Here is a 50,766-nt window from a genome sequence, read left to right as displayed (position 1 = left end):
CTTTCTCCTCCCTTTCCGCTACGCTCCAAGGACGGAGGAAGAGGGGGATGGTGTTGCACTTCTATCTTGACGGTAGCTTGAAACAGGCTATGAATATGGTCAGGTGGGAGTCTTTGCCCGTCAGCAAGATAACATAATATGCGTTGGCTGCCGTATAACCGATGGCCGTAGCCCATGCCGCACCGGCAATCCTGTAGCCGAGCCATAGGATAAACAAGCGATTGAGTACGATATTCTGTATGGTACCTATCAGTATTCCGTTCAGTGCCTCTGTCGATTTCCCTTTGGCACGGACAAGGTTGCTGAAAGCTGTGGAGACGATGACGAAAGGAGTACTCCACGCTACATACCCGTATTTCAAGAAACACCCTACAGCCGTCTCTATGATTTTTTTTAACAGATTACGGTTTATAATCCTTTTTCATTTTTTACAAAGGTCGTCTTTGGATATTCGGAACATTAATGGGTATTCTCCGTTTGAAAGTGTTTTTGATTTGTAACAAACCACTGAAATAGAGGCGTTCATGGCTAAAGTTGGTTTAAACCTCGGTTTAAACAGATGCCCCCAAACCACGAAAAACCACAAAATAAAAAAGGTAGCTACTTTCGTAACTACCTCATTCAGAGAGCGGAAAACGGGACTCAAACCCGCGACCCCCAGCTTGGAAGGCTAGTGCTCTATCGACTGAGCTATTTCCGCAAAATGTATTGTTCCTCACACACTAGCCGGACTCACTATGCTTTTTCGATCCGTAATGGGGAGGCATAAACAAATTTTAAACTAATAACTATCTCTAATAGCTGTAATTTAAAATTTGTGGGCAGTGATGGATTCGAACCACCGAAGGCTACGCCAGCTGAGTTACAGTCAGCCCCATTTGGCCACTCTGGTAACTGCCCTTAATTGTAAAAGAACTCTCTCTTTTTGCGGGTACAAATGTATGCTTTTTTCTGTTAACTGCAAAATTTTTGACTCTAAAAATGCGAATAATAAATGAGATTTTTTTTTGAAAGATACTATAATTCTGTGTGTCAGGTTACAAATCGTCTTATTTTTATTTTGTGGTAGGATCGTTTGATTCTTTGCCTGCTTTTATCGTAGGGTAAACCTCCTGGCTTTTTCTCGACAAGCAGTATTTCTACTCAGATGAATTTTTAGAAGAGGCTAATATTGTCAATCTGATTTTCAGACTTTGATAGATAAAAGAAAATCCCCAAAGTTCAATGACCGATCTTTGGAGATTTTCCGATTACTTGTAAGTCAGTTCGATGCTGCGCGTTGTATTGGCCGAATCGTTATATTTGACGATCATTTTTATCGGTTTTTCATAGCCTTCGGTGAGCTTCTGTATGGGGAAAGAAACTGTACCGAAATAGAGTTTATCCCGGGAATCTCCGAAATCATTGTGCCGGAATTCGAAGATGAGGCGGTCGTCTTCGGTGGGGCATTGTAATAAATTTACCATATGTGTTTTGCCTGTACTGGGATTCAGATGGGCAGCAAACATAAACTCAAAGTTCAGGAATCCATGAGCGAACCAGGAATTGACGATCTTTACCGGAGCGTTTCCGACACTGTCCAAAATCGTTTCGTCGTACGGAAGAATGGATTTGGTCAGAATTGTGTCGGCATAGACAATCCGGGCATATAAATTCGTATCCTGTTCTTCCAGAATGTTGAATCGTACCCGTAGACGGGTACTGTCGTTCAGTTTTTCAGGATTGAAGTAATATTCCCGGGGATAGAGCAGATAACCATCGTCTAGCTTGACGGTAAACTTTTCGTCGCCTGATTTACTGACCAGGCCATAACCTTCATAATAGGTTTCATAATCATCCTTGCAACCGGTGAAGGAAAAAACAAGGGGGATCAGGATAAGAACGATCCCCGAAGTTAGATTGAAATGTTTATTTTTCATGTTTTTATTTTTAGTTGTTTTCTGTTATAAAGATGAAAACTAACTAAAAAGGTTGCGTGGCCTGAAAGTTAAAATAATTTTTTTCTCAAAGAAAAAATGAACTCTAATCCACCGTCTTTCCGGTTCTTAGCCGTGATTTGGCCTTTGTGAAACAATACGGCATTTTTTACGATGGAGAGGCCCAGACCCGATCCGCCCGTTTTCCGGCTTCTGCCTTGATTCACCCGGTAGAAACGGTCGAAAATACGTTCCAGGTGTTCTTCTTCGATTCCCCGGCCGGTATCGTAGAATGAAAAATAGTAAAATTCGCTGTCTTCCATATAATTGTCGATACCGATCGTGATATTTTCTCCGGCATAGTTGATCGCATTGTCGATCAGGTTCCTGAAAATGGAATAAAGTAGGGTATGGTTACCTTCGATTTCAACTTTCGGGCCGATATGATTGTGAACGACGATGTGATTGTGTTGTAAGGATACTTCCAGGTCGGTGGTCACTTCGTCGATGGTCGTTCGGATATTGATCGTTTCTTTCTCGAATAGGTCGGAGGCTTCTTCGGTTTTGGTGATCAAAGCCACGTCGCGAATTAATTCGGATAAGCGAAGAATTTGAATATAAGCCCTCTCCAGGAAAAATTTCTGCTTGACAGGTTCCAGGTGTTCCTGTTCGAGAATAGTTTCGATGTAACCGCGGATACTGCTGACCGGAGTTTTTAATTCGTGTGCGATATTATTGGTCATCTCTTGTTTCAGCAGCCTGTTTTTTTCTGCCGAGGTGACGTTGTTCAACGTGATTTCGTAACTGTTGTCGTAGAAAATAAGTAATCTCACAGCGAAATGTTTCCCGTTTTTGGCAATTTTTCCTTGCCAGATCGGAATCGATTTGGCCTGAGGATTGACCGGTGTGTTCTTTTGCAGGAAAAATTCGGCTTCTTTGAATTCAGGTGCCTGGAAAATATGATCTACATCAAAGGTAGGTTCGTCTAAAATAGTGTTTACATATTGGATGAAATGGGTGTTGGCATATATCTTTTTGTGATCTGCCGAGAAAATACAAATACCTTCATCGGAATGGTGAAAGTGGCGTAACAGTTTTTCCCTTTCCTGATTGAGCTGATCTTTGCTCTTTTTCAGCATCTTGTAGTTGTCGACGATCTTATGACCGATTTCTCCCAGTTCGGTATCGGGGAAATCGATTTTGTCGTAATCCGGTTGGCTGTGTTCGGCCGTGATGATAAATTCGTTCAGGCCGGATACGGCTTTCCCGAAACGATCTGCCAGATATAACAAAGAAATCAGGGTAGTAAAAAATAAGAGCAGAATGAAATAAGTGAAGATTTCGTCAGCTTTCAGGATATTCTGTACCTGATCGGTATAAGGTAGAGCTACCCGTACGAAATAGTTGTTGAAAAGGCGGGCATCGTAATAATAATCGATACCGGTAGTCTCCGATTTACGAATATTCGTACCGTTGCTTTGGGTTAATGCTTGTGCTATTTCCGGTCGGGACAAGTGATTTTCTACCGTTTCTTCCTCGTCGATATCGTTGTCGTAAAGCACTTTCCCCTGGCGGTCGATAATGCTTACCCGTAATCCTCGGGGGAGTAAGGGAAGCAAATTATTTAACGAATCCAGCCGTTTATCTGCGATCAGACGGTGACTATCGACATAGTTGGCGATGATTTCTGCATAAGCATTGAGACTGGCTTTGAAATTCTCTGACTTATACATTTTCTCCCTGTTCTGTTGAACTGCAACGATGATGATTGTAAATATGGTAAATACAATCAGAAAATACAGGAAAATCTTCTTTTTATAAGTAAAGTGCATAAAAAAGTAAAAAGTAAAAGGTTAAAAGTAAAAAGCTAAAAAAAAAGCTATAAGCTAAAGGCTGAAAGCTGAAAATTGTGGACCAGGAGTTGAAGGCTTTTAGCTTAAAGCCTTTAGCCTTTTCAGCATTCCAGGCAGTAACCGTACCCCGAACGGTTGGCGATATGTTTACCGAAAGCTCCGAGTTTTTTTCTGAGCCGGGTGATGTGGACGTCTACCGTTCTCTCCAATACATAGCCGTCTTCTTGCCAGGCTTTGCCCAGAATATCTTCCCGTGAAAAGACCCGGTTGGGAGCTTTGGCCATCATACTGAGTATTTCGAATTCTTTTTTGGTTAGAAGGATCTGCTGCTCATTGAGGTATACGGTCTTGCTGTTGAGGTCCAGAGTGAGTTCTCCGATTTCGATCGTTTTCTTTTTTTCCGGTAGTGCGATATTACCGGCCCTTTTCAATACTGCTTTTACCCGGGCGGCAACTTCTTTGATCGAGAAGGGTTTGGCAATATAATCGTCTCCGCCGATACTGAATCCGGTCAACATATCGTTTTCGGTATCCTTAGCGGTCAGGAAGATGATCGGGGTATTCATATGCATTTCTTTGCGGACTTTTTCGGCCATTTTGAATCCGGACATACCTTCCATCATGACATCCAGTAGAATTAGTTCATGTTCATCGGTCAGCAGTTTTAAGGCTTCTTCGGCTGAATTTGCGATGTCTACTGCAAAACCTTCACTTTCCAGATTGAATTGAAGGATTTCACATAAATCTTCTTCATCGTCGACTACTAATATTTTATTCCGTTCCATATATTTTGTCATTCAAAATCGTTTATTATTCTTTTCTCATTTTTTAACCTTCACTTCCTGCCAGTAGCAGGTCTTCGTCCGGTTTCGGCCAATGTTTGATATTCTTTCCTTCGATCAGGTAAATAGCGGCTTCTGCAATATTGGTCGCATTATCTCCGATCCGCTCGATGTTATAGGCCATGCTGTTGATGCATAGGGCATCCGTTACTTCTTGTTGCGATAATATCTTATCGAAACATTGTGTCGGGAGATGCTGGCCGATAAAATGATGCAGTTCGTCGACCTGGTCATCCGTCTCGATCGTTTCTTTCGCTAACTGGATATCCTCACATGTAAAAGCAAATATAGCATTTTGTGTCATACTTTCAGTGAGTGAGAGCATCTTTAGTAAATCCTTTTTATAGGTTGTGAACAGACAGTCGTCGACTGCTATTTTTTTCATGAAATGGGAAACATTCAGAATCAGATCTCCGATCCGTTCGAGATAAGCGGTCATATCGTAGTAAGAGATGATCATCCTCAGATTCGTGGCCCGCGGACTGTAAAGCACGATCATATTGATCACTTCGTTGCGGATTTTGACCTCTATACTGTCGATGATCCGTTCGTTATTGTTGATCTCTGTATATATCTCCTCTTTGTGGTTGTCGTCCATTAATTGCTTGGTCAGATTCAGCTGGCGGATGACAATCTTTGCTAATACCTGAAAATCTTCGGTTATCCGGCTGAATACTTTTTCTTTTAAAGTTGGCATAATAGGAATTATTTTTTTTGTTTTTTACATCGGTTTATCCGAATTGTCCGGTCAGATATTCTTCGGTCCGTTTATCCCGGGGATTGGTAAACATAATCCGGGTTTTGTCGTATTCGATCAGTTCGCCGAGATACATAAACATCGAATAGTCTGAAATACGGGCAGCTTGCGACATGTTGTGGGTGACGATGATAATGGTAAATTCTTTTTTCAGCTCGAGTAACAATTCTTCGATCCGGTTGGTGGCGATAGGATCGAGGGCGGAGGTCGGCTCGTCCATCAGTAATACTTCCGGTTTTAAGGCCAGGGCCCGTGCAATGCATAGCCGCTGTTGCTGACCTCCTGATAAGAAAGTGCCTTTCTTGAACAGAGCGTCTTTCACTTCATTCCACAGCCCGACGTTGGTCAGACAAGTCTCTACAATTTCTTCTTTTTCTTTTTTTTTCAGGCGGATGCCATTGAGTTTGTAACCGGCGATCACATTATCGAAAATACTCATAGTGGGAAAAGGATTAGGGCGCTGAAATACCATGCCCGCCATACGCCTGACCTCCATGGGGTTCATCTTTAAAATGTTGCGGTTGTCCATCAGAATTTCTCCGCTGATCCTGATGTCCGGATATAATTCGTGCATGCGGTTGATGGCACGCAATAAGGTACTTTTGCCACATCCTGAGGGCCCCATAATGGCTGTGATCCGATTCTTTTTAATATCGGCATTGACATGATTGACGGCATTTTTCCCGGGAGTATAGGAAATACTGACATTTTTAAATTGTAATATCGGATGATCTATTTGCATGATGTAGTAGGACTGTTATAAATTAAATTTTCCATTTCCGGGCGACATTTTTAGCGATGATGTTCATCACCAGAATCAATAGTAATAGAAATAAAGAACAACTCCAGATCATATCGGCCAGGTTCGGGTCGTTATAAAATTCCCAGATGAGCAAGGGGACTGCACTGGTCGGATCCAGAATATCCCAGTTGATCGCTGTACTACCGAGGGCGGTTAGCATCAGGGGGGCTGTTTCGCCCATCACTCTCGACACGGCTAGTAAAGTACCGGTGAACAGTCCGCCGAAAGCTGAGGGAACCAAGACTTTCAGGATAACACTCGTATAGGAGGCTCCTAGCGCAAGACCGGCTTCTTTGAGGCTTGTCGGGAGAAGTTTCAGGGTCTCTTCTGTCGAGCGTATGATTAAGGGTAACATCATAATAGCCAGAGCGACACTACCTGCCAAAGCGGAATAACTACTCAAAGGAACGACAACCCAGGCATAAGCGATGATACCGATGACGATCGACGGCGTGCCTTGCAGGAGGTCGGTCAGAAAACGGATCACATGAGAAAATAAGGTTTTGGGTTTTTCCGATAAGTAAATTCCACCCATAATACCGGTCGGGATAGCGATAACGGAGGCCAGTACCACCATAAGTAATGTGCCTGTGATTCCATTGGCGATTCCTCCGGGAATGATTTCTCCGTTGATTTTCGCTAACATGGCATCCAGGGTACTGGGGGCTGTCTCGGTGAAGAAATTCAGGTTGATCTGTTTGTATCCTTTCCGGACCACTTCCCAGATGATGACTACTAATGGGACGGCCGTTAAAGCAGAGAACAGGCAAACCAGCCAGAAAAATATCCTGTCCTTGGCTTTGCGCCAGCCTGAATGATAAGATGTAATAGGGCGTTGTATCATGTCAGCTTAATTTTTTCATGATCATCTTACCGATGAAATTGATGATAGCGGTGATGAGGAATAGCAATAGACCGATAGCGATCAGGGAACTGAGTTTCAGGCCGTCGGCTTCTCCGAACTGGTTGGCGATGACACTGGCCATCGTGTTGCCGGTAGAAGTGAAAGACGTAGGCAGGATATTGGTATTGCCGATCAGCATCGTGACTGCCATCGTCTCTCCCAATGCTCTTCCTAAGGCCAGGATATAACTGGCGAATATTCCGGAACCTGCGACCGGGAAAATCACCCGCCGGATCACATCCAGACGTGTACCTCCCAGGCTGTAGGCCCCTTCTTTCAATTCTTTGGGAACCATAGAGATAAACTCGGCACTCAGTGAAGAGGCATAAGGGATGATCATGACGGCTAATACGGCCGCTGCGGTGAATATGCCGAACCCCTGTTCCGACAGCTGTAAATCGACCATGAAGGGTCGGAGGGTATAAAATCCCCACAAACCGTATACAATCGAAGGGATACCGGCCAGCAGGTCGATGACCGAACCGATGATCGTGGCTGCCCGGGTACCCCGGAAATATTCGCCGGTGAATAAAGCCACAGGTAAAGAAAACGGAATACAAAATACCAGGGCTAAAAATGAGGTCATAATGGTTCCCGTGATGAATGCCAAGGCGCCATATTGCTCATTACCGGGCCGAGGATCCCATTCTACGGAAGAAATGAAATGAAAGAATCCGAATTTTTCAAAGGCCGGTACTGCCCCGCTTACGAGGGAATAGACCATTCCCCCACAAATCAGCAGAACCAATAAAGAGCAGAGAAATAACAGCCGTTTGAAAATATAATCACGCATATTATTTTAGGATTGGTTGACCGTTATAAGTGATGGTTTTCAGGATTTGTTTGGCATTTTTCACTGTCGAAGCCGGCAGGGGTGAATAATGTACTTTTGTCGTTATATCCTGGGCTTCCGGATTCGTTAACCAATTCAGCAGCTCCACCGTAGCTTGGGCCAGGGGTTCAGGCCGGTTTTTATAAGCTTGTTCCTGATAAAGGAGAATCCAGGTAAAGCAGCTGATCGGATAGGCATCGGCTACCGGCGAGTCGGTGATCATGGTGCGGGTATCGGCCGGCATTTCGATATCTGCGGCAGCAGAGATGCTTTCGGTTGTGGGGGCTACAAAATTTCCGGCCTTGTTTTGCAGTTTGGCTACCGGTATTTTCAAGGCAAAAGCGTATTCCGAACCGATATAACCGATCGCCCCCGGAGTTTGACTGATTGTCCCGGCTACGCCTGGATTTCCCTTGGCGGCAATACCTACCGGCCATTTCAATGCTTTTCCGGTTCCGATATTTTCTGCCCACGGAGCACTGATCTTTGTCAGGTAATCACTGAAGACATAGGTGGTACCACTACCGTCGGAGCGATATACCGGGCTGACCGCTTTGTCGGGAAGGGTAACTCCCGGATTTACTTGTTGAATACGGGGATCGTTCCAACGGGTGATTTTGCCTAGGAAGATGTCGGCGATCATGTCACCTGTCAATTGCAGCTCTTTTACTTCGGGTAGGTTGTAAGCCATGACGACAGCACCCATACAAGTCGGGATATGTACAACCGGGGCCGGCATTTCCGCCATTTCTGCTTCAGAAAGATAAGCATCGCTGCCTGCAAAATCTACGATCCGGTCTTTCAGGCTGCGTATACCTCCACCGCTGCCGATTCCGCCGTAGGTCACCGATACCCCGGTAGAATCTTTATAGGTTTTAAAAGCCAGATTGTAATAGGGGAGCGGGAAAGTGGCTCCTGCTGCTGTCAGATCTATATTACTTTTGTGGTCCGAGGTCTTCTTCTTTGAATGGCCACAAGCTGCCAGGCTGAGTGCTAATGCGATAATGATTAACTTGTTCATGTCTTTGACGATTAGTTTTTTACAATGCAATATTAATAAGTGGTTGCTACACCAGTGTTACAATATTATTACGATTTTGTTACAGTATTTCGGATAAAATTCCACTTAACCGGATTGTAATCTGGGACGATGGAAGAGCTTGCTGTAAATGTACGGATGACTATTGCCGGGGAGCGAAATTTCTTTTTACTTTGTGGCGATATGTTTTTATTGGTAAGTGAACGAAATGGAAGACAAGAAGAAAGAAAAATTGTTTATGCGGGATTTTTTCCGGAAGGCGGGAAAAGCCATTTATGATTATGAGCTGATCGAACCGGGTGATAGAATATTGGTCGGAGTCTCCGGAGGAAAGGATTCTTTGGCTTTATTGGAAGTATTGGCATTGCGGGCCCGTGATCCGAAACAAAATTATACGGTTGTGGCTGCTCATATTGCTGTGGAAAATGTCGCTTACGAAGTCGACGGTGAGTATGTAAGGCAATTTTGTGAACAGCTGGGAGTAGAGTTTATACATCGTACGATTGCTATTGCCGTAAAAGAAGATTCCGGTAAACCGGTCTGTTTTGTGTGTTCGTGGAATCGCCGGAAGACCTTGTTCGGGATTGCGAAAGAATACGGATGTAATAAATTGGCCTTGGGACACCACCGGGACGATGCCATCGAGAGTCTGCTGATGAGTATGATGTTTAACGGTACGATTGCCAGTATGCCACCGAAGTTGGCTATGTTCGATCGTACGTTTACCCTGATCCGTCCTTTTATCTATCTTACCGATGAAGAAACTACCCGGTATGCTGCCTACCGGAATTTTAAAAAGCAGAAAAAGAATTGTCCTCATGAACGAGCGACGAACCGTCATGCCGTAGCTGAAATTATCCGACAGATGGAAGCTTTATCTCCCCACGTAAAAGGCAACCTCTTTGCGGCGATGAAAAATATCCAATCCGAATACTTACCCTAAGAAAGAGAAAAAGTATAAGATAAAAAAGAGAAAAATCCACCTTTTACCTTATACTTTATACCTTTTATCTTTCCTCCTTTTATTCGATGACCTGTAGTTTGTCTCCGGCCTTTTCGATGATGGTGCGGAGGTACCATTCGGGTAGTTGCGGTTGTTCTACTTTAGGATTTTTTTCGCCCGGGACCGCAGTTTTGATATTACCATCCATATAGCGGCAGAAAAGATAACCGTAGAAATCTCTCCAGGTGTCTACCAGGTGGTTACCGGTATTGCAGGAGAAATCGGTCAGGAATTCTATTGCTGCTGCACGATCTTTGTCGAATAGTGCTTTAGCTCCGGAGTCTATTCCTTCGACAAACGTTTTGTATTGGGATTCCAAAGCCTTTTGTTTTTCCCGGATTTCCGGATGAATAGCATTATAACGGGTATAAGCGAAATTAGTCACCTGATTGAAAACCCAGAAAGCTGCCTGATCGGTGAATTCCATCATGCTGCCGTTGCCGACTGCATAAGCGTGAGGAACACGGGTGGAGCAGGAATACATGGGGAAATACACGGTACTGGCAGCGTCGTCAACACCGAACCAAAGGATACCGCCTACTGCATCCGGCAACCAACTGCGGCTTTGTGATACAAAGGTAAAACCGGTTTGCTGGGTGGCTGTGGCCCGTTCGTGAACATATTCTTTACCATCGACTTCGAAACTCATCGGCCGCCATCTGTAAGGGCATTCGTAGGGACCGGCTCCCGGATCTTTACTCATATCCAATTCGGTGCCTTCGAGGTGATCACGCATAAAATCCATGACTTCCAGTACATCCACTTTCCGGTTCGGTTTAACCCACAGGGGCATCCGGTTTGTCGCATAGCCTTTACCGTCACGTTCGATTTTCCCTTTGGCATAGTTCCAGTACTGAGCCATATCGGGATTTACAGCATTGAAGAACGCCCATACCCGGATTTCACAGGCACGGGCACCACTGAAATCTACCGGAGCATAAGTATCGGAAAAACTGAAATCGGCATTTTTCCCGTCCTGGGGATAAAGGCCTTTTTGTTTGGCAAAAGAAATCACATCTTTTGCATATACCGTTGTAATTTCTTTATCATAGATTTTTTTCATCTGGTCGGATGAAATGGAAGTTTTTCCTTCCAGGGGGAAGGTGGTGATCCGTGCCTGGTTGGCATGTGCACAAACATAACCGTCGGGGACCATCCGGGCCACCCATACCGCTCCTTTTTCGCCTTCGCCTTTACCGATCATTTCGAGAATCCATACTTCATCAGGATCACTGATGGAGAAAGATTCGCCTGAACTGGCATAACCGTATCGCTCTACCAGATCGGTCATCACGACAATGGCTTCCCGGGCATTTTTAGCGCGTTGCAGGGTGATATAGATCAGACTTCCGTAGTCGATAATAGCTCCCGGCTGACTTTCCAGTTCTTTACGTCCGCCGTATGTCGTTTCACCGATAGCCAATTGATATTCGTTCATATTACCGATTACGTTGTAAGTCTGGGCAGCCTGCGGGATTTTACCCATATATTTACCGGTATCCCATTCATAGATATCCATCATCGTTCCGGCAGGCCAGGTACCGGCAGGCCAATGATAAAGTTCCCCATACAATACGTGAGAGTCGGCCGAATAGGTGATCATCGTCGATCCGTCCTGAGTGGCTCCCCGGGTGAGTAAGAAATTAGTACAAGCAGAAACTTTGATAAAAGTTATCGCTATAAGAAATAAACTAGCACAACAAATTTTGAACATACGATTTAGATTAAGGAAATGTTATAGTTTACGATTTAGATTTTCCGTTTTCCAATGGCCACTACAGCTGTTATGGGCTGTAGCGGTATCGTTTACCGAATCCGGTCGAACGATTTCAGTAAGGTGATATCTTTCACAATTCCCCGGATAGCCAGCCACGTGAAGATCACACCGATCAGTGGAAAGATAAAACTGATATCGGCAAACCATTCGGCATTGAGTTCGTTGCTACGTTGACGCACTTGTAGCCACATCAGGACGATTAACCCCAATTGAAGCACGATATTGACAATACAAAGACGCAATTGCAGAAATAGAGTCGGTTTCACCGTCTTGGATTTTTTGTGATGAATGAAAATAGTGACTACTGCCAATGTGGTAATAAGGGCATTCAGGATCAATGACATCCAGTTCCAGGTGATGAATACACACGGACTTCCGGCCTGTACCACTTTTGTCGTATAAAACGCATAGGTAAAATTATTCGGAACTACAATGGAAGCAACCGGCATAAAAAATAACAGTCCGGTCACAATTGCTGTACAAAGCAAAAAAAGAGATTGAATACGTTGAATCATAATATAAAGTAAAAAATAAAATGCTAAATACTAAAAGCAAAAGGCTTATAGCCTATAGCTTTTAGCTTAATTTTTCCAGGGTATAGCGGATCAGTTTATTCATATAGCTGTGGTAATCGGCGGAGGCATCTCCGTTTATCCGGTTGGCGATGATCAGGCAGATGGTGGCGGCCCGATGCCCCAAAAGGTTACAAAGGCCTGTGATAGCTGCACTTTCCATTTCATAGTTGGTCACTTTGTAGCCTTCGTAGCGGAAAGCGGTGATCCGGTCGTTGATTCCCGGCATGGCTAGCGGCAGACGCAGGACACGTCCTTGCGGGCCGTAAAATCCGACTGCTGTCAGGGTAACTCCTTTGATGGTGTGTTCTTCGTCATACAGGCGGTCTACTAATCCGGGATCGGCATTGACTACATAAGGGCGGGCTGCAGAGGGGGTCCATCGGCAATGCCGGATAAAAGCTTCTTCGAACGGATGGTCGCAAACCGATTCGTTGTTTGCATAAAACCTCAATACCCCGTCGCAGCCGATGCTTTTTTCCGAGATGACAAAAGAATCTACCGGAATGTCGGCTTGTACCGAACCGGAAGTACCGATACGGACGATATTCAGGGTACGGCCGATCGCTTTTATTTCTTTGGTTTTCAAATCGATATGGGCCAGAGCATCCAATTCGTTGATAACGATATCGATATTATCCGGACCGATACCGGTGGAAATCACGGAAAGCCGGTGACCCCGGTAACTGCCGGTGATGGTGTAAAATTCGCGGTTACTTTTTTTCAACTCGATTTGTTGAAAATGGGAGGCGATGGTTTCCACCCGTCCCGGGTCACCGACCAGAATGATATCGTCGGCAAGGTCCTCCGGAAGTAAATGCAGATGGAAAATACTGCCGTCCTCATTGGTAATCAGTTCTGAAGATTTTATAGAGGCCATATTGTTTTTCTTTATGCTTTAAACGCAGTCAAATTTAACGATGTTTGGTTTATTAACCAAATAATCCGGTTCTTTATTCTCCTTGCAGCTTATAGTACCCCCCGTGTTTGTTCTCGATGCTTAGCGCGGGATCTTCACTCAGTTCCTGGCGGAGATGGCCGATGTATCTTTTCAGTTCCCCGATATTTTTTTCCATTCCCCACAAACCGAAACTTAATTCCTTGGGCGATACCCATTCATTGAAGTGCAGGCACAGCAATTGCAGCAATCGCATATCTTTCCCTTTCAGTTTATGACTTTTGTTTCCTATGGTCAATACTCCGTTTCTCTGGTTGTAAGTGGTGATGGCCGATAGTTTATATCGCGGGTTTTCACCTGTCTGGGAGTAATTGCGTTTGGCTATGTTTCTGAGTTTGGCCAGGAAGACTTCGCGGTCGGTATCTTTACCGATATGGTCCATGACTCCCAGTTCAATGGTGGTGATCACGGTTGCCGGATCGGTATGCGAACTATAGACGATAACCGGATACTGTTTTACTTCGGTGATAATCTGCCGGATGAGGTCGATTCCGTTCTTGCTGCCTTCAAGGTCCAGGTCGACCAATAACAGATCCGGCCTTCGGGTATGGAATAACTTCCAGGCCTCTTCAACATTTGTCGTCAATTCGACCAGAAAGCCGGCCTGATCCAGGAAAACCTTGGTCATACGCCCGAAATTGAGGTCGTCTTCTACATATAAAATCCGTATCACACTCATATTCTTTCATTATTATATCGTTAGCCCCTCTTCTCCAACTTATTAAATCTAACCTCCCTTTTCTCTGTTTATCACCCTTTTTAGCCTTTAGCTTCTAGTCTTTCGCTTTTCTCTGTGGTATTTCGATGATAAATTCTGTTCCCTGCTTTCCGTCACTGTTCACCTGAATATGTCCGTGGTGGGCTTTTACGACTGCTGCCACATAACAGAGTCCCAGTCCGAATCCTTTCCGTTGTTTATCTCCTTTATAACGTTGTCCCCGTTTGTATTCCTGAAAAATGAATTTTTGTTCTTCGGGTGGTATGCCGTAACCATCGTCTTGTACTGTCAATATCCATTTTTTTGCCTCCCGGCGGCAACCTATCCGAATACGGACTTTTGTTCCTGAATATTTAATCGCATTTCCTAATAAGTTTCCCAAGGCACTATATAAAAGTAAAGGATCGACCTGTGCAAGGGGGACGGTAGGAGAAATTTCTGTTTGTATATCGATTTGTTTGCCGATGCTATTGTTTTGCCTGTATTCCGTTGTGATTTGTGTTAATAATTCCCGGATATCGGTCGGTTGTATACAGGCTTTCAGACCGTAGGCATCGACAGAAAAGGTCAGTAGATTTTCGATATCTTCCAAAGTTTTATCGGTCCATTGTTTACATCGTTTATAGGTTTCGTTCAGGGAGATGGCGGTTTTGTCCTGCTGGTCGGACAAAAGATTTTCCAACTGGCATTTTATATTCAGTATCGGCCGGCGTAGGTTATGGACTAGGGTATGCGTAAATGCTTTTTGATTATCCCGTAGTTTTTTTTCATTTTTCAATAGCCGATAAAGAAGATAAGTCAGACAAATAATCAGGATAAAGAGCAGGATAGAAGTAAGAATACGTTCCAGGGCTAGTTTGAAAAATAAAATCAGGGGGAAATTGAATTCTGCTTTTAGAAGATGTTTTTCGAGGTATCCAAGAGGAAAGACAAGGGATATCTCCGGAGAGGTGATCTGTTGCTTCGTGTTAGAATACTGTGATAGTAATGTCCCCAGAGAATCCGTTAACGTCAATCGGTAAGGTAATGCATGCAAATTTTCACTGGCAAGGTGTGTATCGAGTAGCCGGGCTAAAGTATCCGGTTGCCATTTTCGGGGATTACGGATATCATAGCCGATGATCCGGTTAAGGGAATCCAAATTAACATGGGCATTGACCGGAATAACCGTATCTGTATTACGGATGTTATAATGAATTTTGTTTTGGGAAAGAGCATAACTGGCACTCCACCCTTTCTTTATACATAGTACATTCAAATGACTGATATCTGCCTTTAAAACGTCTTCAATGGTATGGCTGAGAAGAGATTTTTCATGTTCGTATACCTCTTTCAGTGTGAACAACTGAAAAATAAACAATATAATAATTGTAGAAATGATAATGAACCAACCTATTTTTATGTGTCCTTTCATAAGATAAAATTATTAAAAATTGCTACTGTTTTTGCTACTGTTTCAATTAGGTTGTTTGAGAAAATATGCTGAAATTTGTTTTGGAAAGTTAAGTAAAATATGTGATATGTGCAAAATGTTTTTTACCGGTTTATTTTTTATCCTTTGGGGTGTGGATCAGAATTCTGATCCGGTAATGGTATTAAATCGCTTCGGGATGATGGATATTGGGGTTGCCGATGAGTGTGGCTCCACCCTGTATTTTGGCCGATCGGATGAAGTACCGGGAAATGTTTTTCAGTATTGCAGTAATTTGATTGTATTCGACCGGCAAGGAGGAATCCTTGAATCCTATAGACTGGACACCGATTTAATAGCCCTTTGTTATGCTCCGGACGAACAAAGGTGGTATGGCAAACGGTTATCGGCCGGAGATCACCCCGATGTTTCTGTGTTTATCCCAATCGATAAATAAAGACTGACATGAGAGGTGGTGCTATGCGATCGATTTTAATAATCGGAACACTTACTTTGGTTGGTATTGCAGGACTTTGGTTCTTGTTCGGAGACTCTACGGAAGTGTTTGAATTATTATATTCATCACCGACTACTATTCGAATAGAACGGGATACTATCGACCTGGATATTGTGAGGTATGGCGAAAAGAAACAGATTTCTTTCCGGATCTGTAATACGGGCGAGGTTCCCTTATTGATCCGTGATGTGCGGCCTTCTTGCGGCTGTACTGAAGTTCGATGGGAAAAGCGTCCGGTACAACCCGGAGAAGAAACGTTGATTTTCGTCACTTTTGAACCGAATTCTTTGGGCCGGTTTATGAAATCGATTGAGGTATTGTGTAATACATCCTCACAATTATTGAGACTGAATTTAAAGGGGATTGTTCTTAATGATAGATGAAGAAAGTCTTGATATTAGAGAGTGTATTATTGTGTTGTCTTTATTTTTGTAAAGATGATTTTGTGTTATATTAAAAATGATGGTTATGTTTAGAAAAATTATTTATGTCTTTTTGGGATTTTTTGCAACAGTGTTTGCTTTGAATGTTGAGACTGGCTTTAATGATGGTATCATGAATGTGACTCTTTATGAAGTAGAGGGATTGGCTCAAGGTGAATGCGGGGATAATGGGTTTACAGAATGTCCAGATCGTGGAAGTACGCTTATATCATGTGTAATAAAAGATCCTGTAACACATGAAACGGCCCCTGGTGAGATGGATTTTTGTATGTCTGAGGGAAGAGGTTGTGCTATTACTCCTTGTTATAATAAATTGTAGTAATTATAAAAAGAATGTGCCAAAAATATTTTATTTATTGAAATGTTTTGGGTGCTTCTTTTTTCATTTAGTGAGACATGTTAAAAATAATTTTACAATTATTGTTGATAATTTTAATTTTTTCTTGTCAAAAACAACAGGTTCCTTCTGTCGTAACAATTAAAGTTCCTGAAATAGCTAATGATGTATGGATGACGATGAGCGAAATCGTGGACACTGCGATTTATATCCCTTTGGAAACGACGGACGAATGTTTGATTGACGCTTCGATGTTCCGACGCATGGAGTATTATAAAGGAAAATTTTATTGTTTTGTATTTACAGGAGGGTTGTATATTTTTGACCGGAATGGTAGATTCCAAAAATTGATTCCGATAGGCCGTGCACCTGGAGAATTAAATGTTTGTAATTCTCATAAAGCGTTTTTGATTGATAAGAAAAATGATCGGTTGGTATTTCCGGGTTGGTATAAATTTTATTATTACGATTTGGAAGGGAATTACATCGAAAGCCGGAATCTGAAATCGAAGTTGGTTCCTGCTCAGGCTGCCTTGGAGAACGGTGAGTGGTGGTTTTATTTTTTCGGAAGTGCTTCTTTTAATAAAGGCGATGCCAGTCATTACTACCGGTATGATTTTGATGAGGGAATAAAGGAAGGATTTATGCCTGCAAGTCCATTAAACCGCTACGCAGAAGGAGGATTTGGATATGGAGTGGATAGTTTAGTATTGGCTTATTCTCCTTTAGTGAGTGATACCATTTATCAGATTAACAAGGGACATTTCTGTCCTGCTTTTTATGTCGATTTTGGGAAAGATAAATATGTTTTGGGGAATGATTACATACAGCATAATATAAAAAATCTGAGATCGAAGACCGGTATTATTACAGAGGTCGTTGCTGGGGATGATGTTATTTATTTCGTTTTTGTACGTAAAGGTTATAGTCAGGAGGCTTACTTCTATAGAAGAACAGGAGAAGTAATTACGGGAGCGAAGCATAAAGAAGAGGATATATTTGTACCCTTCGGTTCAACATTAACTTATACGGACGGTTACTTCGTTGCTTGGGAAAATGCTTATATTTTTACCCAATGGGCTCCAGATATAGCTGCAAGATTGAATGTGAAAGAATCGGATAATCCGGTCATTGTTCTTTATCGTTTGAAAAAATAAAAATCACATAGTATATGGGTGCAAAATGGAAAAATGCAGGATTATTTATTTTGAATATTTGTTGTATCGTATTTATTTTATATAGATTAGTTTTGAAAGAAAATGAGATAAAGACTTTAAAAAGAGAAATATATAAAATTACCCTTGAAAAGGACGGGTATATAACGAAATTAGAGAATACATTGCTTCGGTTCAAAATGTACTTTGTCAGCGAGGGGTGCCGGTTATCCCCTGAAATAGTGATAAAAGCTGAAAATGAGAAAACACTTTTATTGAAGGAGTTGGTAAAGAATGGTAAAAAATTAGTGCTGAGAATTTCTAATACTCATTGTCCTGCTTGTTTGTATGACCTGTGTCCCAGTGTTGCCCGATTTTTAAAATCTGTTGGGAAAGAAAATGTGATCTATTTGTCAGATTACGATAATGCGAGAACATTGGCGTTGTTGAAATCGAATTATAAAATCGATCATGAAGTATATTCAGTAAAAAAGATCGATTTATCTTTAGAGGAATCAAATGTTCCCTACTTATTTCTCTTGGATGAAAATTTGAAGATAGAATTGATTTTTGCTCCGATCAAAGAATTACCCGAATTAACAGATAGTTATTTTCAAATAATAAAAAGTCGTATTTGAAATGTATGTAAGTCAAATTGTTAAACTAATTTATTGATGATGAGAAAGTATTTATAATTGAAAAATGGAACGGATGGTAGGTGTTATCATACCGAAATTTGACAGAACAAGGTTCTAGTTGGATTAAAAATCACTTATGTCTAATATCAAATGTTTTGTATATGAAGAAAAAATATTTCAAATATGTAATAATTATGATTTTTGTGAATATTGTAACTTTGAGTAGTTTCCGAGTTTACAATAGTTCGAATAATTCCATTTTAGGGACTCTTTTGTATGAAAATATTGAAGCACTTGCTCAAACGGAACAACCTGATATTAATGACTGTATTCCATCTGATGATTGGAATTGTATAGCATTACATCCTACTGATCCTTCTAAGGATAAAGAACGGGTAAATGCTATGTGGCCCTCCTGATATATCGATTAATTGTATATAGGACTTATCACTTAAATGATAAGTCCTAAGTTATAATAATTTAATTTCAATTATATAAATGAAGTATATTTTGAAAATCCTGCTATTTCTTATCATTTGTGATGCATGCAAGCGTTCAGATATCGATGTTTTCGATATTGTCGAGGAAATCACTGACTACGACAGTGTTTATTCTGATAAGAATGACGTTTTTAATAGAATAACTGATATGGCGATTTTGGACAGTGTCTTGATAACTAAGCATATGAATGACACATATCATTTTTCATTTATTGATGTCAATGGGAAGAAGATCATAAAAAGATTAGGAAAAAGAGGACGAGGTCCTGGTGAATATCTTCAAATAGGAACTGGATTTACGGTTTGTGGGTCAAAATTGGTTTTTTTGGATGCTATGCAGAAAGAAATAAATTATGTTTCGATTTCTGATGTGATTGAGAATAAAATTCCTTACCATATAGAGAAAGAAGCTTATCCATATACGGTGGATTTTAGGCCCAGGCATATGGAGGTAATCAATCACGTAAAAGTTGCAGTTGGATCGTTTAAAGAAGGGTACTTTGGTTTGCTTGATTCAAGTAATAATATACTCGGTTGTTTTTTCGATTATCCTTTTGCTTATGAAGGAGTGGAAGGAATATATAGAGGGAGTGTATACCAAACAAAAATTAGTTCAAATGATATTCAGAATAAATTTGTTATTTTAACCTTAGCATCCGATGTTTTTGAGATTTATCAAATTGAAGGAAAAGATATCCATCGTATATTTCTTAATCCATATAATCACATCCCTCTTATTCGTGAAAGAGCAGGACGCTATGGAATCAGAATAAATGAAAGTATAGCCGGCCTGATGAAGATGGCTGTTTCTGATGAAATGATTTGTTTTACTTATTCTGCAGAAAGTTATGCGAAAGCTAATAAAGCCGGATTTATTTCAAATGAAATTCTTTGTTTTAATTGGAAAGGTGAGAAAATAAAAAAATATTTATTACCTTTTCCAATAAGCACTTTTTGTGTCGATAAACACTTCATTTATGGAGTCAGGTATATCGACGATGAATCGATAATCTATCGCTTTAAACTGTAATTTATTCTCTCCTGCCGGTGTGCCGGATTAAATGTTTGTATGAAAGACGATGGCTCCTTTCATACAAACATTTAATCCTACATTCATTTTACCATCCGGGATTCTGATCGTGCTGAAGATTAGGATTCCGTTCCAGTTCTACCTGCGGGATAGGCCATAACTCATGCCGTGGCTGGTACTCACGTGTAAACATCAAATCGCCGTAGATATCGGTTGCATTTTTGACTGTCGGGCCATAGATACCCCAACGCCTCAGGTCCCAATAACGGTGGCCCTCAGCCGGCAATTCATATGCCCGCTCGTTACGAATACGTTGCCGCATTTCTTCCTGGCTGTTGACAGCCAGCCAGGGGCTGCCATTGTTCAACGACGGCATCCCCACCCGGTCGCGTACTTTGTTGAGTTCTGTAACGGCTTTGTCTAAACTGTTATCTTCGTTATATGCCTCTGCCAGCATCAACAGTACATCCCCCAGGCGGATCAACGGAAATTCATAAGGTACCCGCGTATATTCTCCCCAATAACCGTCAAGATTACCGGTGGGAATAAATTTACGCCAGAAATAAGAATTCCAGCCTTCGGAATTCCGGATAAAGGCCTGTGCTTCCATCGGTGAACCGCCTTTTTGGGGATTGTGAAGCACAAACTGCTTATCCATCGGCACCGAACCGGCGTCTGTTCCCAGATAATGGGAATAAGGCGTAATGACATTCAGGCACAGGCGGGGATCCCGCTTGCGGTATGCGTCGAGGACTTTAGTTGTGTCACAATTCAATAAGTCGGTAATCTTTGTACTCCCGTCATCTATCACAACACTCAGGACATCACGCCGGAATTCCGGACTACCGTCGTTGAATCCCGGAAAGATATCGTCCCAGTTAAACGGACTGCCATCGAGGTTCTCGTACATATCCACCAGGTGGGTCGAAGGTACGATACAATTGCTGGCAATGAGGCGCATAGTGGATTTATTGCCCAGAAAACTGCACAATTCCAGCCCGTGCCCTGCCACGTTACCGTCCAGAGACTGGATGGAGAAAATCATCTCTTTGCTGCGTTTGCCGTTGTACAAGCGGAACAGTTCATTGTAATCCGGATGCAGTTCATAGCCGTAATTATTCGTTTTGTTGTAGACGATTTCTTCAAAATCGGCAATGGCCTTGCTCCACTCCCGGTTGTAAAGATATACCTTCCCGCGCAAAGCGTAGGCAGCCCCTTTCGTGGCACGCCCGTAATCGGATGTTTCCCAGGCTACAGGAAGTTTGGAGATGGCATCCGTCAGGTCGTCGAGAATGTGACCGCGGATGGTTTCTGCCGATTCGCGCGGGTTGGACAAGGTGGCGAATTCCTCTTCGATGATACAGCTCTCATCGTAATAAGGTACTCCTCCCCAGCAATTGAGCATTCTGAAATAGGCCATGGCACGCAGGAATTTGGCTTCGCCTATGACACGTGTTTTCACTGTTTCATCGATATCCATGGCGGAGACATTCCGGATGACCGTATTCGAACGGTGTACTACTTCGTAGAGATATTGCCAGGTGTTCTGGACAGAAGCGTCACCGGATGAAAAAGAGGTACCCCGGGCAATTCCGGCATGGGGAGACGTACCGTCCGCAATATCGGATATCATATCGAAAGTAAAGTCGCGTCCGAAAGCCCAGCCGGCTTTCATGGCAGCATACAGAGCGACGGCCGCCTGATTGGCATGTTGCTCCGTCCGCCAGAACGTTTTGTCGTTCAATTGGTCGGCAGGAGTATAATCGAGCGTTTCACACCCTTGGAGTAATAAACCTATACCTAAAAGAGCGGAAAAAATATAGTGTCCTTTCATTAGTGCTGAATTTTAAAATGTGACATTGATTCCTACTGAATATTGCCTCAACTGAGGATAACCTACGCCGGCGGCTATTTCCGGGTCCAGGCCGGGGAAATCCGTTAAGGTAAACAAGTTGTCGATACTGGTATATATTTTGAGATTTTCGACAAAAAATTTCTCCGAAATATGGCTGGGAAGCGTGTATCCTAACTGAATGTTCTTACACCGTAAATAAGAGGCGTTAAACACCAAGGCATCGCTGGCAATGTTGTTTTTACTGTTGGCATTGTTCCGGAGCCGGGGATATTTGGAATTGTAAGGATTTTCAGGTGTCCAGGCATGGTCGGTAATATCTTTATTCAAGGATTGCCCCATGACAGTGACAAACCGGAATGCCTGGTTGTTATAATAGACTTTGTGTTTTCCTACCCCTTGGAGCAACATACTGAAATCGAATCCTTTCCAGGAAATACCGATATTACCGCCGAAAGTAAATGCGGGGGAGTTGCCGTTACCGATCTCGATCCGGTCGTTGGCATCCAGATTCCCGTCATGATTCGCATCTGCATACAGGAAGTCGCCCAATTCCGGTCTTTGATAAGTGGCGAAATAGTCCGGATTTTTATCGACCAGAGACTGTACATAGTCCAGATCGGACTGATCGCGGACAATACGGTCCACAGACATGACATATAACTGATTGATGGGTTTTCCTTCCTGCAATTTATAAACGCCGTTAATAGAAGGGACTTCCCCCTGAAATTTGGTCACTTTATTGCGGACATATCCCATGTGGAAGCCAAGAGAATAGGTCATACTGCCGATATGATCGAACCAGCTGATATCGAAATCGATACCCCGGTTGCGTACCTTGCCGGCATTTTGGTTGGGGACAGCAGAAGTGCCGTGCTCTAACGGTGCCGGCAATGAAATCAGGATATCTGTCGTCAGCCTGTTGAATACATCCACAGAACCACTTAAACGATGGGCAAACAACCCGTAATCCAGACCGATATTGGTCATGTGCGTCGTCTCCCAGGTGAGATTGGGATTGGCGAGGGTGGTCTGTGCCAGGCCACTGGCCACCGCATTGCCCAGTACGTAATTGGCTGAAGCATAGAGGGGCTGATACATATAGAAAGTCGATGTGGCGTTGTTGCCGAGTGTACCGTAAGAAACCCGCAGTTTCAGCATATCCAGCCAACCGGCAGCTTTTTTCAGGAAGGGTTCTTCCGAAATGCTCCAACCGGCGGATACGGAAGGAAACCATCCCCAGCGCTTATCGGGGGCAAAACGGGAGGAACCGTCTGCCCGCAGGTTTACTTCCAGTAGATATTTATCGTCCCACGACAGGTTTATCCGGCCGAAATATGAACGCATGGCCCATTCTGTATAGTTTCCTTCAATCTCACCGTTGGTACTCCCCCCGTTGATACTGGTCAGAGCATCGTCGGCCAGATCGTATTTCCTGAACCGTTCGTCTTCCCGTTTATTGTATTCCTGACTGATACCAACCAGTGCAGAAGCATTCAGTTTGCTGACATTCCATTCATAGCGTGCCGTCACATCCGAAGTCCGGAACGTATTCCGACGATTATACCGGTTGATATAAGTACGGACCGTACCTTCCCGCAGCAGTACAGGTCCATCCAGTGTAAAGCGATATAAATTTTTGTCGCATAATTGATATTCTTCATTCCGTTCCCAGGAGTTATAGGTGAACGAAGCACTCAGGGTCAAACCTTCTACCGGTGACAAACGGGCAAACAGTTTGGGGACAATACGACGGGTTTTTATCGGAAAATCCTCTTTGTAAAACCACATACGCCGGTAAGGATTAAAATTGCTGACGTTCTCTTCCTCCGGATTTTGCACACCTCCGTACAGACCCGTTTCAGGGTCATAGAGCGTCATGCCGGGAACTGTATTCAATGCTCCCGAACCGAATATCACGTCTCCTCCGTTGGTAGCATTTTCGGCATTCGGATTATTGGAATCCATATAACCGAAGATGTTCATTCCGGCAGTGATCCAGGGTTTGATGTCGACTTCGACATTCGAACGCAATTGATAACGCTCATAATCGGTATTATAAACGATACCCGGATTTTTCACATAGCCCAGAGACAGGTTATAACGTACCGTTTTCGTTCCTCCGATAGCCGAAAGATTATGATTCTGTACCACCGACGGATTCCGGTAAATATGATCCTGCCAGTCGGTATTGGGATAAACGGTGGGGTTAGCTCCGTTGTCATTGCGCCAGGCGTCGATGGAGGTCTGGGAGAAACGGGGGGCTTGCCCGTTAGCACTCAGAGCCGCATTCTGAATCTCCATAAAATCGGCATAGTCGGTGACCAGATTCAAACGTTTAGCTACCTTTTCAAACGAGAAATTGCCGCTGTACGTAATTTTGGCACTGCCTTCGTATCCGGTTTTTGTGGTAATCAGGATCACTCCGTTGGCAGCCCGCGAACCGTAGATGGCCGACGAAGCGGCATCTTTCAGTATCGAAATGTTTTTTATATCCTGGGGATTGATATCACTGATAGCACAACCGGCTACGCCATCGATCACCACGAGCGGATCGGCATTGTTCAATGTACCGACACCCCGGATCCGGATCGTAGAAGTCTCGAAACCCGGGGTATTCCCCCCCGAATTGGTTACGGTCAGTCCTGAGGCCAATCCGGCCAGGGCATTCTCGGCATTGGTGACTGGCCGCTCGGCCAAGGCATCGATGTTAACCGAGGAAACAGCTCCGGAGAGATTTGCCTTTTTCTGTGAACCATATCCTACTATAACTACTTCATCCAATTTTGTCCGGTCTTCATACAAGGTAAGGCGCATATTTTCCCGCGCATTGACCTCGAGGGGTTTGTATCCGATAAAGGAGATGCGTAACGGGGAACCGAACCGGATATCCGGTAATTTGAATTCGCCGTTAAGATCGGTCACTTGCCCTGTGCCGCTTTCTTTGATCAGTACATTTACACCGATCAAAGGTTCTCCGGCAGCGTCGGTCACTCGTCCCTTGACTGTAATGATATGCTGTTTTTTCAACTTATCCTTTTGGTCTTCCAACGGTTCCGGAGATTTTTTCCGGTTATCCTTTTCTGCATAAGAAATCGGTTCACCGGCCGGCCGGAATTCTTTTCCGGCCTCCTGAGCATGAAGCGGCAGCCAGAACAAAGTTACCAGAAAGGTCAGGCATCGTATCCGGACTCTATACTTTCTATTCATATTAAATTTTTTCAGATTGTGCATATTTTCCATTTTTTGAATATACTATAGCATCCAATAAAACACATGCCAACCGGATTTTGCAAGATTTTACAACTGATAAACAATTATTTACATTTTAATTACACAAGCGATAGCTGAGTAATAATTCCCCGGTTTGTGGAATATTTCCCCAACGGGTATCTCCGAATTCTATTATAATTTCCGATTTTTTTATATATATGGTGTATTAAAACGGCTTATATCGGAAAAATCTTTAAATTTGTCTTATTTTCTGATTCGTTATGATTATTTGATGAAACAGAATATGGGATCACTATATTAATTTTTAAAAGAATCGGATGGTTTCGGATAATCGGTGGGTTGCCACAACTAAAGGGATCGTGGTGTTTTTGTTGACTGCACTGTTGTTTGTATTTTGGTACGATCGTGATCGTGAGCTGGCAGAAAGCCATGTAACGGCCGTGCGTTTCGGTTTCTATCGGGTGATTTGGATAGAAGTTTTGTGTGGTATTACAGTGGCTTGGTGCGTTCGGAAAAAATTTCGTTTTCGCCTGCCGGATGCGGGGGTATTGTTGTTGGGGGGATATGTCCTGCTGCGTTCGGTTTATGGGGATGGGATGGTCGGTTATCGGACAGAATTATGGATTTTGTTTGTGATCCTTTATTTTTTATTGCGTCTGCTTTCTTCGCTTTGCCGGAATGCCGTCACGGTGATGTTGTGGACGCTCATGGGAGCGGGATTGGTAGAGACGATTTATGGGTTCGGACAATTGTATGGTTGGTTCGCCTCGGGGCATTCGCTTTACCGGCTGACAGGATCTTTTTTTAACCCGGGGCCTTATTCGGGATTTTTAGTGATGGTATTGCCGGTCGTTTTGTTCTATTGTTTATCGGTGTATCCCGGTCGGCAAAAGAGTGTCGGTGAGTGGAGGTACAAGTTGGAGTCCGGCTTTGTCTGGGGGATACTGTTGTTGATTTTGTCTATTTTGCCGGCCGGAATGAGCCGGAGCAGCTGGTTGGCGGCGGTTGCCGGATGCGGGGTGGTAACGGCATTTTATTACCGGATCAGGAAACAGCTGAAAGAGCTGGGACGAAAACTGGGAAAAAAGGCTTGGTGGGTAGCGGGTATCGGTGTGGTGTGTCTGTTGCTGTTGTTCAGTGGACTTTATCTGATGAAAAAAGATTCGGCCGATGGACGCCGTTTAATGTGGAAAATCGCTGGTCGGGCGATAGCCGAAAATCCTTGGGGGGGATGTGGATTGGGTTATTTTGGCGGTGCATTCGGGAAAGCGCAGGCTGCTTATTTTGCCACGGAGGAAGCTACGGAACAAGAAGAGTGGGTGGCCGGCTCGCCGGAATACGGGTTTAATGAATATCTGCAGTTGGGGGTGGAATTGGGGATTGTCGGGAGTATCCTTTTCTTATTGGCTGTCGGGTTGGCAGTCCGGCAATTGCTCTATTCTTCCCGCCCCGAGAAAGGAGCGGTGCTGGGAGGGCTGACAGCCTTTTCGGTGTTCGCCTGTTTTTCTTATCCGTTGAGTGTGATTCCTTTGGTGATTGTATTCGTTCTGTTTATGGCGCTTGCCGGTACGCTGGATGACCGGAAACTGCCTGCGGAGGAACGAAAAAGGACTGTGGGTGCATGGTTTGTCATGGGAGCTTCTCTCTTGATGGCAGGTATTACCTGGCGATTGACGGAGCATAAGGAGGAATGGAAGCAGGCTTATATCCGTTGGGGAGAGGAACAACGTTATTTCAGCATGGATATTTTTGAGGAAACGGTAGATCATTACCGGGATTTATATCCTTTTTTGAAAGACCAGCCGAAATTTCTTTTCGAGTATGGACAGTGTTTGTCGAAAACCGGGCAATATGAGGAAGGGATTCGGATTCTGACAGAAGGTACACGGCTCAGTGCCGATCCGATGTTCTATAATATTATGGGGAAAGACGCCGAAGCCTTGAAGCATTTCGGACAGGCTGAAGCCTGTTTTAAGCAGGCTTCCTATATGGTGCCTCATCGTTTATATCCCATCTATTTATTGGCGAAAATGTATTTCGAAAGCGGACAATCGGAGAAAGGCCGTGATATGGCCCGGCAGGTGATTCAGAAAGAACCCAAAGTGATGTCGGATGCCGTAAAAGAAATGAAAGCAGAATTGGAAGAAAGACTGAAACCATAGGAAAAAGAGAGAATTTGTTAAAAAGTACCGTTCGGATTGAAAAAGAAGGGGAAAAGTGAAGGGAGATTGTAAAGTTTTAATATATTTACAACTAATTATACTTTCGCAATATTTTAAAGAAAAGATATGAATAAAATCGCTTTTTTTGCATTAATGCTTGCCTTGGGGCTTGTCGGTGGTTGTGGAAATAAGAAGGAGGAGAAAAAAGAAGAAAAAGATTTGGCCCGGATCAGCCAGAAACAGGACCAAATCGAGGTGAAAGCTGCAAAAGCCCGGCTGGCTCCCTTTGAAATGGAATTGGTCAGTAATGGCAAAGTTAATGCCCGTCGGAAAGCGGTTTTGGCTTTTATCACGAATGATGTGGTCAGGAAAGTACATGTGAAAAATGGAGAAAGGGTGAAAAAAGGAGATCCCATCGTGAGCGTGGACGAACTGAAAGCCGGTCAGCAGTTGGAAGCTGCCCGCCTGAGCTGGGAAAAGGCGAAGCTGGAATTGAGGGGACGGCTGATGAATGAGGGGATAAATTCATTGGAAGATACGCTGGACGAGCGTGTAATCTCTAAAACCCGGCTGGAAAATATCAAATTACAGATCGGTTATACCTCTGCGGTTAAAGAATATGAAAAAGCGGTGTACGATTATTCGAACATCACGGTGTATGCTCCTTTTGACGGCGTGATCGCCGATCTGGAGGTGAAGGAATACAATCAGTCCTCTGCCTATAAAGAGGTTTGTTCGGTAATCGACGATGCTACCATGGAGATTGTGTTTAACGTACTGGAAACCGAGATCGCCCATTTGAAGGCAGGGATGGAAGTAGAGATTACGCCTTATGCAAACGATAAAGTTACCCTGAAAGGCACGGTGACTGAAGTGAATCCGAAAATCGATGAAAACGGTATGGTGAAAGTCAGGGCTACAACCGATAATCCCAAAGCAGTGTTGGTGGATGGAATGAATGTCAGTATATTGGCTAAACGGCAAATCGCCGATAAATTGATCGTTCCGAAAACAGCGGTGTTGCCGCGGCAGGGGAGAAAAGTCGTGTTTGTCTACGAAAACGGCCGGGCTATATGGAAATATGTCGAAACAGGATTTGAAAATAGCCGGGAAGTGTGTATCGAATCGGGATTAAAAGAGGGGGAAGAGGCTATTTACGAGAATAATCTGGGGTTGTCGCACGAGTGTGAGGTGACGCTGATAAATAAAAAGGAGTAGTAGTTCCTGAAAACACTTGGAAGGTGAAATTATCTGCTTTTTCTGTCAATACTATTTTTGTCGTACTGATGCTTTTAGGGATCAGTCTGATTCCTGTGTTGTCTTTGCAGTTGCTCCCTTCTTCCCGTTCGAACGATTTGTCGGTATCTTTCTCTTGGGATAATGCCGGCCCCGAATTACTGGAAATGGAGGTGACGACCAAATTGGAAGGGGCTTTGGCGCGGACGAGAGGGTTACGGGAAATTGTTTCGGAGACCGGGAATGGCTGGGGAACAATCAGGCTTTCTATCGATAAAGAAGAAAATATTGATGCCATTAAACTGTATCTGGGGTCTGTGGTCCGTTCGGTGAAAAGCGGATTCCCGGAAGGGGTACAGGTGTCGGAAGTACGTGGAGGAGAATACAGTTCCGGTAAAGAAGCTAAAAAAGAACGGCAGCTTTTATTGACTTACGGTATTTCAGGGCCTGGTACTACTCAGGATGTCTCCCGTTTTGCGGAAGACAATATCTCGAACATCGTCTCTACCATGCCGGGGATAGAAAGTGTGACGGTAACCGGGGCTGTTCCCATGGAATGGGTACTGATTTACGATCAGCAAGTGCTTGAAAATATCGGTATCAGTGCTTCCGATATCCGCTCGGCTTTGAACAATTATTATATGCGCCGGGATGGGGGAAAAGTATTGATCGATACCGTTCCTACCAAAGAATATGCTTATATTATTTTCCGGGGTAATCCGCTGAGTCATGAGATCGATATGCTGAATATGCCGATCAAGACACTGGGGGATCGGATTGTTTTATTGAAAGATATCGCAACCCTGGATTATCGGGAGAAGTCTCCTTCCTCCTATTACCGGATCAATGGTCTGAATCAGTTGAATATCAATATTTTCGCAGAAAAGAATGCTAATGTGATCGACCTTTCGGCCAAAGTCAGGGATAAGATGGATTTGTTGGAAAAGGATTTCGGCGGAAAATATTCTTTGCAGATGGCTTATGATGCCAGTAAAGAACTAGAAGATGAATTGAACCAGACGCTTTTCCGGACCTTATTGACGATTTTGATTCTGCTGATTTTTGTGTTTCTGGTGAGCCGGGATTTCCGCTATTTGTTGATTATCGCCGTTTCTTTAGCTGCTAATGTGCTGATTGCTTTTGTTTTCTATTATTTCCTGAAAGTAGAAATTCATATTTATACTCTGGCAGGGATAACTGTGTCGTTCGGTATCATCATCGATAATGTGATCGTTATGGCCGATCATTACAGACATCATCGTGACCGGAAAGTATTTATGGCTATTCTGGCTGCGACGCTGACGACGATGGGGGCTTTGACCGTCATTTTCAATATGAACAATGAGATCATGCGGAATATGTGGGATTTTACTACGGTTATCATTGTCAATTTGTCCGTATCATTGTTTGTAGCTCTTTTCTTTGTACCGGCTTTGATGGAAAAAATACCGTTGCGGAAAAAAGAAGCCAGAGTGCGTGTTGCCCGCAAGAGAAAAGTTGTAAAATTTACCTGGAAATACAAGCGGTTTATCGGGTTCACCTGGAGATTCAGGAAAGCATGGGTGATTTTGGCTATTCTCGGATTCGGATTACCTGTATTTATGATTCCTTCTTCAGTGGACCGCGATAAGTCGTATGCCGAGACCTATAACCGAATCTTTAGCAGCGAATGGTTTCTGACGATCAGGCCATGGATGGATAAGCTGTTGGGAGGAAGCCTGCGCTTGTTCGTGGAAGGAGGAAAAGGGGAGTGGAGGCAAAATGACAATAACGACCGTATCCGGACCTCCCTGAGTGTAGTGATGACAATGCCGCATGGAGCGACACTGGAACAAATGAACGAGGCATTTATGAAAGTGGAAAATTTTGTCTCCGGATTTCAAGAAGTCGACCTTTTTACGACGAGTATCAGTTCTGCTAACGAGGGAAGAATGAAAATCACCTTTAAAGAAGAAGCCGAGATGACCGGTTTCCCCGAGATGCTGAAGAATGAGTTGGTGCGTTATTGTAATTCGATCGGGAATGCCGATTCACAGATTTCCGGAGTCGGAAGGAGTTTTTCCAATAGCCTGGGAGACGGTTACCGCAGTGAAGAGCTGAAGGTGGTGGGATATAATTACCGGCAAGTGATGAAGTATGCCGAAGTCTTGAAGAACAAGCTATCTGAAAACCGCCGGGTGAAGAAATTATATATCGGAAATGCCCGGAATCCCGAGAAAATGAGGGAGTTTGTGGTGAAAGTCGATAAAGCTAAACTGGCCCGTAATAATTCGAATGTCAATGATATTATGTGGAGATTGAGGAGTTTGTCTTATGCCCGGGATGAGTATACTACGGCTTATATCGATAACGAACAGACTTCTATTGTTATCCGGCCCAAAAATACGGTGGAGACCAGTATCTGGGAGATGCAGAATTATCCGGTACAGGGCGATAAAGCCACTTTCCGTTTGAGTGACGTCGGCACGATCCAATATGAGGATACGTTCGATAAGATCACGAAAACGAATCAGGAATACGATGTATCGGTACAATATGATTTTATCGGGGATTATATGTTGTCGAATAAGGTGAAAGAGAGAGTGATGAAGGAAATGAACCAGAGTATGCCGATCGGTTTCCGGGTGAAGGAAGGCCGGGATTATTGGGGAGGATACTGGAAGATGAGCAATGGGTTCGATCGGCGTATTCTGTATATCTTACTGGTATTCGGTATAATTTATTTTATCTGTGCCATCTTGCTCGAATCCTTGAAGCAAGCGATGATCGTAATGCTGATCGTGCCTTTGTCGTTTATCGGCTGTTTTTTGGGTTTTTACTGTTTCGGGCTGGTATTTAACGAAGGGGGATTGGCGGCCTTTATCCTGATGTGCGGATTATCGGTGAATGCGGTGTTGTATATTCAGAACGATTATAATAATAAGATCATTGCGGGAAAAGCGAGAGGGTTACAAACTTATTTGAGTGCCTGGAATGCGAAAATTATTCCGATTCTGCTGACGGTTATTTCCACAATTTTGGGATTTATCCCTTTCCTGATCGGAAGTAACGTGGCCGATTTTTGGATCAGCCTGGCGATCGGGACGATGAGTGGCCTTATTTTTTCTGTATTGGTGTTGATGATTTATCTGCCTTTGTTTTTTATGCGTAGGGAAGATAAAGCGGGATACAGACGGAAAAACAGTGGGATGAAGGAAGAGGGAAGAAAATGGTTAAGTCATATTAAATTGAATAAGATACGGGGATTCATAAAGCATTGATGTTTTCCTTTTTGGTCATTAAATATTAAGAAAATGATTGGTTTTTTACTCAAACGTCCCGTCGCGGTAATCATGAGCACCATTGCCTTTTTGGTATTGGGGGCAGTGGCTATGTTTCAGCTACCGGTTTCATTGATGCCGGATGTAGATATTCCCGAGATCAGTATACATTATACTCAGGATAATGCCTCGGTCAATGAAATGGAAAACAGTATCACCAACTTACTGAGAGGGCAGCTGCAACAGATTCCGTCATTATCGGACATTACTTCCGAATCCAGGGAAGGGAGCGGAACGATAACCATGAAGTTCGAATACGGCACTTCGATCGATTATGCTTTTATCGAGGTCAATCAGAAAGTGGATGCTGCGATGAACAGCTTCCCTAAAGAGATGCAACGGCCTACGATTATTAAAGCTTCGACTTCGGATATTCCTGTATTTTATATTCAGTTGAATTTAAAAAAATTGGAATCGGATATCAAATTCCTGGAATTTTGCGAATTTGCCGATGCCGTTTTGAAAAAGCGGTTGGAGCAATTGCCGGATGTCGCGATGGTGGATATTAGCGGGATGTATCAGCCCGAAATGTATATCTTGCCCGATGAAGCCAAAATGAAGAGTCTGAATATTACCCAAGACCAATTGAAAGAAGCTATCGATCAAAATAACCGGGTGTCGGGAAGCTTGTCGATCCGGGACGGTTACTACCAATATAATATAAAATTTACCAGTCAGCTGATGTCGGTCGAAGATGTCCGGGAGGTATACCTGAATATCGAAGGGCGTCTGATGCAGGTGAAAGATATTGCCGAAGTGGGCATACGGCCGAGAGATAAGAGAGGGATGTTCGTGAATGGCGAAAAACAATCCCTGTGTATGGCGGTGATCAAACAATCGAGTGCCCGGATGTCGGAGATGAAAGAGAAAGTCAGTGAGATGCTGGAAAATTTTGAAACAGAATATCCGGATATTGAATTTTCCGTATCGCGGGATCAGGCTGCCTTACTGAATTACTCGATTACGAATTTGCAGCAGAGTTTAGTATGGGGGATTATCCTGGCTGTATTTATTATGTTGTTTTTCTTGCGGGATGCCCGTTCACCGATGATTATCGGGATCAGTATACCGGTTTCTGTGGTCATCAGTGTACTGTTTTTCCAGTTGATCGGTTTGTCTATCAATACCATTTCTCTCTCCGGTTTGATTATGGGGGTGGGGATGATGATCGATAATTCGATTATCGTCATCGATAATATCAACCAGCGAAGGGAACGGGGAGATTCGCTGTTTGTGGCTTGTGCGGACGGTACGGCCGAGATTTTCCGTCCCCTGTTGTCTTCGGTGTTGACGACTTGTGCGGTATTTGTGCCGTTGATATTTCTGGGAGGAGTTGCCGGGGCTTTGTTCTATGACCAGGCGGTAGCTGTAGGCGTCGGGCTTTTTGTCTCGCTGATCGTTTCGCTGACGATTGTCCCTGTCATTTTTTATCTTCTCTTTAAAAGAGCACATGAAGACGGGAAAATCAGTAATTTTATCAAACGGATCAGTTTTAAGCATCTGGATAAGTACTATACGATTGTCTATCACTTTGTGTTTTATCACCGCCATAAGACCATGCTGATCGTGGCTGTGCTGGTATTGTTGGGTGCTGCTACGGCTTTTTTCACTAAAGTGGAACGGATGCCTCCGGTAGAAATCAATGAAATGTTGATCCGGACAGACTGGAACAACAGTATTCATGTCGATGAAAATTATAACCGGGTGCAGGATATTATCCGGCAGTTTAAGGGACGTTGTACTGAAATATCCTGTCATATCGGTGAAAAACAGTTTTTCCTGAATCCCGAGGATAACGGTAATATCAATGAGGCGGAGTTTTATATAAAAACTACCGATAATGAAAGCCTGAAAGTTTTGGTCGGGGATATAACCGCTTATATTAAGAAAAACTATCCGGAAGCCCGGGTAGAACCGGCGAAGGTGGAAAATCTGTTCGAACAGTTGTTTAAGGGAGAAGATGCTCCTTTGATCATTTACCTCTCGGGAGAATCTGCCCGCAAGATAGAGGATTTATCGAAAATTAATGCATTCATCGACCATTTGAATGAGGAAATGCCCGGACTGAAATTGAATAAGCCTGCCGTACAGGAAAGAATCGTAGTCCATATCTTGCCCGAACGTTTGGCGTTGTATAAAGTGAATCAGAATGTGCTGTTGAATACGTTGGAAAAGAATATCAGTAAGGTCAGTATCGGAAAATTGAATACGGGGAACCTTTATATTCCGATTGTCATTACTGAAAATGAACATACGATCCGGGATATTCTCAACGAGGTGTATGTGTCTAATTCGGATAGGAAGTATATTCCGGTAGCTGCGTTGACCGATTTGTCAATGGAATACGATTACAAGAAAATTTTCGGGAAAAAAGAAGGAGTCGTCGTGCCTGTTCAGGTATACAATACAGGGGATAGTATCCGGGAGATTATAAAGACGGTGAGGACAGAAGCGGTAAAAGCTAATCTGGATCCTCATTTCGGAGGGGCTTATTTCGAGGGGAATGAGACTTTCTGGCAGATGTTGATGATCGTAATCGTAGCCTTGCTGATGCTCTACTTTATTTTAGCCAGTCAATTCGAATCGTTGACATTACCTTTGATCGTATTGATCGAGATTCCGATCGATGTGGCGATGACTTTGCTGGCATTGTGGATTTGTGGGATCTCACTGAATCTGATGTCGATGATCGGTATCGTGGTCATGAGTGGTATCGTGATCAACGACTCGATTCTGAAGATCGATACGATCATCCGGCTTCAACAACAGGGATTTCCTTTGCTGGAAGCCATTCACGAAGGTGGGGTGAGGCGGTTGAAGCCGATTCTGATGACGAGTTTGACTACTATTTTTGCTTTGATCCCTTTTTTATGGGGAGACGATATCGGTTCCCAATTACAGCGGCCGCTGGCGGTAGCTATGATCAGCGGGATGACGATCGGTACACTGGTCAGTCTGTATTGGGTACCTTTGTGTTATTATTATTTGGTTAGAAAAAAAGGAGAATAGACGATGGAAACATTTACGCGGTGGGTGTATTATTTTTTGGAGTCTTTAGGTCTCGATCTCAGTTATATGACTAATCTGAATCGCCTGATTGTTCTTGTATTGATAGCCGTATTGGCTTTTCTGACAGATTGGATTTGCAGGAAAGGGATTGTGCGGTTGGTGCGTAAGGTAACCCAAAAGACAAAGGTGACCTGGGACGATCTGTTGTTTAACGATCGGGTCATGAATAATTTCTGCCACATCCTGCCGCCTGTGGTGGTATATATACTTTTGCCGATCGCTTTCCCCGACGGATCGGATGCCCTGGCGTTTATCCGAAAGCTGTGTATGGTGTATATTATAGCGGCTGCTTTGCGGTTTATCAACATTTTTCTGGGAGTCATATTCCAGTTGGCCACACAGAAGGAAGTATTTCGTGACCGGCCTCTGAAAGGTGTCTACCAGATTATTCAGGTCGCTTTGTTTTTTGTCGGTTCGATTTGCATTATTGCTGTATTGATCGAGAAATCTCCTACCCATCTTTTGGCTGGTTTGGGAGCTTCGGCTGCTATTTTAATGTTGGTTTTCAAGGATAGTATCATGGGCCTCGTTTCCGGAGTGCAACTTTCGGCCAATGATATGTTGCGCCCGGGGGATTGGATTACGATGCCTAAATACAATGCCGACGGTACGGTGATCGAAGTGACTCTGAATACAGTGAAAGTCCGTAATTTCGACAATACGATTATTACAATCCCGCCTTATGCCTTGGTGAGTGATTCGTTTCAAAACTGGAGGGGCATGCGGGAGTCCGGTGGACGTCGCGTGAAACGTTCTGTCAATTTGGATGTGAATAGTGTCTGTTTCTGTACCCCGGAAATGCTGGAAAGATATAAAAAGATCGTTATTTTAAAGGAATATATCGAGCAAACCGAGCAGAAAGTACAACAATACAATCAGCAGCAGGGGATCGACGATTCTGTGCCGGTCAATGGAATACACCAGACAAACCTGGGCGTTTTCCGGGCTTATCTCGAATTATACCTGAAAAATTTACCTGTCGTAAATTCTGATTTGACGTATATGGTCCGGCAATTACAACCGACCGAAAAAGGAATCCCTTTGGAGGTGTATTTCTTCTCCAGAGAGAAAGATTGGGTGCCTTATGAGAAAATCCAGGCCGATGTTTTCGATCATATTTTTGCGGTAGTTCCTTATTTTGGTCTAAAAGTATTCCAAAATCCTTCTTCTGCAGATATAGTCCGGGTTTTAGAAAGAGTGTGATTGGTGTTTTGTATAAAACAATCTCGACTTAGCATGTTTTGAGCGAGAAAAGGAGTAAAATGGGACGAAAGGTCCGTCCCCGGAGGACGGAATAAAAAACAGCAGACCGGGTAGGGCCTGCTGTTTTTTATAAAGATGAATCTTAAACTATTTGGCATAGTTGATTGCCCGGGTTTCGCGGATGACGGTTACTTTAACCTGTCCGGGGTAAGTCATTTCATCCTGGATTCGTTTTGCGATATCGAATGAGATTTTTTCTGCTTCTGCATCCGAGATTTTTTCACTCCCTACAACGACTCTCAATTCCCGTCCGGCTTGGATGGCATAGGTCTTCACAACTCCATTGTACGAGAGTGCCAGATCTTCCATATCTTTCAAGCGTTTGATATAAGATTCGACGACTTCCCGACGTGCACCCGGACGAGCTCCTGAGATCGCATCACAAGCCTGTACGATAGGTGCGATCAGTGTCGTCATTTCGATTTCTTCGTGGTGGGCTCCGATAGCATTACAGATATCCGGTTTTTCTTTATATTTTTCGGCTAATTGCATACCCAGAATAGCGTGTGGTAATTCCGGCTCGTCGTCGGGCACTTTACCGATATCATGGAGTAATCCGGCACGTTTGGCTTTCTTCACATTCAGACCCAGTTCGGCTGCCATGATCGCACAAAGATTAGCTGTTTCACGGGCATGTTGCAATAGGTTCTGACCATAAGAAGAACGATATTTCATTTTACCGATCAGACGGATCAATTCGGGATGTAAACCGTGGACTCCTAAGTCGATTGTGGTGCGCTTACCGGTTTCGATAATTTCTTCTTCGATTTGTTTTTTCACTTTATTCACTACCTCTTCGATGCGGGCAGGATGGATACGTCCGTCTGTTACCAGCTGGTGTAAAGACAGACGTGCAATTTCCCTTCTTACCGGATCGAAACCCGAGAGTACGATCGCTTCAGGAGTATCGTCGACGATGATTTCAACTCCTGTTGCAGCTTCGAGTGCGCGGATATTACGACCTTCGCGTCCGATAATCCGGCCTTTGATTTCGTCCGAATCGATGTGGAAAATAGAGACTGCATTTTCGGTCGCTGTTTCGGTCGCTACACGCTGAATCGTCTTTATCACGACCTTTTTAGCTTCCATATTGGCAGTCATTTTAGCTTCCTCCATGATCTCGTTGACATAAGAGATGGCTTCTGCCTCTGCTTCTTCTTTCAGAGAGTTGATCAGTTTTTCTTTTGCCTGCTCACCGGACATACCTGAAATGGCTTCAAGTTGTTCGATTTGCTGTTTTTTGATCTTGTCCAATTCTGCCGTTTTCTTTTCGATCAATTCTTTTTGTACTTCTATGTTGCTTTGCTGGCTTTGGAGTTCTTTCCCTTTGCGTTGTATTTCTTCCAGTTTGCGCGAAATATCGGTTTCCTGTTGTTTTAACTTGTTTTCGGCCATCAACAGCTTATTATTTCTGGCAGCAGCCTGTTTTTCATGTTCGGCTTTGATCTGTAAGAATTTTTCTTTAGCCTGAAGAATTTTATCCTTTTTGATCACTTCTGCTTCAGCTTCAGCTTCTTTGATGATATTTTGTGCCCGGTATTTCATGGCTAATCTCATAATAAACCAGCCGATCGCTATACCGACGAACAAAGCTATCACGCTTGCGATTATTGTTGTCATTGTCATATTTCTGTTATTAATTAAATTTATAATATAGTTTAATGTTACACTGTTTTCTCTTTTTGTAAATGCACAAAAAAATCCCGCACTATTTCTTTTTAATAAAACCCCTGTATGACACGGGTAGAGCTGCCATTTGATTCAGACTTCCACTGTCCCGAAGGAACTCCGAAGAGTCGAGGCCTGTCTTGTGCAAATATAAGCGTCTGCTCTAATTGTTTGAGTGTTGAGTTTTTCGCTTAAAGTCGAAATAATGCGGGAATATCTATGTTCAAAGAACTCTAAAAATACTTACTCTTTGATGAATTCATCAAGTTTCAAATTAATTTGTTCTATTTCATTAAACTTCTGTTCTTGTTGCAGCATTTTTATCGTATGCAACAGCGAAACATAAGCTAAAAAATAAAAAGGCTCCGGTTCTGTATTTCCGGTTTTATATTTTAAAACACGTTCATTAATTTCCTTTGCCGCTTTCCGGATGATCTCTTCATCTGCTGCTGAAATATTCAAATTCAGAGGTATATCGGCAATAGTTAAGTTAATGTTGCGTTTTTCAGACATAATTAATTATTCAAAAGAGCAATACATTTATCTATCTCCCGCACCAGTTGGTTGATTCGCATTTTCGCTTCATAACTTCCGTTCCCTTCCGAAATTGCACTAGCCACTCTGGTTGTTTTTAGTTTATTGTTTAAATCTTTGTTCTCTCTTTGCAGGTTTTCAAGCTCGGATTGCAAATCCTGTATTTTGCTTTCCAGACTTTTGTTCTGTTCCAGAGAGGATATATATAGTTTTATTAATTTATCTATTTTAAAATTCAGCTCGTTTATAACGGCATCGTGTTTTGCTGCCATAACTCAATCTTTTCATGACAAAGATAAAATTTATTCTTTAAATTATCAAGAGTGTTGATATATTTGCAGCATAAAATTAGTGTTTTTTTTGATATGGAAAAAAGGAGGTATAGGAAATTTATTCGTTATTTTTTGTTTAATTGGTTGTCTTTGATTTCATTAAATATATTTGCCCAGGACATGATAAAGCCGATCGATCGGCCTGTTTTGTTGAGTGGAAATTTCGGAGAATTGAGGGCGACTCACTTTCATTCGGGTATCGATATCCGAACCGGTGGGGTGGAAGGCTTGCCCGTCGTGTGTGTGAAAGACGGTAAAGTTGTCCGGGTGAGTGTGTCTCCTACCGGCTATGGGCAGGCATTGTATGTGGAGCATGAGGATGGAACGACCACGGTTTACGGACATTTGCAACGTTTCAACGCTCGTATCACAGCGCTTGTCCGGCAAATTCAATACGAACAGGAAAGCTTTAAAATAGATGAAGAGGTGAGGGACAGGCAGTTGATCTTCCATCAGGGAGATACGATTGCTTTTAGTGGTAATACCGGATCTTCCGGGGGACCACACTTGCATTTCGAAGTCAGGAATACCCGTTCTGAACATACCTTGAATCCTTTGCTTTTTTATAAGATCCGGGATAGCCGGATACCGGTGGTGAGAGGTGTTTATCTGTATCGTGAATCGGCTTCGGGTTGTGTCGGATTGGTGAGGCGGGTGGCTTTGAAACAGTCGGTGAACGGCTGCTATACGCTCGGACAGTTGAATATTCCGGCAGGGAAAATAGGTATTGCTGTATTTGTTACGGATTATATGAATGATTCCTGGAATAAACTGGGAATTTATCGGTTAGGAGTAGTGGCCGGAAAAGATACGCTTTTTGCCATGCAGATGGATTCCTGTTCTTTTGATCAGACTTGTTTTATCAATGAAATAAAGGATTTTGACTGTTATAAGAAAAAGGAAACGGTTTATCGTTGTTTTGGTAATTATCAGGAACAGGTGATGGGGGTGAAGAATCGGAATCAGGGATGGATTACTGTCGGTGAAGACAGTATTGTACCGGTGAAAATCGATCTGAAAGATATCAATGGTAACCGGGCAACCGTAACGTTGACCCTGAAAGGCAAGGAGGCGCCTGTGCAGGAAGAACAGGAGGTGTTGCGCTATGATCGCAGCTATAGCCTGGACTTGTCCGGGGCTACGCTGGATTTAGAGGCCGGAGCTTTGTCGGCTTCGGTGCCGAAAGGGATGAAAATAGAAAAAGATACGGTTTCCGGAAGGGATATTTTTGTATTATCGGAAAAAGATGTTCCTTTGTTAAAGAAAGCCCGTTTGTCTGTGGCCGGGGAATTTGACCGGAAGGCTTTGATTTGTGAGGTGGACCGTGCCGGCAGGAAATACCCGCTTGCAACTCAGTGGAGTGAAGAGGGCCTGGTGGCGGGAATCGGCTATCTTAGCCGGTATACGATAGCCGAAGACCGGCAACCGCCGGTGATTTCTTTTTTAGGGAAATTTCCGGATGGTTCTTTGAAATTTAAGATAAAAGATGATTTTTCAGGGATTGCAACTTATCGGGGAGAGGTAAATGGCCGGTGGTGCCTGTTTTCCTATGATCCGCGCTATAATTTGATGCGTTGCAGTCTGAAAGAACCGGTTTTTGTTTCCGGTCAGGTGAATGAAGTGAAGATTATTGTCGAAGACCGGGTCGGAAATAAAAATGAACTCCTTGTCAAGGTAAAGAAATAAAGAGAGGATATTATAGAAAAGGATTAATTGGAAGCATATTTATGAGAAAAGAAATACAGGAATGGATCGAAAAAGGGAATCGGACAGAAGCTGTCCGCTTACTGGAAGAATGGGTTGGAAAACATCCGGCAGATGAAGAGGAGTGGTTGCTCTTGGGAGAATTGTTGTATGCCGACGGAAAAATGACGGAAGCCTTGAATAAATTCAATACGGTTCTCCGCCTGAATCCGGATCACCGGAAGGCAGCGAATTATGTGATTATGATCAATAATATTTTGGGATACTATTGTAAAGATATGTTCAATCCTTAGGTATGAAATTATATCATAAAGCCTTTTTATACCGGCACAAATGGATACAACCTTACCTGCAAAAAGTGTTGGGTGGGATAGATGCTGTCACGTTTCTGGCAGCCTTGGCCTTGATTGGCGGTGTCGTCTATGAACATGGCTTTATTATTTCGGAAGGAGCGGAGGCAGATCTCGGTGTATTGTATCGGACCGTATGGGGCGTTTTCCTGGTTCAGACCACGATGCATATCGGGCTGGCGTATCGGGAAACGCTGAAGAAATACCGGACATTTACATGGGTATTGAATATTTTACTTTATCTGACTTTAATCCCCGTCATTTTTTTCGAACCGGAATCGGGGGCATTGAAATATTTCTGGTTATTTTTAAACAACCGTATTTTTCAGCTGATTCTGTTGTTGTTACTTTCCTTATTGCGCTTATCTTCGGGGGTGATCGGACTCTTGGGAAAACGGACCAATCCCTCCCTGATTCTGGCCGGAAGTTTCTTCCTTATTATTTGTATCGGCACCGGTTTGTTGATGTTACCTCGTTGTACCGTTGATGGTATTTCGTGGGTAAATGCTTTGTTTGTGTCCACCAGTGCTGTTTGTGTGACCGGTTTGGTACCGGTAGATGTAGCGACGACTTTCACTTCTTTGGGACAGTTGGTCATTATTATATTGATACAGATCGGTGGGTTGGGAGTAATGACGCTCACCTGTTTCTTCGCCATGTTTTTTATGGGTAATACTTCCGTATATAATCAGTTGGCGGTGAGGGATATGATCAGTTCCGATTCTTTGTCGTCTCTGTTGTCGACGGTGATTTATATTTTATTTTTCACTTTAGTGATAGAAGGAGCCGGGATGTTGGTCTTGTTTCTGAGTATTCACGGTACTTTGGGGATGACGGTGCAACAGGAAATGGTGTTTGCTGCTTTTCATTCTATTTCGGCTTTTTGTAATGCCGGTTTCTCGACCTTATCGGAGAATCTCGGTAATCCTTTGGTCATGCAACACCATAATCTGCTCTATATAACCATTTCCGTATTGATTATTTTGGGAGGAATCGGTTTTCCGATCTTGGTGAATTTTAAGCATATCGCCGGTTATCATCTGAAGCGTTTGTTTTATTTTATCCGTACAGGAAAAAGGGATAGACAGCGTATCCGGCATTTGTATAATCTGAATACTAAGATTGTTTTGTTGACGACGCTGATTTTATTGACCGGTGGGACTATAGCGATTCTTCTGTTCGAATGGAACGGAGCTTTTGCGGGAATGAGTATGCCGGATAAATGGGTACAGGCCTTTTTCAATGCGACCTGTCCCCGTACGGCCGGGTTTACGAGTATCGGTTTGACCTCTTTTTCATTACAGAGTTTGTTGCTGATGTTGCTTTTAATGTTTATCGGAGGGGCTGCCCAATCTACTGCCGGCGGAGTTAAAGTGAATGCTTTTGCTGCCGCTGTATTGAGCCTTTTTGCTGTGATCCGGGGAAAAAGCCGGGTGGAGGTGTTCCGGCGGCAGCTTTCGGTGGATTCGATCAGGCGTTCCAATGCTACCCTGGTGATGTACCTTATGATTCTTTTTCTGGGTGTATTTGTCCTGAGTGTGCTCGAACCGCATGCTTCGCTATTGGCCTTGGTTTTCGAGTGTACTTCGGCTTTGAGTACCGTCGGGTCGAGTCTCGGTCTGACTCCGGCTTTAGGAGAAGCAGGTAAATTATTCGTATCCTTGCTGATGTTTATCGGGCGGGTGGGAGTCATTACGATCGTATTGGGATTCGTACCTCCGCAGAAGCATACCAAATATAAATACCCGGATGATAATTTGATCATCAACTAAGCAAGAGAGTTGTCGTATTAACATGATATACATATGAAATATATAATCATTGGTTTGGGAAATTATGGAGGAGGTTTGGCCGAGGAGTTGATGGCCATCGGACACGAAGTCATCGGTGTCGATCAGAACGAAGGGCGGGTGGATAATCTGAAAGACAAGATTACCACGGCTTTTGTGTTGGATGCAACGGATGAACTGGCTCTGGAAACTTTGCCACTCCGAGAGATCGATGTGGTGATTGTCGCTATCGGAGAAAATTTCGGGGCTTCTGTACGGGTGGTCGCTTTGCTGAAACAAAAGAAAGTGAAGCATATCTTTGCCCGGGCTATAGATTCGGTGCATAAGGCGATACTGGAAGCTTTCGCTATCGACAAAGTGCTGACCCCTGAAAAAGATGCCGCCCGCGAATTTGTACAGTTCCTGGCTTTGGGTATTCATGCCGAGTCGTTCCGGGTCGACGAAGACTATTATGTGATTAAGTTTAAAGTGCCTCGGAAATGTGCCGGTTATCCTTTGAGTGGAATGAACCTCGAAGAGGATTTTCATTTAAAACTGATTGCTTTGAAGCAGGCTGCCGAAGTGAAAAATATACTGGGAATGAAAAAACTGACTAAAGAGGTGATGACGGTTATTCCCGGCAATTACCTGTTGAAAGAGGAAGACGAATTGGTGTGTTACGGTTTGTATAAAGATTTTCAGGCCTTGTGGAAAGCATTTTAAAAATCGGGGTAAATTTTCTTTCCCTTTTACTTTTTACTTTTTACTTTTTCCCTTATCTTTGCCGTCCATTTTGAATAGGTTTAACGCATTAAAAATCAATCCACTTTGGAAGGGGGTGCTTAAATTCGGACAAGCGGTGCTTGCCATGAAGTAGAAAAGAACTGAAAATAGAAGACAAAATGACCTCAGGAAGAGACTAAGCCGGAGGTTGTAATGGGAGGGCGTTACCCTGTTGTTATTTTATTTAATGCGTTTATTATAAACTATAAAAATTAGAAATTATGATTATTGTACCTTTAAAAGAAGGCGAAAATATCGAGAGAGCCTTAAAGAAATTCAAGAGAAAATTCGAAAAAACCGGTATTGTAAAAGAATTGAGAGATCGTCAGGCTTTCACAAAACCATCAGTACGTAACCGGGCCCAGCGGATCAAAGCTGCCTACAAGCAGAGTTTGCAACAGGCAGAAGAATAATTTTCTTCCCGGGCTTGTTTTTCCCGGAGGAAAGTGTTAAATTGGGTTCGTTTTAAGAACGATGAGTATGGAAATAGATTCATTTCTGAGTTATTTGAAAAATATTAAGCGCTATTCAGCGCTTACTATTACAGCTTATAAAGAAGATTTGAATCAGTTTCGTGAGTTCTGTGAAAAAGTGGAATTGATCCGGCAGGATGAGGAAATTACTTCCAAGATGGTCCGGCGGTTTGAAATGGGATTGATGTCCGGTGGGTTGAAGATTGGCGGGGTGGACGGTGAAGAAAAGCTGAGGCCGATGACTGCCCGTTCCGTTAGGCGTAAATTGAGTTCTTTACGGACTTATTTCCGTTATCTGGTACGGGAGGGAAAGTTGACGGAAGATCCGACGGAGATTGTCGTGGCACCTAAAATGGGAAAGCGATTGCCGGTGTTTGTGCCCGATTATCAAATGGATGAGGTGTTGGATAAACACGCTTCCGACAAGGATTTTGCAAATATCCGTGATCGGATGGTGTTGATGACGGCTTATTATACCGGAATGAGACGCTCGGAACTGGTGGCATTGAAATTGGAAGACGTCGATTTGGGGGGAGCGGTGATCCGGGTGAATGGGAAAGGAGACAAACAACGGATTGTTCCCATGTTACCGGAATTGGCCGGAGATCTCCGGATTTATCTGAACAAGCGGGAAGAACTGGTAGGTGAAAAACATCAGTTTGTATTCGTTACGGATAAAGGAAAACCGGTATATGATAAATTTATTTATCGTTTAGCTGTAAAATATCTGGGCGAAGTCACTTCGTTGAAGAAACGAAGTCCGCATGTCTTGCGGCATTCTTTTGCTACGGCTCTGTTGAATAACGGAGCCTGTATCGAGGCTATCCGTGAATTACTCGGCCATGCCGGACTGGCTGCGACTCAAATCTATACTCATAATTCTTTTGAGAGTTTGAAAAAGGTTTATAACCAAGCTCATCCCCGGGCTTAAAATTTAAGGAGGAAGTACTATGGAAATTAAAATTAATGCGGTTGGTTTTTCAGCAAGTTCTCAGTTGGAAGATTTCATTCAGAAGAAAATTTCTAAATTAGATAAATACCACGACGGAATTATCGGTTCGGAAGTTACCTTGAAACTGGAAAAAGACGACAATCTGGAAAATAAAGTAGTCGAAGTACTGTTGAATGTTAAAGGCCAAGAAGTTTTTGCAAAGAAAAATGCAAAGAAATTCGAGGAAGCAGTCGATGAGCTTTATGATGTAGTAAAGCGTCAATTGGTGAAAATCAAAGAGAAAGAAAGAGAGTGCTGAAAAGACTAAAGGCGAGAAGATCAGAAGCTAAAGGTTAAAGACTGGAAAGCTAAAAGCGGGAAGGTTAAAAAAGCAGGGGAGGAAAGGCTGGAGGCGGATGAGTAAAACCTGTGCGAGAGTCGGAAACCGATAGTCGGATAAAAAGTTGAAACACAAACATTCAACTTTAAAGAAAATAATTTTGTAGAACAGAATTATTTAATTATATTTGCACGCTCAAAAGAGTGGGCTGAATAGGCTTGTTGTATGCAGGTCTTTGATTCCCCTGATGAGTTTTAGTTTGTATATAGAGTTATTTGAGATAAATTGTTTAATAATAAAAAGTTTTTAAGTCATGGCTAAAGAAAAGTTTGACAGGTCAAAACCACACGTAAATATTGGAACTATCGGTCACGTAGACCACGGTAAAACCACTTTGACTGCTGCTATCACTACCGTGTTGGCAAAAAAAGGTCTTTCCGAAGTAAAATCATTCGATCAGATCGATAACGCTCCGGAAGAAAAAGAAAGAGGTATCACCATCAATACTTCTCACGTTGAGTATTCTACCGCTAACCGTCACTATGCTCACGTTGACTGTCCGGGTCACGCCGACTATGTAAAGAACATGGTTACCGGTGCTGCTCAGATGGACGGTGCTATCCTGGTTTGTGCTGCTACTGATGGTCCGATGCCTCAGACCCGTGAACACATTCTTTTGGCTCGTCAGGTAAACGTTCCGAGAATCGTTGTATTCCTGAATAAAGTGGATATGGTGGATGATCCTGAAATGTTGGAACTGGTTGAAATGGAAGTTCGTGAACTGTTGTCTTTCTATCAATATGATGGTGACAATACTCCGATCATCTTAGGTTCTGCACTGGGAGCATTGAACGGCGAGGCTAAATGGGAAGAAAAAGTAATGGAATTGATGGATGCTGTTGATAACTGGATTCCACTTCCTCCGCGTGATAATGAAAAACCGTTCCTGATGCCGGTTGAAGACGTATTCTCAATCACCGGTCGTGGTACTGTTGCTACCGGTCGTATCGAAACTGGTGTTGTACATGTAGGTGATGAATTGGAAATTATCGGTCTGGGTGCTGATGGTAAGAAAACCGTTTGTACCGGAGTTGAAATGTTCCGTAAATTATTGGATGAAGGAGAAGCTGGTGATAACGTTGGTCTGTTGCTGCGTGGTATCGACAAAAACGAAATCAAACGTGGTATGGTACTGGCAAAACCGGGTTCAGTTAAACCGCACAGCAAATTTAAAGCTGAGGTTTATATCCTGAAGAAAGAAGAAGGTGGTCGTCACACTCCGTTCCACAACAAGTACAGACCTCAGTTCTATCTGCGTACGATGGACGTTACCGGTGAAATCACTCTGCCGGAAGGAACTGAAATGGTAATGCCGGGAGATAACGTAACAATCACTGTTGAATTGTTGACTCCGGTAGCATGTTCAGTAGGTCTTCGGTTCGCTATCCGTGAAGGTGGACGTACCGTAGGTGCCGGTCAGATTACTGAAATCCTTGGTTAATTAATATCTGATTTGTGATTCCGGTCTGCAAACTTGTATCGATCGGAGTCCGAATCCTGAAGGATATTTTTACGGTTTACGGTTACCGGTTTCCCGGATAATCGTAAATCGTAAATTAAAAATCCGAAATAAAGATACGGGTGTAGCTCAGTTGGTAGAGCACTGGTCTCCAAAACCAGGTGTCGGGAGTTCGAGTCTCTCCTCCCGTGCTGAAATGTTTTAATTTTAAATTTTAAATTGTAAATTTGCAGGCAATTTAAAATTTACAATCGAAGATCTAAAATGAAAATAAAAGCTTATTTCGCAGACGTTTATAACGAGCTGGTCAATAAAGTCTCCTGGCCATCATGGTCTGAACTCCAGAGCAGTGCCACCATAGTAATGATAGCTTCCGTCATTATTGCAATTGGTATATTTGTAATGGACTTTTCGTTCAGACACATTATGGATTTCATATATAGTATGTTTTATTAATCTTCAGAACTACATGGCAGAAATTAAAAAAAGATGGTATGTACTTCGTGTGATCGGCGGGAAAGAGAAGAAGGTAAAGGAGTATATCGAGAATGAAGTTGCCAGTCTAGGGCTGCAAGATTATGTTTCACAGGTTTTGATACCTACCGAGAAAATTTATCAGGTACGTAACGGTAAAAAGATCAGCAAAGAGCGGAACTTTTTTCCCGGTTATGTAATGATAGAGGCGGCTCTTGTCGGTGAGATTCCCCACATGCTTCGTGATATCACGAACGTGATAGGCTTCCTGGGGGAAACTAAAGGGGGCGATCCGGTGCCGATGCGTCAATCGGAAATCAACCGGATTCTGGGTACAGTAGATGAACTGTCGGAACAGCCCGAGGAGATAAACATACCTTATGTCGTTGGCGAATCGGTAAAAGTTACTGACGGTCCGTTCAACGGTTTTACCGGCGTGATAGAGGAAGTGAACAATGACAAAAAACGGGTGAAAGTAATTGTCAAGGTTTTTGGTCGTCAGACACCACTCGAATTGAGTTTCATGCAGGTAGAAAAAGAATAAACAAATATTAGTTCTTAAAGTTTTTAAAGTTTCTAAAGTTCTTAAAGTGTGTTCTGCTCTGGTTGTGATTAAAGCAGCACTGCAGTTTTCATTAACTTTATAAACCTTATAACTTTATAAACTTTCAAACTCTAAAAAAAATGGCAAAAGAAGTTGAAGCTCTTATCAAGCTACAGATTAAAGCTGGTGCCGCGAATCCTTCTCCTCCAGTGGGTCCTGCTTTAGGTTCTAAAGGAGTCAATATTATGGACTTCTGCAAACAATTCAATGCAAGAACTCAGGACCAGGCAGGTAAGATCATTCCGGTGATTATTCAGGTTTACGGTGATAAATCTTTTGATTTCATTACCAAACAGCCCCCTGTTGCTATTCAGCTTTTGGAAGCAGCAAAACTCAAATCCGGTTCTGCAGAACCTAACCGTAAAAAGGTGGCTTCTTTGTCTTGGGACAAAGTAAAGGAAATTGCAGAAGGCAAAATGAGCGATTTGAATGCTTTTGAAATTGAAAAAGCAATGAGCATGGTAGCTGGAACTGCCAGAAGTATGGGGATCACCATCGATGGTGAGAAACCTTTTTAATGAATTCGTAATACTTCAAACGTAATGAGTAAACTGACAAAAAATAAGAAGTTAGCTTTAGAAAAGATCGAAGATGGTAGAGCTTATACCATTGAAGAAGCTGCTCAGCTGGTGAAAGAAATTACTTTTACCAAGTTTGATGCGTCAGTTGACATAGACGTTCGTCTGGGTGTAGACCCGCGTAAAGCCAATCAAATGGTTCGCGGTGTCGTTACATTGCCCCATGGAACCGGTAAAGATATCAGAGTATTGGTACTTTGTACCCCTGATAAGGTTGAAGAAGCCAAAGCTGCCGGTGCCGACTATGTTGGATTGGATGAGTATATTGAAAAGTTGAAATCAGGTTGGACTGATATCGACATCATTATTACTATGCCGGCCATCATGGGTAAAATTGGTGCTTTAGGACGAATCCTAGGTCCGCGTGGATTGATGCCAAACCCGAAGAGCGGTACTGTTACCATGGAAATCGGTAAAGCCGTAAAAGAGGTTAAGCAGGGAAAAATTGATTTTAAAGTTGACAAATTTGGTATCGTACACACTTCTATCGGTAAAGTAAACTTTGAAGCAGAAAAGATTATGGATAATGCCCGTGAATTTATGGCTACGATCCAAAAACTGAAACCTTCTTCTGCAAAAGGTACTTATGTGAAGAGTGTATTCCTGTCAAGTACAATGAGTCCCGGTATTAAATTAGACCTTAAGTCATTACTTGATTAATTATTAACCTTTAAAGGACCATTTGTAGAATGAAAAGGGAAGAAAAACAAGTAATCATAGACAATTTAACCGAGCAGATAAAAGCACACAAGCATATCTATATCAGTGATATCTCTGAATTGGATGCAGCTGCGACACAAGAGTTGCGTAGAGCTTGCTTCAAAGCAGGAATTAAACTGATTCAGGTAAAAAACACTTTGTTGCGTGTTGCTTTGGACGGTTTGGAAGCTGACTATAATGAAATTTATAGTGCTTTGACCGGTTCTAGCGCTGTGATGCTGTCTGAGACAGGTAATGCTCCTGCGAAACTGATCAAAGAGTTCCGTAAGAACCATGACAAACCTGTATTGAAGGCTGCTTTCGTGGAAGAATGTGCCTATGTGGGTGAAAACCAACTGGACGCTCTGGTTAGCATCAAATCGAAAGAAGAGTTGCTGGGAGATATCGTACTGTTGCTGCAATCACCGATGCAGAAGCTTATCTCTGCCCTGGAATCAGGGAAGAATACTATCGGCGGAGTGCTTAAAACTCTTGAAGATAGAGCATAAATATTATTATTATTTTTTGAATAAAAACATTTTAAATACTTATCGAAATGGCAGATTTGAAAAAACTTGCAGAAGAATTAGTTAACCTGACAGTAAAAGACGTAAAAGAGTTAGCTGACATCCTTAAAGAAGAATACGGTATCGAACCTGCAGCTGCTGCTGTTGCTGTAGCTGCTCCTGCTGCTGGTGGCGAAGGTGCTGCTGCTGCTGAACAGACCGAGTTCGACGTAATCCTGAAATCAGGTGGTCAGTCTAAACTGGCTGTTGTGAAGTTAGTGAAAGAGCTGACCGGTCTTGGACTGAAAGAAGCTAAAGAATTAGTTGACAAAGCTCCGGCTCCTTTGAAAGAAAAAGTTTCTAAAGAAGAAGCTGCACAATTGAAAGCTCAACTGGAAGAAGCAGGAGCTGAAGTTGAACTTAAATAAGTCATAAGACCCTCCATGGGTTTCGAGGTTTAGAGTCAAAAAGTGACTCTAAACCATTTTGTTGTTATTATTGTTTAGGTTCCAAAAAATTATTAGATGTCTTCAAATACTTCAAACAAAAGAATAAGCTTTGCCTCCACGAAAAATCAGTTGCAATATCCTGATTTTCTTGAAGTGCAATTAAAGTCTTTCAAGGACTTTTTTCAATTGGGTACGACGCCTGAAAACAGAAAGAACGAAGGCCTGTATACTGTTTTCAAGGAGAACTTCCCAATCACCGACACCCGGAACAATTTTGTTCTGGAATTTTTGGACTACTTCATCGACCCGCCCCGTTATTCGATAGACGAATGTCTGGAGCAAGGATTGACTTACGGAGCTCCGTTGAAGGCCAAACTGAAGTTGTATTGTACGGATCCCGAACACGAGGATTTCGACACGGTGATTGAAGACGTATATCTGGGGAATGTTCCGTATATGACGCCCAAAGGCACCTTTGTGATTAACGGAGCCGAGCGTGTGATCGTATCTCAGTTGCACAGATCACCGGGTGTATTTTTCGGACAGAGCGTTCATGCTAATGGTACCAAACTTTATTCCGCCAGAATTATCCCGTTCAAGGGTTCCTGGATCGAGTTCGCGACAGACATCAACAATGTGATGTATGCTTACATCGACCGGAAGAAAAAATTGCCGGTAACGACTTTGTTACGTGCTATCGGCTTTGAGACGGATAAGGATATCTTGCAGATATTTGACCTGGCGGATGAAATAAATGTTTCCAAAACGGGATTGAAAAAAGTCGTTGGCCGTCGGTTGGCTGCGCGTGTTTTGAAGACCTGGGTGGAAGATTTCGTGGATGAAGATACCGGTGAGGTGGTTTCTATCGAACGAAACGAAATCATTGTGGACCGGGAAACTGTTCTGGAAAATGA

46 protein-coding genes, 3 tRNA genes and 2 pseudogenes are annotated in these 50,766 nt (G+C 43.0%); 29 read left to right on the top strand and 22 right to left on the bottom strand.

Features of this window, described 5'->3' with window-relative positions:
- Window positions 1-61: 61 nt before the first annotated feature.
- The 12 genes and pseudogenes from WS42_RS05905 to pstS form a co-directional block, all read right to left on the bottom strand.
- Window positions 62-361 (bottom strand): MATE family efflux transporter, encoded by a 300-nt coding sequence (locus WS42_RS05905; protein WP_046450844.1) that lies wholly within the window; start codon window positions 359-361, stop codon window positions 62-64.
- Between the two features lie 78 nt (window positions 362-439).
- Window positions 440-526 (bottom strand): annotated as a pseudogene (locus WS42_RS15375) (Arm DNA-binding domain-containing protein); the annotation flags it as partial.
- A 101-nt stretch (window positions 527-627) separates the two neighbouring features.
- Window positions 628-700, bottom strand: a tRNA-Gly gene (locus WS42_RS05900).
- 118 nt (window positions 701-818) lie between these two features.
- A tRNA-Tyr gene (locus tag WS42_RS05895) sits at window positions 819-900 on the bottom strand.
- A gap of 350 nt (window positions 901-1,250) precedes the next feature.
- A complete protein-coding gene (locus tag WS42_RS05890) occupies window positions 1,251-1,919 on the bottom strand; it encodes a NigD1/NigD2 family lipoprotein (protein WP_046450843.1) in 669 nt (222 codons plus the stop codon).
- 68 nt (window positions 1,920-1,987) lie between these two features.
- Complete coding sequence (phoR, locus tag WS42_RS05885) at window positions 1,988-3,748, bottom strand: sensor histidine kinase (RefSeq protein WP_022161468.1); 1,761 nt, start codon at window positions 3,746-3,748, stop codon at window positions 1,988-1,990.
- Between the two features lie 122 nt (window positions 3,749-3,870).
- Window positions 3,871-4,554, bottom strand: coding sequence for a two-component system response regulator PhoB (phoB, locus tag WS42_RS05880; protein WP_041557311.1), 684 nt, complete (start codon window positions 4,552-4,554; stop codon window positions 3,871-3,873).
- A gap of 43 nt (window positions 4,555-4,597) precedes the next feature.
- Window positions 4,598-5,308, bottom strand: coding sequence for a phosphate signaling complex PhoU family protein (locus WS42_RS05875; protein ID WP_013612221.1), 711 nt, complete (start codon window positions 5,306-5,308; stop codon window positions 4,598-4,600).
- 34 nt (window positions 5,309-5,342) lie between these two features.
- Window positions 5,343-6,110 (bottom strand): phosphate ABC transporter ATP-binding protein PstB, encoded by a 768-nt coding sequence (gene pstB, locus WS42_RS05870; protein ID WP_013612220.1) that lies wholly within the window; start codon window positions 6,108-6,110, stop codon window positions 5,343-5,345.
- Window positions 6,111-6,132: 22 nt separating this feature from the next.
- A complete protein-coding gene (gene pstA / locus WS42_RS05865) occupies window positions 6,133-7,014 on the bottom strand; it encodes a phosphate ABC transporter permease PstA (RefSeq protein WP_013612219.1) in 882 nt (293 codons plus the stop codon).
- 1 nt (window position 7,015) lies between these two features.
- Window positions 7,016-7,867, bottom strand: coding sequence for a phosphate ABC transporter permease subunit PstC (pstC, locus tag WS42_RS05860; protein WP_046402420.1), 852 nt, complete (start codon window positions 7,865-7,867; stop codon window positions 7,016-7,018).
- A gap of 1 nt (window position 7,868) precedes the next feature.
- On the bottom strand, window positions 7,869-8,927 hold the full coding sequence (gene pstS / locus WS42_RS05855) for a phosphate ABC transporter substrate-binding protein PstS (RefSeq protein ID WP_013612217.1): 1,059 nt from the start codon (window positions 8,925-8,927) through the stop codon (window positions 7,869-7,871).
- A 226-nt stretch (window positions 8,928-9,153) separates the two neighbouring features.
- On the opposite strand from pstS, the gene WS42_RS05850 reads away from it, so the two are divergent.
- Complete coding sequence (locus WS42_RS05850) at window positions 9,154-9,888, top strand: tRNA lysidine(34) synthetase (RefSeq protein ID WP_022161469.1); 735 nt, start codon at window positions 9,154-9,156, stop codon at window positions 9,886-9,888.
- Window positions 9,889-9,967: 79 nt separating this feature from the next.
- On the opposite strand, the gene WS42_RS05845 is transcribed toward WS42_RS05850, so the two are convergent.
- The 5 genes from WS42_RS05845 to WS42_RS05825 form a co-directional block, all read right to left on the bottom strand.
- On the bottom strand, window positions 9,968-11,662 hold the full coding sequence (locus tag WS42_RS05845) for a dipeptidase (protein WP_013612215.1): 1,695 nt from the start codon (window positions 11,660-11,662) through the stop codon (window positions 9,968-9,970).
- A gap of 92 nt (window positions 11,663-11,754) precedes the next feature.
- Complete coding sequence (locus WS42_RS05840) at window positions 11,755-12,240, bottom strand: DUF4293 domain-containing protein (RefSeq protein ID WP_013612214.1); 486 nt, start codon at window positions 12,238-12,240, stop codon at window positions 11,755-11,757.
- A gap of 61 nt (window positions 12,241-12,301) precedes the next feature.
- Window positions 12,302-13,177 (bottom strand): nucleoside phosphorylase, encoded by an 876-nt coding sequence (locus WS42_RS05835; RefSeq protein ID WP_046402421.1) that lies wholly within the window; start codon window positions 13,175-13,177, stop codon window positions 12,302-12,304.
- A 73-nt stretch (window positions 13,178-13,250) separates the two neighbouring features.
- The gene (locus WS42_RS05830; protein WP_046402423.1) at window positions 13,251-13,934 is read right to left on the bottom strand and encodes a response regulator transcription factor; all 684 of its coding nucleotides are present in this window, start codon (window positions 13,932-13,934) and stop codon (window positions 13,251-13,253) included.
- Window positions 13,935-14,028: 94 nt separating this feature from the next.
- Window positions 14,029-15,387 (bottom strand): sensor histidine kinase, encoded by a 1,359-nt coding sequence (locus WS42_RS05825; protein WP_046402424.1) that lies wholly within the window; start codon window positions 15,385-15,387, stop codon window positions 14,029-14,031.
- A 106-nt stretch (window positions 15,388-15,493) separates the two neighbouring features.
- On the opposite strand from WS42_RS05825, the gene WS42_RS05820 reads away from it, so the two are divergent.
- From WS42_RS05820 to WS42_RS05790, 7 genes are all read left to right on the top strand, one after another.
- Window positions 15,494-15,841: a hypothetical protein gene (locus WS42_RS05820; protein ID WP_087381482.1), complete on the top strand. Its 348-nt coding sequence runs from the start codon at window positions 15,494-15,496 to the stop codon at window positions 15,839-15,841.
- A 23-nt stretch (window positions 15,842-15,864) separates the two neighbouring features.
- Window positions 15,865-16,284 (top strand): DUF1573 domain-containing protein, encoded by a 420-nt coding sequence (locus WS42_RS05815; protein ID WP_046450841.1) that lies wholly within the window; start codon window positions 15,865-15,867, stop codon window positions 16,282-16,284.
- Window positions 16,285-16,369: 85 nt separating this feature from the next.
- Entirely contained in the window at window positions 16,370-16,663 is a 294-nt protein-coding gene (locus WS42_RS05810; protein ID WP_013612195.1) for a hypothetical protein, read from the top strand.
- Window positions 16,664-16,740: 77 nt separating this feature from the next.
- Window positions 16,741-17,838 (top strand): DUF4934 domain-containing protein, encoded by a 1,098-nt coding sequence (locus WS42_RS05805; RefSeq protein ID WP_013612194.1) that lies wholly within the window; start codon window positions 16,741-16,743, stop codon window positions 17,836-17,838.
- 14 nt (window positions 17,839-17,852) lie between these two features.
- A complete protein-coding gene (locus tag WS42_RS05800; protein ID WP_046450840.1) occupies window positions 17,853-18,473 on the top strand; it encodes a hypothetical protein in 621 nt (206 codons plus the stop codon).
- 161 nt (window positions 18,474-18,634) lie between these two features.
- Window positions 18,635-18,892: an NVEALA domain-containing protein gene (locus WS42_RS05795; RefSeq protein ID WP_046450839.1), complete on the top strand. Its 258-nt coding sequence runs from the start codon at window positions 18,635-18,637 to the stop codon at window positions 18,890-18,892.
- A 79-nt stretch (window positions 18,893-18,971) separates the two neighbouring features.
- A complete protein-coding gene (locus WS42_RS05790) occupies window positions 18,972-20,003 on the top strand; it encodes a BF3164 family lipoprotein (RefSeq protein WP_046402443.1) in 1,032 nt (343 codons plus the stop codon).
- Window positions 20,004-20,091: 88 nt separating this feature from the next.
- Here WS42_RS05790 and WS42_RS05785 read toward each other — a convergent pair whose 3' ends face one another.
- Window positions 20,092-21,837, bottom strand: a complete 1,746-nt coding sequence (locus WS42_RS05785) for a RagB/SusD family nutrient uptake outer membrane protein (RefSeq protein WP_046450838.1) — start codon at window positions 21,835-21,837, stop codon at window positions 20,092-20,094.
- Between the two features lie 12 nt (window positions 21,838-21,849).
- Window positions 21,850-25,065, bottom strand: a complete 3,216-nt coding sequence (locus WS42_RS05780) for a SusC/RagA family TonB-linked outer membrane protein (RefSeq protein ID WP_162609988.1) — start codon at window positions 25,063-25,065, stop codon at window positions 21,850-21,852.
- A 341-nt stretch (window positions 25,066-25,406) separates the two neighbouring features.
- Here WS42_RS05780 and WS42_RS05775 point away from each other — a divergent pair, with 341 nt between their 5' ends.
- The 5 genes from WS42_RS05775 to WS42_RS05755 all read left to right on the top strand — a co-directional run bounded on the left by WS42_RS05775 (window position 25,407) and on the right by WS42_RS05755 (window position 36,079).
- The gene (locus WS42_RS05775) at window positions 25,407-27,251 is read left to right on the top strand and encodes an O-antigen ligase family protein (RefSeq protein WP_195203539.1); all 1,845 of its coding nucleotides are present in this window, start codon (window positions 25,407-25,409) and stop codon (window positions 27,249-27,251) included.
- Between the two features lie 126 nt (window positions 27,252-27,377).
- Entirely contained in the window at window positions 27,378-28,469 is a 1,092-nt protein-coding gene (locus WS42_RS05770) for an efflux RND transporter periplasmic adaptor subunit (protein ID WP_022160398.1), read from the top strand.
- Between the two features lie 23 nt (window positions 28,470-28,492).
- On the top strand, window positions 28,493-31,747 hold the full coding sequence (locus tag WS42_RS05765; RefSeq protein WP_046450837.1) for an efflux RND transporter permease subunit: 3,255 nt from the start codon (window positions 28,493-28,495) through the stop codon (window positions 31,745-31,747).
- A 33-nt stretch (window positions 31,748-31,780) separates the two neighbouring features.
- Window positions 31,781-34,816 carry an efflux RND transporter permease subunit gene (locus WS42_RS05760; RefSeq protein ID WP_046404274.1) on the top strand — a complete coding sequence of 1,012 codons (3,036 nt, stop codon included), beginning with the start codon at window positions 31,781-31,783 and terminating at the stop codon, window positions 34,814-34,816.
- 3 nt (window positions 34,817-34,819) lie between these two features.
- The gene (locus WS42_RS05755; RefSeq protein ID WP_022160402.1) at window positions 34,820-36,079 is read left to right on the top strand and encodes a mechanosensitive ion channel family protein; all 1,260 of its coding nucleotides are present in this window, start codon (window positions 34,820-34,822) and stop codon (window positions 36,077-36,079) included.
- A gap of 147 nt (window positions 36,080-36,226) precedes the next feature.
- On the opposite strand, the gene rny is transcribed toward WS42_RS05755, so the two are convergent.
- The 3 genes from rny to WS42_RS05740 form a co-directional block, all read right to left on the bottom strand.
- On the bottom strand, window positions 36,227-37,765 hold the full coding sequence (gene rny / locus WS42_RS05750) for a ribonuclease Y (RefSeq protein ID WP_013612184.1): 1,539 nt from the start codon (window positions 37,763-37,765) through the stop codon (window positions 36,227-36,229).
- Between the two features lie 285 nt (window positions 37,766-38,050).
- The gene (locus WS42_RS05745) at window positions 38,051-38,320 is read right to left on the bottom strand and encodes a cell division protein ZapA (protein WP_013612183.1); all 270 of its coding nucleotides are present in this window, start codon (window positions 38,318-38,320) and stop codon (window positions 38,051-38,053) included.
- 2 nt (window positions 38,321-38,322) lie between these two features.
- Window positions 38,323-38,613, bottom strand: a complete 291-nt coding sequence (locus tag WS42_RS05740) for a coiled-coil domain-containing protein (RefSeq protein WP_013612182.1) — start codon at window positions 38,611-38,613, stop codon at window positions 38,323-38,325.
- Window positions 38,614-38,763: 150 nt separating this feature from the next.
- Between WS42_RS05740 and WS42_RS05735 the strand changes: the two genes are divergently transcribed.
- From WS42_RS05735 to rpoB, 16 genes and pseudogenes are all read left to right on the top strand, one after another.
- Window positions 38,764-40,359, top strand: a complete 1,596-nt coding sequence (locus WS42_RS05735) for a M23 family metallopeptidase (protein ID WP_182321380.1) — start codon at window positions 38,764-38,766, stop codon at window positions 40,357-40,359.
- A gap of 41 nt (window positions 40,360-40,400) precedes the next feature.
- Window positions 40,401-40,670, top strand: coding sequence for a tetratricopeptide repeat protein (locus WS42_RS05730; RefSeq protein WP_022160405.1), 270 nt, complete (start codon window positions 40,401-40,403; stop codon window positions 40,668-40,670).
- 2 nt (window positions 40,671-40,672) lie between these two features.
- Window positions 40,673-42,499: a TrkH family potassium uptake protein gene (locus WS42_RS05725; protein WP_013612179.1), complete on the top strand. Its 1,827-nt coding sequence runs from the start codon at window positions 40,673-40,675 to the stop codon at window positions 42,497-42,499.
- A 33-nt stretch (window positions 42,500-42,532) separates the two neighbouring features.
- The gene (locus WS42_RS05720) at window positions 42,533-43,219 is read left to right on the top strand and encodes a potassium channel family protein (RefSeq protein WP_046405907.1); all 687 of its coding nucleotides are present in this window, start codon (window positions 42,533-42,535) and stop codon (window positions 43,217-43,219) included.
- Between the two features lie 281 nt (window positions 43,220-43,500).
- Window positions 43,501-43,692, top strand: a complete 192-nt coding sequence (rpsU, locus tag WS42_RS05715) for a 30S ribosomal protein S21 (RefSeq protein ID WP_022160408.1) — start codon at window positions 43,501-43,503, stop codon at window positions 43,690-43,692.
- A 67-nt stretch (window positions 43,693-43,759) separates the two neighbouring features.
- On the top strand, window positions 43,760-44,683 hold the full coding sequence (locus WS42_RS05710; RefSeq protein WP_046405908.1) for a tyrosine-type recombinase/integrase: 924 nt from the start codon (window positions 43,760-43,762) through the stop codon (window positions 44,681-44,683).
- Between the two features lie 19 nt (window positions 44,684-44,702).
- Window positions 44,703-45,002 carry a ribosome hibernation-promoting factor, HPF/YfiA family gene (gene hpf / locus WS42_RS05705; protein WP_013612175.1) on the top strand — a complete coding sequence of 100 codons (300 nt, stop codon included), beginning with the start codon at window positions 44,703-44,705 and terminating at the stop codon, window positions 45,000-45,002.
- Between the two features lie 334 nt (window positions 45,003-45,336).
- Window positions 45,337-46,524 carry an elongation factor Tu gene (gene tuf, locus WS42_RS05700; protein WP_013612174.1) on the top strand — a complete coding sequence of 396 codons (1,188 nt, stop codon included), beginning with the start codon at window positions 45,337-45,339 and terminating at the stop codon, window positions 46,522-46,524.
- A 136-nt stretch (window positions 46,525-46,660) separates the two neighbouring features.
- Window positions 46,661-46,733, top strand: a tRNA-Trp gene (locus WS42_RS05695).
- 73 nt (window positions 46,734-46,806) lie between these two features.
- Window positions 46,807-46,998, top strand: coding sequence for a preprotein translocase subunit SecE (secE, locus tag WS42_RS05690; RefSeq protein WP_013612173.1), 192 nt, complete (start codon window positions 46,807-46,809; stop codon window positions 46,996-46,998).
- 13 nt (window positions 46,999-47,011) lie between these two features.
- Window positions 47,012-47,560 carry a transcription termination/antitermination protein NusG gene (gene nusG / locus WS42_RS05685; protein ID WP_013612172.1) on the top strand — a complete coding sequence of 183 codons (549 nt, stop codon included), beginning with the start codon at window positions 47,012-47,014 and terminating at the stop codon, window positions 47,558-47,560.
- Window positions 47,561-47,700: 140 nt separating this feature from the next.
- Window positions 47,701-48,138, top strand: coding sequence for a 50S ribosomal protein L11 (rplK, locus tag WS42_RS05680; protein WP_013612171.1), 438 nt, complete (start codon window positions 47,701-47,703; stop codon window positions 48,136-48,138).
- Window positions 48,139-48,162: 24 nt separating this feature from the next.
- Complete coding sequence (gene rplA / locus WS42_RS05675) at window positions 48,163-48,858, top strand: 50S ribosomal protein L1 (RefSeq protein ID WP_013612170.1); 696 nt, start codon at window positions 48,163-48,165, stop codon at window positions 48,856-48,858.
- Window positions 48,859-48,887: 29 nt separating this feature from the next.
- Window positions 48,888-49,406, top strand: coding sequence for a 50S ribosomal protein L10 (rplJ, locus tag WS42_RS05670; RefSeq protein WP_013612169.1), 519 nt, complete (start codon window positions 48,888-48,890; stop codon window positions 49,404-49,406).
- A gap of 47 nt (window positions 49,407-49,453) precedes the next feature.
- A complete protein-coding gene (gene rplL, locus WS42_RS05665; protein ID WP_013612168.1) occupies window positions 49,454-49,831 on the top strand; it encodes a 50S ribosomal protein L7/L12 in 378 nt (125 codons plus the stop codon).
- Window positions 49,832-49,927: 96 nt separating this feature from the next.
- A pseudogene (gene rpoB / locus WS42_RS05660) lies at window positions 49,928-50,766 on the top strand (DNA-directed RNA polymerase subunit beta); the annotation flags it as partial.

The sequence above is a fragment of the Odoribacter sp. N54.MGS-14 genome (assembly GCF_000980295.1).
Lineage (GTDB): Bacteria > Bacteroidota > Bacteroidia > Bacteroidales > Marinifilaceae > Odoribacter > Odoribacter splanchnicus.
This window is presented reverse-complemented; position numbering and strand designations above follow the sequence as displayed.

What these genes read in the sequence shown, in the direction of transcription:
- WS42_RS05795 (WP_046450839.1), top strand. Translation starts at nt 18,635, where the DNA reads ATGAAGAAAAAATATTTCAAATATGTAATAATTATGATTTTTGTGAAT.
- WS42_RS05725 (WP_013612179.1), top strand. Translation starts at nt 40,673, where the DNA reads ATGAAATTATATCATAAAGCCTTTTTATACCGGCACAAATGGATACAA.
- WS42_RS05875 (WP_013612221.1), bottom strand. Translation starts at nt 5,308, where the DNA reads ATGCCAACTTTAAAAGAAAAAGTATTCAGCCGGATAACCGAAGATTTT.
- WS42_RS05890 (WP_046450843.1), bottom strand. Translation starts at nt 1,919, where the DNA reads ATGAAAAATAAACATTTCAATCTAACTTCGGGGATCGTTCTTATCCTG.
- nusG (WP_013612172.1), top strand. Translation starts at nt 47,012, where the DNA reads ATGGCAGAAATTAAAAAAAGATGGTATGTACTTCGTGTGATCGGCGGG.
- hpf (WP_013612175.1), top strand. Translation starts at nt 44,703, where the DNA reads ATGGAAATTAAAATTAATGCGGTTGGTTTTTCAGCAAGTTCTCAGTTG.
- WS42_RS05810 (WP_013612195.1), top strand. Translation starts at nt 16,370, where the DNA reads ATGTTTAGAAAAATTATTTATGTCTTTTTGGGATTTTTTGCAACAGTG.
- WS42_RS05790 (WP_046402443.1), top strand. Translation starts at nt 18,972, where the DNA reads ATGAAGTATATTTTGAAAATCCTGCTATTTCTTATCATTTGTGATGCA.
- phoR (WP_022161468.1), bottom strand. Translation starts at nt 3,748, where the DNA reads ATGCACTTTACTTATAAAAAGAAGATTTTCCTGTATTTTCTGATTGTA.
- pstA (WP_013612219.1), bottom strand. Translation starts at nt 7,014, where the DNA reads ATGATACAACGCCCTATTACATCTTATCATTCAGGCTGGCGCAAAGCC.
- rplJ (WP_013612169.1), top strand. Translation starts at nt 48,888, where the DNA reads ATGAAAAGGGAAGAAAAACAAGTAATCATAGACAATTTAACCGAGCAG.
- WS42_RS05785 (WP_046450838.1), bottom strand. Translation starts at nt 21,837, where the DNA reads ATGAAAGGACACTATATTTTTTCCGCTCTTTTAGGTATAGGTTTATTA.
- WS42_RS05780 (WP_162609988.1), bottom strand. Translation starts at nt 25,065, where the DNA reads ATGAATAGAAAGTATAGAGTCCGGATACGATGCCTGACCTTTCTGGTA.
- WS42_RS05740 (WP_013612182.1), bottom strand. Translation starts at nt 38,613, where the DNA reads ATGGCAGCAAAACACGATGCCGTTATAAACGAGCTGAATTTTAAAATA.
- WS42_RS05845 (WP_013612215.1), bottom strand. Translation starts at nt 11,662, where the DNA reads ATGTTCAAAATTTGTTGTGCTAGTTTATTTCTTATAGCGATAACTTTT.
- WS42_RS05835 (WP_046402421.1), bottom strand. Translation starts at nt 13,177, where the DNA reads ATGGCCTCTATAAAATCTTCAGAACTGATTACCAATGAGGACGGCAGT.
- WS42_RS05755 (WP_022160402.1), top strand. Translation starts at nt 34,820, where the DNA reads ATGGAAACATTTACGCGGTGGGTGTATTATTTTTTGGAGTCTTTAGGT.
- WS42_RS05815 (WP_046450841.1), top strand. Translation starts at nt 15,865, where the DNA reads ATGCGATCGATTTTAATAATCGGAACACTTACTTTGGTTGGTATTGCA.
- secE (WP_013612173.1), top strand. Translation starts at nt 46,807, where the DNA reads ATGAAAATAAAAGCTTATTTCGCAGACGTTTATAACGAGCTGGTCAAT.
- WS42_RS05760 (WP_046404274.1), top strand. Translation starts at nt 31,781, where the DNA reads ATGATTGGTTTTTTACTCAAACGTCCCGTCGCGGTAATCATGAGCACC.
- rplK (WP_013612171.1), top strand. Translation starts at nt 47,701, where the DNA reads ATGGCAAAAGAAGTTGAAGCTCTTATCAAGCTACAGATTAAAGCTGGT.
- WS42_RS05775 (WP_195203539.1), top strand. Translation starts at nt 25,407, where the DNA reads ATGGTTTCGGATAATCGGTGGGTTGCCACAACTAAAGGGATCGTGGTG.
- WS42_RS05745 (WP_013612183.1), bottom strand. Translation starts at nt 38,320, where the DNA reads ATGTCTGAAAAACGCAACATTAACTTAACTATTGCCGATATACCTCTG.
- pstC (WP_046402420.1), bottom strand. Translation starts at nt 7,867, where the DNA reads ATGCGTGATTATATTTTCAAACGGCTGTTATTTCTCTGCTCTTTATTG.
- phoB (WP_041557311.1), bottom strand. Translation starts at nt 4,554, where the DNA reads ATGGAACGGAATAAAATATTAGTAGTCGACGATGAAGAAGATTTATGT.
- WS42_RS05830 (WP_046402423.1), bottom strand. Translation starts at nt 13,934, where the DNA reads ATGAGTGTGATACGGATTTTATATGTAGAAGACGACCTCAATTTCGGG.
- WS42_RS05850 (WP_022161469.1), top strand. Translation starts at nt 9,154, where the DNA reads ATGGAAGACAAGAAGAAAGAAAAATTGTTTATGCGGGATTTTTTCCGG.
- tuf (WP_013612174.1), top strand. Translation starts at nt 45,337, where the DNA reads ATGGCTAAAGAAAAGTTTGACAGGTCAAAACCACACGTAAATATTGGA.
- pstB (WP_013612220.1), bottom strand. Translation starts at nt 6,110, where the DNA reads ATGCAAATAGATCATCCGATATTACAATTTAAAAATGTCAGTATTTCC.
- rplL (WP_013612168.1), top strand. Translation starts at nt 49,454, where the DNA reads ATGGCAGATTTGAAAAAACTTGCAGAAGAATTAGTTAACCTGACAGTA.
- WS42_RS05710 (WP_046405908.1), top strand. Translation starts at nt 43,760, where the DNA reads ATGGAAATAGATTCATTTCTGAGTTATTTGAAAAATATTAAGCGCTAT.
- WS42_RS05825 (WP_046402424.1), bottom strand. Translation starts at nt 15,387, where the DNA reads ATGAAAGGACACATAAAAATAGGTTGGTTCATTATCATTTCTACAATT.
- WS42_RS05720 (WP_046405907.1), top strand. Translation starts at nt 42,533, where the DNA reads ATGAAATATATAATCATTGGTTTGGGAAATTATGGAGGAGGTTTGGCC.
- WS42_RS05730 (WP_022160405.1), top strand. Translation starts at nt 40,401, where the DNA reads ATGAGAAAAGAAATACAGGAATGGATCGAAAAAGGGAATCGGACAGAA.
- rplA (WP_013612170.1), top strand. Translation starts at nt 48,163, where the DNA reads ATGAGTAAACTGACAAAAAATAAGAAGTTAGCTTTAGAAAAGATCGAA.
- WS42_RS05840 (WP_013612214.1), bottom strand. Translation starts at nt 12,240, where the DNA reads ATGATTCAACGTATTCAATCTCTTTTTTTGCTTTGTACAGCAATTGTG.
- WS42_RS05820 (WP_087381482.1), top strand. Translation starts at nt 15,494, where the DNA reads ATGTGCAAAATGTTTTTTACCGGTTTATTTTTTATCCTTTGGGGTGTG.
- WS42_RS05800 (WP_046450840.1), top strand. Translation starts at nt 17,853, where the DNA reads ATGGGTGCAAAATGGAAAAATGCAGGATTATTTATTTTGAATATTTGT.
- pstS (WP_013612217.1), bottom strand. Translation starts at nt 8,927, where the DNA reads ATGAACAAGTTAATCATTATCGCATTAGCACTCAGCCTGGCAGCTTGT.
- WS42_RS05805 (WP_013612194.1), top strand. Translation starts at nt 16,741, where the DNA reads ATGTTAAAAATAATTTTACAATTATTGTTGATAATTTTAATTTTTTCT.
- WS42_RS05770 (WP_022160398.1), top strand. Translation starts at nt 27,378, where the DNA reads ATGAATAAAATCGCTTTTTTTGCATTAATGCTTGCCTTGGGGCTTGTC.
- rny (WP_013612184.1), bottom strand. Translation starts at nt 37,765, where the DNA reads ATGACAATGACAACAATAATCGCAAGCGTGATAGCTTTGTTCGTCGGT.
- rpsU (WP_022160408.1), top strand. Translation starts at nt 43,501, where the DNA reads ATGATTATTGTACCTTTAAAAGAAGGCGAAAATATCGAGAGAGCCTTA.